Here is a 57,671-nt window from a genome sequence, read left to right as displayed (position 1 = left end):
GCAATAACCGTAACCGAAGAACCCGACAGCTCCATAACTGGCCTTGTCGTTCTCGTTGGACCATCCGGCGATAGAACGGTAGTCGTTGGTCCAGTCCGCCGGAATATCGTATGTAAGACCGTATCTCGTGCTGATCGGTTGCGGCGCACCTGGAGCGGCGGTCATCTGAGGCGGTGGGCGCAGCATCGAGGGGAACCCCTCCGGCAATGGCGGGGGAGAGGTTCGTGGACCCACCGGTGCCGATGGCGCGGAGGTAGTCGGCACCAAAGTCGGAACCGAGGGGACGTCATGGCCGACAATCGAGGACACCCGCGGTAGCAGCAGGATTGCTGCTAACCCTCCTGCAATAGGCAGTACAGTGCGCAACAGAAACGACTTCACGTGCCCCCTCCCGACTGGATCTCGACCCCCTCGAGATCAGCGCGGAGACTCTAACAGGTGCCGCGGTTCGTCTCGTCGAGTGCACTCGACGAGAGCTCCATCGACTGGGATCTGCACAGTGCTGCGGTGTCAATGAGTCCAAAAGTCGATCAACACGGTCGGAGCGTTGCGATGATGTCGTCGGCGACGTCGACGTCGTACGCGCCTTCGTTGACTTGCACCATCAACACCATGGTCTGCGCCGTCGCATAGCCCGGGGTGGCAACGATGTCGAACCGGGCGGCGTCGGGTTCGCAACCGCTGACCTGCGGAATATCAGTGATACGGGCGGAAATTCGAACGGCGGGGCGGTCAGCGATCTCGAACCATACGGGGGCGGCGTACTCGACTGTCGGCCGCGTGCCGGCGTTGTCGTCGAAGATCCACTCGACGTCTCGGATCCTCTCGGTAGCTACGGTTTCGAGGTCGATACCTCGCGAGCCCGCCACGCCGGACATCGCCAGCCAGCCTCCGTCCTTTTCGGGACAGGACCCGTAGCCGAACGAACCGACGCTGCCGTAGACGGCATGACCTTCCTCACCGGACCATCCGGAGCTAGCGCCGTGGTCGTTCTTCCAGTCCCGCCGGAATCTCATAGGTGAGGCCGTATCTGGTGTCGATCGGTTGCGGTTGCCCTGGCTCGACGTCGATCTTCGGTGGGGGAAACAACATGGAGGGAAAACCCTCCGGAAGGGGAGGTCGCGTGGTCTGCGGTGTGGAAGGGCCCGGTGCCGCGACGGTGGTCGGCACCAAGGTAGATACGGACGGGACTTCGGGACCGAGAAACGAGGACACCCGAGGAAGTAGCAACAGTGCTGTTATCCCGCCGATTATCGGCAGTACCTTACGCAGCAGAAACGACTTCACGCGCCCCCCTTCGGCTTGATCTCGACCCCCTCGAGACCAGCGCGGAGACTGTAACAGGTGTCCCCAATGGACTCGTCGAGCGCGGTGCGTGGCCGCACGTTGCCGCCCGTGGATTTCGCAGGTCGGTCGAGGTGGTGCTCGCCTTGGTAAGTTGCTTACGTCGGCCGGAGTGTCCCAATGATCTCGTCTGCGACACCGACATCGTATGCGCCGTCGATGCCTTCGTGTATCTCGACCATCAGCACCATGGTTTCCGCACTGGCGTATCCAGGTGTCGCAACAATGTCGAATAAGGCGGCTTCGGGGTCACACTCGCTGACCTGCGGGATGTCCGTGACGTGGGCGGAGAGTCGGACGGCCGGACGGCCGGCCACTTCGAACCACACAGGTTCGGCGTACTCGACCGTCGGTAGTGTGCCCGCGTCGTCATCGAAGATCCACTCGACAGCTCGAATCTCCTTCGACGCGACCGCGAGAAGGTCGAGGTCCCGTGAACCTGCGGCACCCGATATCGCCAGTTGAGCGCCGTCGTTCTCCGAGCAGTAACCTTCGCCGAAATGCCCGATTGCCCCGAAGCTCGCCCGGTCGTCCTCGTTCGACCACCCGGCGATAGAGCGGTAGTCGTTGGTCCAGTCCGCCGGAATATCGTATGCGAGACCGTATCTGGTGCTGATCGGTTGCGGACCGCCCGGCGCGGCGGTCATTTGAGGCGGTGGACGCAACATGGAGGGGAACCCCTCCGGCAATGGCGGGGGAAGGGTTCGTGGGCTCGTTTGTGTGGATGGAGCGGATGTCGTCGGTACCAAGGTCGGTACCGATGGAATCTCGGGACCCAGGAGCGCGGACACCCGAGGAAATAGCAGCAGCGCCGTTATCCCGCCGATTATCGGCAGCACTTTACGCAGCAGAAGCGACTTCACATGCCCCCTTCGAGTTGATCTCGACCCCCTCGAGACCAGCGCGGCGACTGTAACAGGCGCAACTTGACGCGCTGAACCGAGGCTCGTTCGCGCTACACGCGAGGCGAGCCTCGGTTCAGAGCGCGAGAGTTAAAGGACGCAAACGATCCCACGTCTGTCGAGCCGTCACCAGTGGATGGCGGCCACCGAATCCAGTGGCTCGGCGATCGTCTCCACCGCGACCTGCAGATCCGCATCACGCATGGCCTGCGGGAACCGCAGCCGGGCGCGTTGTTCGATCTCGGCCGGCGGAACGTGGAAGACCCGGAACTTGTCGAGGTCGAGCACCTCGAGCTGGTCGAGGTTCTCGGCACTGACACTCGTGTGCCCGACGCTCACACCCGGGACGATCGGATCCAGTCGCGTCTTCCGGGGCGGCGTCGCTGCTTCCGGGGCGCGATGGAATGCGGGTTCGTACGACCGCTCGATCACATCGGTCGGGACCTTCACACCGTTCACGGTGATGCTCTCGGGAAGCGGGGAGGCCCCCAGTGCTTCGAGAGCTTCGGGCTCCGATACCTTCTCATTCACTGTGAACTGCAGGGCGAGCTCGCCGGTGGGTTCGCCGTCCACATGCTCGTATCCAACGCCGACGGACGAGACGTTCGGATCATCGAGGTAGTCGGCGCCCTTGGTGCGGATGAACTTCCGCAGAGCGACGGTGAGGTCGTCCTTCTCGGGGTGGGGTGTGCGATTCGTCGGCCAGGGAGAGTGCAGCGGCCTCGGCTTCGTCCAACAGCCGCCACTGTCCGGGTTGCGTACTCATTCTCGGGACTCCGAAGCGCGGTAGTGGTGTACTCGAATTCGAGATGACCCATCACCCGATTTGTGGGGAATGAACCCCGCTGAGCGGGTCGAATCCACCGAGGATCGTCGAAGGAGTGACCGCATGCGTCCGACCGGCATCACCACGAATATCAACGTTCCGGATATCGGGGAAGCGCGGAGCTTCTACGCGGACTATCTGGGGCTGAGCGTCGAAGAGATGAATCTCGGATGGGTCGCGCGGTTCACCACTCCCGACGGTCGTGCCGTCGTCCAGTTGGTCAGCGGTGACGAATCGGCTCCCGTGGACTCGGCGATCTCCGTCCATGTCGGCGACGAGGTGGAAGCCGCCTACGAGGAGGCGCAGCGTCGCGGGTTCGAGATCGTGTATCCGCTGACGATGGAACCGTGGGGAGTGCGGCGGTTCTTCGTTCGCGCACCGGACGGCACGGTCGTCAACGTCGTCAGCCACTCCGACGACACGCGGTAGGGGGACGAGGACGCCGTTCCGATCCGGTGTTCTCGACGGCGTATATGACGGTCGAGAACACCAGATCTTCCGGCTCGTCGCGCCATCGCGTGCGGAGGCGAGGAAGTACCCAGTCCTGAAGCACCTCGGCATACATCTGGTGCATCGTCTGAGACGGACACTGATGTGTGGGTTCGACCCGGATAGCGAGGCTGAGTCCACGCGGATCAGCTCAGGCCGAGGTCGATGGCGGCGAGTCCGGCCTGTGTGCGGTTGTGGACGTCGAGCTTCGTGTACACGTGCTCGACGTGATTGCGCGTCGTCTTGTGTGCGATACCCAGCTCGTCGGCGATCTGCCGGTTCGAATAACCCAGAGCGACGAGCCTGAGGATCTCCACCTCGCGACCCGTCAGTCCCGCAGGCCAGGGCGCGCGTCGCTTCGTCGGGTGCCCCGCCGCGAGCAGCACGGCCTCGACCGCTTCCGTGTCGAACCGGCCTGCTTGTGCGTCGCGGCACATCCGGGCGGCCGTGGCCTCGGCCGTCAGAGCTCTACGGTGCGGTCTAGCTTCTCGTAGCCGCTGGTAGGTTTCCGCCGCGGCGAGGATCCGCGCCGTCACGCCCAGGTCGGCGGCCCGGAGTCCGCCGGGATATCCGGAGCCGTCGAGTCGCTCGCGGTGCGTCACAGCGACGGCGACGACGGCCTCCAGCCCACCGACGCGGCTGAGGATCCGTCCGGTCAGATACGGATACAAGCGGACCCGCTCCCATTCCGCGGTGGTGAGCGGGCCGACCTTCTCCCAGATCTGGTTGGGCACACCCATCCGCCCCAGTCCGTGCACGAGACCCGCGCGGTAGAGGAGTTCGACCTCCGCGACCGGGAGTCCGCGATGCCGGCCCGCGGCCGCCGCCAGATCCGCCACGCGTCTCGAATGCCCCAACAGGTAAGGACATTTCAGGTCGACGAAATCCGCCATCGCGCGCAGCATCTCGTCCAGTTCGGGTCTGCTCACGATGTAGTCGTGATCGGACGCCTGGGCGAGCGCCGCCGACCATGCGTCCTGTTCGAGCACACCCGCCGTGATCGCGTCGACGTCGTCGACGAACACCTGCGCCACGCGCGGGCCGAACTGGGTGCCGCTTCGCGCACGAGCGACAGCGACCGCCTGCGCGGACCCACCGAGACGGACGTACACCTCGGCGACGTCGGCCACCTGCACGATCTGCATCTCGACAGGAATCTCGTCACCGCGAACGCCAGAAGGTAGCCCCGCGCCGTCCCAGCGCTCGAAGGTGAAGGTCAACATCCCGCTCACCCGAGGGTCCAGCCCGACGCGATCGGAGAGCACGCTCGCGGACCCGCAGTGGGACCGGATGAGATCGGACACCTGCCGGCGCGCGGTGAACAGGAAGGCCGTGGCGTGGAGGAAACGCTCCGCGTACGGCAGTCCCCGCCCGCTGTGCCCCATCAGCATGCGGAAGAAGGGGAGTCCCGTCATGTCCACCGCGTAGGTATCGGCGCGGAACGCGATGTCGTCGCCGAACATCCGTGCCAGTTCGTGGGAGTCTGCGTGGCATCCGATCCAGGCCACCAGGTTGGCGTAGAAGACGACGTCCCGCTGGTCGGCGCTCAGTCCCATCCGGTCGGCGATGCGCGTGGCGATCACTGCCGAGCGCAGCATGTGTTCCATCGGCTGCCCGAGACCCAGATCGATGGCGAGGGACAGCGCGGCGACCAGTTCCGCTCGTCGCGGACCGTCACCCGTGGACGTCATGGACTCAGTGTCCTCGCACGATGCTCGGTCCGAAAGATGAGGCAGCGGCCTCATGACGTGCGGAGGTGGTCAGCCCAGGATCGAAGTACCCGCAATCGAGGAGGACGACATGACCATCACCCCGCACGCAGCCGCCCAGCAGTCCTGCGAACTGCCCCGGGTTTCCGGGGAGCGTTTCGCCGGCTACGCCGTGATCGGCGCGCCGTTCGCGAGCGGCCACTATCTCGCGCTGCGCAGATTCCCGACCAACAGCATCGGCGACGGCTTCACATCCGTGTGGCACCGCGACCCGGACGGCACATGGACGGTGTACAGCGACGTGCCCGCCGAACTGAGCTGCCCGCGCTATCTCGGTCGCGCGCTGAGCCGGACCGAGCAGACCGACGTGCGCGCCGAGTGGACCGGCCCCGCCGACCTGCACGTGACCGTCGGTACCGAACTGGAGTGGGACCTCCGGATGACCACCTCGCCGGCGACCACCGTCATGAACGCGGCGGGCAGTCTGATGCCCGACGCACTCTGGCACAGTCCGACGGTGCTGGCCGCGATGGGACGCGTCGCCGGACCGGTGCTCGGCGCCGGCCGGATGCGGCTCGATGGGCACCTGCCGAACGGGCAGTGGTTCCGGGCCAACCCGCGGCAACTGTGGGCCGCGCACACCGAGCGTGCCGTCGTCCGTGGAGTGGATCTCGGACCGGAAGGTCCACTGACCCACCAGGACCGCTTCGGCGACTTCCGGCTCCCGCAGCGCGGCCTGTTCGCGACGGTGCAGGTCTGGCTCGAACCGTACGACGCCCGGCGCCACCACCCGGCACGTCCCGACACGGTGTATGCGGACGGCGAGTGATCGGTGGGTGTTCCCGGCGGTAACAGCCTCTGGGGCAGAAGTGCCGCAAGGTTTCGTTCGAAAGTCGAGGCAACTCTTGCGCAAATGACACACAATGGATTTCGGTAACGAGTCGTCAAGTGGGAAAGGCAATTCAAGGTCAATTCACCCGCCCGCTCCGGTCTGGCTGACACTTGCGGGAGGCCTGGCGTTTTCGGGATGCGCGATGATCGAAGCAGTCTTGGGAATCCATGCGAGAGACTACGAGCCCGTCGAGGTTCGATCCGTCCCGCCCACACGGACGGACGACGACGCAGGGGGCGGCGTAGAACTCGGAAGACTGCTTGCCGTAGCGACTTTGACGCCTGCGCAGGCCGCGCTGCTCGTCACCGATACGGTCGATCAACTCGAACTCGCGCACACCCGGGGCCACCATCCGATCCGCCTCCGAGGTGACGCCGTGATGGTGTCCGAGGATGGTCAGCTCACCATCGACTGCGTCAAGAACGCGGGCTCCTGGGACGAGGTGCGCGACACGACGGCCGGACTTCTTCGCCGAATCGTGACGAACTGCCGCAACGAAGCGCTCGAGGAGAGGGTGAACGCGGCGATCGCCGAGTCGTCGGATCTCGTCGGCCTGGCGAGACGCGTTCGTTATGCTGCCGCAACCGAATTCGACGAAACCGAGGTAGGAAGGAAACGATCGCAGATCGCCGCGCTCGTCGCGGTGGTGAAGGGACATGCTCGTCCGGTGGACGGTACGGCGGAACGGGCAGACGTGCCGCGCGTGACGGAAGAGAGGACCTTCGTCCCGAATCGACGTCGCCCGCCGGCCGGGACGGTGTGGCATCGCAAGAAGCGACGGCTGCCGCGACGCCGGACGGTCATCGCGCTGGTCGCGATCATCGCGCTCGTCGGGCTGGCGTGGGTAGCTCCCGCAGCGTGGTCGGAGCTGAATCGGGGCTGGCACACCCTTCTCGACCCGGTGGACTCGTCGATGGACGACCGGATCGATCCGGTCTCACCACCGCCGCCGGTGCCCGAAGCGGCACCAGAGGCGGGCGTGCCGGGTCCCGTCGACACCGGTCTTCCCGCGAACGCCGGACCGATCACGCAGGTCGCCGCGAGCTTCGCGAACGGTCCGTGCGAGCCGGGACGATCGTGCACCGTCCGCGTCGACGTCGGGCTCGACCCCGCCGCGAATATCGGTGCGGTCACGTGGAATCTGACCGTCTACGACCGATGTACGGGCGTGACACTGCCGGGCGGGACGATCACCCTGCCGGTGCCGGCGGGAAGCCCGGAGGCCTACGGCATCGGAAGCGTCGACATGCCACCCGGGTCGGCACTCGCCGTCGCCGCGGTCACCACCGTTCCTGCAGCGGCCGCGTCCGAGCCGGTGTACGTTCCCACCGAGAATGCCGCCTGTGTGCCCGGGGGCTCTCGTGACGGCGGATAGGCACCCATCCGATCCCTGGCTCGTCGCGGCGTCCGTCGCTCTGGTCGCTCTCGGCATGCTCAACATGATCTCGACGGGCATGTCGTCGCTCGCAGTGCGTCACGCCGTGCTCGCCGCCGTGGGGCTCGGTGCGATGTGGATGACCTCGCGCATGCGGATCGCCGCTCTGAGCCGTTTCGGGTGGGCGCTGTTCGCCGCCTCGGTGGTCCTGCTCGCGGCGGTGCCGCTGGTGGGTATCGCGACCAAGGGCGCTCAACGCTGGCTCGATCTCGGCGTGTTCACCCTGCAGCCCTCCGAGATCGCCAAGCTCGCGCTGGTCATGGTTCCCGCCGCAATACTGGCCGGTGGGTACACGCTCGGCAGGTTCGTCGGTGTCCTGATCGTGTCGGCGGTGCCGATCGCCCTGGTAGCGCTGCAACCCGACCTTTCGACCGCCGTGGTGCTCGTGGCGACCGTGCTGCTCATGCTGATCCTGGCGAGAGTCCCATTGCGGTCGCTGTTCCCGCTGTTCGCGCTCGGGCTCGCGTCGCTGCCGATGGCCGTGTTGTTCCTGCGTCCGTACCAGCTCGAGCGGATCCACGTCTTCCTGTCGAACGACGCCGACCCGCAGGGATCGGGTTGGGCGGCGTGGCAAGCGGACATCGCGATCGGCAGTGCGGGGTGGTGGGGTCTCGGGCGCGAACCGGACTACGATCTGCGGGCGCAATATCTCCCCGAGTCGGAACACGACCTGGCCTTCGCGAGTCTCGTGTACGGGTGGGGCCTGGTGGCCGGCATCGCCGTCGTGGCGGCCGTCGTGATCATCGTGTGGCGTTCCGTGGTCGCCGCCCGCGTCGCACGCACTCGGGAGGCGGCACTCGTCGCAGCGGGCATCGGCGGTGTGTTCGGGCTGCATACCGTGGTGTCGGTGGCCCAGAGCCTGTCGCTGTTGCCGCACACCGGCATGCCGATCCCGATCTTCAGCTACGGAGGCACCGCCTCGATCATCGGGTTCGTCTCGATCGGCTTGGTGCTCGCGGTGCGCCGCGACGGCGTGACCCGGCCGCTGTGGGTGACCGAACCCAAGAAGCGCCGTCTGCCGCGCGGAGTGTCGGTGGGTGCGCTGACGCTGACGGCCTCGCTCGCCGCGATGTCGGTCTTCGCGTGGCAGATGCAGACCGCGCACGGCACCGAGTTCCGCGCGACGAGCGACACGCAGATGCTCCGCTGCATCCGTCTGCCCGCCGAGCGTGGTCAGATCCTCGACCGGACCGGCGTTCCCGTCGCGACGAACGTCGCCGAGTACACCGTCGCGGTGGTCGCCCGGATGTTCGCCGAAGGTGCCCCGTCGGCGCGCTACGAACTCGCCGCCCTGCTCGGCATGCCCCCCGAGAAGCTCGACGAGGAACTGCGGAGCAGTACCAGCGGAGACATCCAGGTCGTGCTCGGACGCGTCGGGCCCGAACAGGCCCGGGCGATCGTGGACGCTCGGCTGCCCTGGGTGCTCGTCTACCCGACGGGCCGCAGACAGTACCCGCACGGGGAGATGCTGGCGTCGCTCCTCGGATACGTCGGGATCGCGGACGAGCAGGACATGGAACTCTGGCCGACCCTCGCGCTCGGATCACGGGTCGGCAAGGCCGGGCTCGAGCGGCAGTACGACGCGTTGCTGCGCGGCGTCGACGGCAAGCAGTGCGTCTACGTCGATCCGTCAGGACGTCCGGTGGGCACGGGGGAGCGGGTGGATCCGATCCGCGGCCACGACCTGCGGTTGCATCTCGATGTCGGCATGCAGCGGGCCGCGACCGACGCGCTCGCCCAGACGGTGCGCACCAGCGGAGGCGACCTCGGCGCCGCGGTCGTGATGGACGCCCGCACCGGCGCGGTGCTGGCGCTGGCCAGCGTTCCCGGCTACGACAACAACGTCTACGGACCCCCGGCCGACCTCGCCGCGATCGCGGCGCAGACCGCGGCATCGGGTCCGGGCCGCATGCTCAACCATGCGGTGCAGACGGCAGCGCCACCGGGGTCGACGTTCAAGATCGTCACAGCGTCGACGAACGCGGCGTTCGACGTGCTGTCCCCGGATGCCTTCCTGGCGGGCGGCGCGGCCTACACCTACGGCGGTCACACCTTCGCCAATTGGCAGCCGATGGGCCCGAACAACCTGCTCGGGGCGATCCAGTGGTCCGACAACGTCTACTTCTACCAACTGGCCGACCTTCTCGGCCCCTACCGCATCGCGCAGATCGCTTCCGAGCTCGGCGCGGGTGCCCCCTCGGGGATCGATCTGCCGGCCGAGTCCGCAGGCTTCCTCGGTACCCCGGACAACGTCGAGAGCATCGGAGGTGCCTGGTATCCGGGTTCGACCCTGCTCATGGGTATCGGCCAGGGCACCGTCACGGCCACGCCGATCCAGGTCGCGCGGTGGACGGCGGGTATCGCGTCGGGTCAGATGGTGACCCCGAAGCTCGCTGCCGCCTACGGACCCGGCGACGCGGTCCCGATTCCCACCGAGCAACCTCGGCCGTTGTCGTTCGCCGACAAACTCGAACCGGTGCGCGCCGGCATGCGGGCGTCGGCCTCGGCCGGCACTGCTGGTCAGCTCGCGAGCCTGCCGGTCACGGCCGCCGCCAAGACCGGCACGGCAGAGGATCCCTCGGCACCGGGCAAGGGGCTCAACGCCTGGTTCTCCGCGGTCGTGCCCGCCGAGTCGCCGGAGGTCGTGGTGACAGCGCTGGTGCGCGGTGGCGGTTTCGGATCGGCCACCTCGGGACCGGTCGTCAAGGGTCTGCTCGAGCGTTACCTCGCGCAGCTCCGGACGCCGAATCCCTGACAGGTCAGGCGGCGTAGGCGGCGATCACGTCGGCGTGCTCGATGCACGAGGTCGCGCCCTCGGCGACGCAGGTGAGCGGACGCTCGGCGGTCTTCACCGGCAGGCCGAAGGCCTCCTCGAGCAGTTGCGGCACGCCGCGCAGCATCGATCCGCCGCCGATCGCCAGGATGCCTTCGGCCATCACGTCGCTGATCGCGCGCGGCGGCAGGTCGTCCAGGCAGCTCGACAGCGTCTGCACGATGCTCGTCGTGGTGGGCCGGACCGCATCCATGATCTCTTCGGTCTCGAGTGTCACCAGACGCGCGCGGCCGGTCGCGGCGTCGCGACCTTCCACCACGAGCGACCGTTCGTCGGCGGTCTCGGGCGCACCCATCTTGGCGCGCTCGGCAGTGAGTTCGCCGACGATGATCTGGTGTTCGGCGCGGAGATACCGGAGGATCGCGCTCGTCAGGTCGTCCCCGGCGATGCGGCAACTGCGGTGCGACAGGACACCGCCGTAGCAGAGAGCGGTGACTTCCGCAGTGCCGCCGCCGATGTCGACGACGAGATGGGTTCGGGGCTCGAGCGGGTCGATCCCGCACCCGATGGCACCGGCGACCGGCTCGGGAATCAACCCGACCTTCCGCAGACCGGCCTCGTGCCCCACCTCGAGCAGCGCACGACGCTCGAGCGGCGTGGCCCCGGCGGGAGCTGCGATGACGCCCATGGGCCGGATGCCGTAGCGACGTCGGGGCGCGAGCTGGGCGAGCACGGCCGTGACGAATGTCCGTGCCGTTTCGAGATCCACGATCACCCCGTCGCGTATCGGGTGGACGGGGGTGATCCCACCGGGTGTGCGGTCGACGAGGTCGCTCGCCTCCTTGCCGATCGCGAGCGCGCGGCGCGGTTCCTTCGTCCGCACCATCATCAGCGACGGCTCGTTGAGCACTATGCCCTCGTCGGGCGTTCCGACTACGGTGTTGGCTGTTCCGAGATCGATACCGAATCCACGCACGTCGGCCTCCGAGAGGATCCCAGCGAAATTTTCCGGATGGTGTCCAACGGCATCGTGATGATGTCGTGTACCGCTCAGGTTACCGCCGCCGAATTCTGTTACGCGCGTTGTTCACCGGAATGATATGCCGCGTTGTGCCGCTGAGTGCCCCGCTCGTCTCGGATGACCGGATCAGGCGGGATCGAGTTGCAGCACAACCTTGACGCGACCGCGTTCGTCGCGTGTCGCGACGGCATGGCCGGTGCGTTCCTCGTCGTCGAGTTGGATGCTCATGGGAGCACCGGCGCCGAGAAAGTTGCGCCACCAGGACTTCTCGTCGGGCATCGCGACGCCGATCATCACGGAGTCGCCCGAACGTCGGTAACTGATCGGCAACGTGATCGTCCTGCCGGATTTTCGACCCGTGTACCTGATCGGTGCGACATAGCTGCGGATCCGGCTACCGATGACGGGTAGACCGGCGGCTGCCATGACCATGGAGTTGAAGGGGCCTGCGAGACGGAACAACGTACCGGCAACTGTCATGTCTACCTCCCGCAGACACGGTACGGGAAGGCGTAACCGTCCGACATCGGTTCGACTTCGGCCGGCCCACGACGATCTTCGCGCAGTGGGCCGACGCGCACGTCGACGAGTTCCGCTGAGGTCTGTTCCTCTGTCGAGCCCTACCCCTCTTCGGACGCGGTGCCAGGAGGAGCCGGTATCACCGCGGTCGTCAGGGTGATGCGCATCCGGTCGTCACCGGTATCCGTGCGATACGGGGCGAGGATGTCGGCGAGCCTGCTCTGGATTTCCGCGAGATCGTCGGTCGTGACGTAGAGCGGGGTGGTCCCGAAACCCAGATAGTCCCGCAGGCTCCGGTCGTCGTCCCCGATGAACTTGTCGAAGCTCTCGCCGAGCGCACCCAGGAAGGTGACGAAGGCATTGCGCAGTTCGGCGTCGCTCATCGCCGCGAGGTCGTCGTGGCCGACGTGTGCCATGCGGTCGCCGAGCGCGAGGGTGCGTTCGACGGTTCCGCGCACGCGACGTTCGTCGACGACGGTGACGATCTCGGCGTCGATCAATGCTGCGACGTGTCGGTAGAGCGTGGCCTGGGTGACGTCGGGGAGTGCCGACCGGAGTTCGCTCGTGGTCAGCTGCCGTCCTCCGAGTTGCTGCACGATCCGCAGTCGAACCGGGTGCAGCACGACTTCCGCGATCGGGGACGTCTTCGCCATCGGTACCTACCCATCATTGTTATCACCGTGATAATGTTCTCAGTGTTGTAGTCAGTTTACCGTCGACGGAAGGTCCGACGTCATGGCCCAAACGACATACGACAACGCAACCCTCCACCTGTCCTTCTCTCGGTGGGAAGCCTTCATGGTCCGCCGAACCGCGATGGAGGTGCCGATCTCGGCGATCACCGGCGTGGAGGTCCTTCCGGGATGGACGTCCGAGATCCTCGGCATCAGATCGGGCATGGTGATCTCCGGCTTCTTGAAGGTGGGCACCTTCCGGCACCCGCGCGGCATCAAACGCCTGGTCGTCATGAAGCGAGGCCATCCGGTGCTGCGCGTCGCGCTGGGCGGCCCCGGCGTCGACTTCGACGAACTTCTCCTGAGCTCTCCGGAGGCGTACACCCTCGCGGACGGCCTGCGTTCGGCCGGGGTTCGATGAGCGGCGGCCTCAGTCGGTGAGTTCCGCGAAGAGCCCCTGCGCCGCCTCCACGGTGGCGTCCTCGTCGCCGGCGATGACGGCGGCGACCAAGGTGGTGTGTTCGGGTTCGAAACCCAGGCCCGTGACGCGGACGTGCCGGTCGATGGTGCGGCGGATCGACGGAAGCAGCGAGTCGTAGAACTCGAGGTACACCGCGTTGTGGCTGGCCTCGACGATGCCGCGGTGCAGGGCGACGTCGGCGGCCACCGCGGCGTCGATGTCGGATCCGGCGAACAATCGGTTGCGCTCGGCGAGCAACTGTTCGAGCCGGGCCACGTCGTCGGGGGTGCGCCGGCGCGCGGCCAGGACGGCGGCGGTGACGTCGAGGGCCTGCCGCAGTTCGAGCACGTCGCGTTCGTGGGCCGTGGCGAAATACTTGCCGAGGGTGCCGGTGACGTCGGAGGTCGCGAGGACGTAGGTGCCCGAGCCCTGGCGACGTTCGAGCATGCCGGTGTGGACGAGGGCCTGCACGGCTTCGCGGACGGTGTTGCGGCCGGTGCCGGTGAATTCGCACAGGTGCGGTTCGGTGGGGATCTTCTCACCGACCTTCCAGCGACCGCTGCAGATCTCACTGCGCAACTGCTCGGTGACCTGCTCGATCAGGTTCGTTCGCTGAACAGGTTTTCCCGAAGTCATCCCATCATCCTATGATTTCCGGTGTGAGTCTTCTGCGTGGCCGGCTGCTGGTGTTCTGTGCGATCGCGATGTCGGCCCTCGTGCTGAGAGTTGCGGTCACCTCGTTCAGCCCGCTCGCCGCGCAGATCAGTGAGGAGATCGGCTTCTCGTCCACGGTCGTCGGTGTCTTCGGCATGATCCCGACCGCGATGTTCGCGGCCTTCGGCCTCGCCACCCCGGCGCTCGGCCGACGATGGGGACTCGAACGCACCGCGCTGATCGCCATGCTCATGGCCGGCGTGGGCATGGCGACCCGCGCGCTCATGACCGACACCTGGTCGCTGCTGCTCCTGTCGGGGCTCGCGCTCGGTGGGATGGGCATCGGCAACGTCGTCATCCCTCCTCTGGTCAAGCGCTACTTCTCCGACACGCTGGCACTCGTCAGCTCGGTGTACATCGTCGGCGTGCAGCTGAGCACAATCGTGCCCGCCTTCGTCGCGGTTCCTCTCGCCGACGCCTTCGGCTGGCGCGTCTCGCTCGGAGTGTGGGCGCTCGTCGGATTCGCTGCGGCCGTTCCGTGGGCGTGGGTGCTGCTGCGTCATCGGAATGCCGATGCCGGGGAAGTGGCTCCCGTCGACCGGAACGTCGACGGCAGGGTCTGGCGGTCGCCGGTGGGTTGGGGGATGGTCGGCATGTTCGGCATGACGTCGCTCGTCACCTATTCGATGTTCACGTGGATCCCGGACATCCTCGCCGACGCCGGTGCCAGCCCCGCTTTCGGAGGCGCGATGGTGGGGCTGTTCGCCCTGCTCGGACTGGTCTCCGCATTCGGCGCTCCGTCGCTGTGCGCGCGGATGACGAATCCGTTCCCCGTGGTCGTGGCGTGCGCGTCGTGCTTCCTCGTCGCCTTCGCAGGCCTGTGGATCGCGCCGATGAGCGCACCGATCCTGTGGATCGTGCTGCTCGGACTCGGGCCGAGCACGTTCCCGATGGCCCTGACCCTCATCAATCTGCGCTCCCGCAGCCACGCCGGATCCGCAGCCCTGTCGGGATTCACCCAGGGTGTCGGCTACACCGTGGCGTGCCTGGGCCCGCTGCTGTTCGGTGTCTTCCACGACCTCACCTCGGGCTGGGCGGCCTCGTTCGCCTTCATGACGGTCGCCGTCGCGGTACTGGTGGCCGGCGCCTATCAGGCCTGCAAGCCGCGGGTGGTCGAGGACAGCTGGAACACCCGCCCGATCTCGGTGGGTTAGACACCGCTCAGCGGGGACGAACCCACCCAAGTCGTATGGCTGCTCTACTGGAAGGAGATTCCGAGAGCAGAGGAGGACCTCGATGAGCGACACGAAGCCGAACACCGTCTCCGCGGAGTGGCTGTACGAGCAGTTGGGGGACGAGGACCTCGTCATCGTCGACGCCACCGTGCACCTCAGCACGCCGCCGGACGGGTCCGTGCACATCGAACCCGGGTTGGCGACCTACCTGGAAGAGCACATTCCCGGCGCGGTCTACGCCGACCTGTTCACGGACTTCTCCGATCACGAAGCGCCGCAACCGTTCACCGCGGCGTCGTCGGAACGGTTCGCCACCGCCGCCGGTGCGGTCGGCATCGGTGAAGGCCGCCGCGTGGTGCTGTACGACCAGAAGAACGGCATCTGGGCCGCGCGACTGTGGTGGCAGCTGCGGCTCGAAGGCTTCGACGACGCCGCCGTGCTCGACGGCGGACTGCCCGCCTGGAAGGCTGCCGGCTATCCGCTCTCCGACGAGCAGGTGGTCCCGCACGGCGCGACCTTCACCTCGCAGCATCGACCCGAGCTCGTGCGGTCGACGGAGGAGATCGCGGCGTCGCTCGACGACCCGAACACGCTGATCATCAACGCCCTGGATCCTGCGACCTATCGCGGTGAGAGCCCCTCCTACCCGCGGCGCGGACACATCCCCGGCAGCATCAACATCCCCTTCGGCGACCTCGTCGACCCGTCGACCGGACGCTTGAAGCCGGCGGCGGAACTGCGCGAGATCTTCGACAAGGCGGGTGCCCTGAATCCGGACGTCAAGCCGGTGGCCTACTGTGGCGGCGGCATCGCGGCCTCCGGACTCGCGCACGCGCTCGCAGCTGCAGGTCGGTCGGACGTTGCGGTGTACGACGGTTCGCTCAACGCGTGGACCGCCGACGAATCCCTGCCGCTCGTGGAGGGCCCCGACCCCCGCTGATCCTCCGAAACTTCGGTGTTCTCGACGTCGTATAGCGCCGTCGAGAACACCGAAGTCGATTTCACCGTTGCATCAGTTAGAGCAAACATGATCTAATCGCTGCCACAAGCGAAAGGCGGCGATGATGATCGCATTTCTGAACTCGACGGCATTCACCGCACTCGGTACGCCCACCACCTGGGCCGAAGTGTTCGGCTTCGTCAGCGGCGCGTGGTGCGTGTATCTGGTGGGACGGCAGTCGATCCTCAACTGGCCGATCGGGATCGCCAACAACCTCGTGTGGATCCTGCTCTTCGCGACCGCCGGGCTCTACGCCGATTCCGGACTGCAGGTCGTGTACATCGTGCTCGCCGTGTGGGGTTGGAGCAACTGGGCGCGGGGCAGGGACAGGGATGCCCTGCCGGTGACGGGCACGAACACGACCGAGTGGAGCGTGCTCGCGGTCGTCGGTGTCGCTGCGGTGATCGGGCTGACGGCACTGCTGGAGGTCGCGACGAACTCGACCGTCGCGTTCTGGGACGCGACCACCACCGTGCTGTCGTTGCTCGCGACGTGGGGGCAGGCGAAGAAGCGGTGGGAGTCGTGGCTGCTGTGGATCGTCGCCGACCTGATCTACATCCCGCTCTACCTGCACAAGGGACTGACGCTCACGGCGTTGCTGTACGCGGGTTTCCTGCTCCTGTGCATTCGGGGCCTGGTTGCCTGGCGACGCTCCATGGCGGTCGAGCGGCAACTGGTGGAGGTGCAGTGATGTATCGGCACGCACTCGTCATCGGGAAGTTCTATCCACCTCACGTCGGTCACCATCACCTCGTCCGGCGCGCTGCAGAGATCGCCGAACGCGTCACCGTCGTCGTCATGTCCTCTGCAGCAGAGACGATTCCGTTGGGTGACCGCGTGTCGTGGATGCGCGAATCACACGCCGTCGACACGACGGTCACCGTGACGGGAATTCCGTGCGACGCACCGATGGACCTGGAATCGGACACCGTATGGGCCGCGCAGGTCGCCTGTATGAAAGCAGCCGCGCGCACCGTCACCGATGTTCCGGTCGATGCGGTGGTCTCCAGCGAGAAGTACGGCGACGAGCTCGCGCGACGCTTCTCGGCCACGCACGTATGCGTCGACCCGCTGCGTGTCGCGCATCCCGCCTCCGGCACAGCCTGCCGTAATGATCTCGCCGGGCGCTGGGACGATCTCGACGCACCGGCCCGTGCCGGCCTCACGACCCGCATCGTCGTCCTCGGCTCCGAATCCACGGGCACCACCACCGTGAGCCGAGAGCTGGTGCGTCGATTCCGAAATCGCGGTGGTGTGTGGGAACGAACCGGCTGGGTGCCGGAATACGGACGACAGGTCACCTACGACAAGCTCCGCACCGGAGAAGTGGGCGACATCGTGTGGACCGGCGACGATTTCGAGAACATCGCCGTCGAACAGACGCGACTCGAGGAACAGGCAGCACGGGAAGGGTCTCCGCTGCTCGTCTGTGACACCGACGCGTTCGCGACCACCGTGTGGGAGCGACGCTATCTCGGCAGCAGTGAACGGGCGTGGCGCGGTGTCCGCCACCGGCGAGCGCTGTACCTGCTCACCGACCACAACGGTGTTCCGTTCGTGCAGGACGGCATCCGGGACGGCGAACACATCCGCGCGCAGATGACGGAGTGGTTCGTCGACGCGCTCACTGCCACGGGACGCTCGTGGGTGATGCTCACCGGCAGTCTCGAGGAGCGGGTCGACCTGGCGGAACTGGTGGCGGACCAGGCATTGCGGCTGGGCTCGCAGTTCGGCGCGCCGCTGTAGCGTCGAAATTCGTCTTCCCCTTCTCACGTTATACCGGATCCTCGGCCCTCATGAGGATCGAAAAGTGGGTTCATACTCGCCCACACAGCATTGAAGCCGCAGGTGGGGAGCTGGAATGGGTTACATACAGAATTTTCGGGAGACCGACCGCACGGCGGTGTCGATCGTGGGTGGCAAGGGAGCGAGCCTGGGGGAGTTGTGGCGCCTCGACGACGTCGACGTGCCCGACGGGTTCTGCGTGACGACGGACTCCTATCGAACGGTGCTCTCCGAGCTACCGTGTGTCGACGACCTGCTCGAGCGACTCGCGAAGGCCGAACCCGACGACATCGCAGCGCTGAGCACGCAGATCCGTACGGCGATCGAAGAGTGCACGATCCCCGGTGACATCGCGGAGGAGATCGCCGCGCGGGTCCGCGAACTCGGGGAGGACGTGCCCGTCGCGGTGCGCTCGTCCGCGACCGCCGAGGACCTGCCGACGGTGTCGTTCGCCGGGCAACAGGACAGCTACCTGGACATCCGGGGAGTCGAGGACGTTCTCCGGCACGTGAGCAGGTGCTGGGCCTCGTTGTTCACCGAGCGTGCCGTCGCCTACCGGGTGAACAACGGTTTCGACCACCGGAAGGTGTACATGGCCGTGGTCGTGCAGAGGATGGTGTTCCCGCAGGCATCGGGTGTGCTGTTCACCGCCGATCCCGTCACTTCGGACCGCACGGTGTCCCGCGTGGATGCGGTCGCCGGGCTCGGTGACGACCTGGTGTCGGGCTTGGTGAACGCCGACGCGTACGCGGTGCGTGCCGACGAGGTCGTGGACCGGACGCAACGGCAGGAGACACCGGTGCTGAGCGACACGCACCTCGTCGAACTCGTCGGGTTGGGCAGGCGCCTCGAAGCGCACTTCGGGCGTCCCCAGGACATCGAATGGTGCCTGGCCGACGGCGTCTTCCACATCGTGCAGAGTCGACCGATCACCACGCTGTTCCCCGTCCCGGAGGCCGGCGACGACGACAATCACGTGTACCTGTCCGTCGGACATCAGCAGATGATGACCGATCCGCTGAAACCGTTGGGAATCTCCTTGTGGCAGTTGACCAGCCGTGCGCCCATGCGACACGCGGGTGGGCGGCTGTTCGTCGACGTCACGCCCATGCTGGCCTCACCCACCCAGGGACCGGGCATCGTGGACATGATCGGCAGGTCCGACCCGCTCTTCGGCGACGCGCTGCGAACCGTGCTCGATCGAGGATTCGTCCCGACGCGCCCGGATGACCCTGCCGCCTCGCGGGTCGGCCTGCCACCCGCTCCGGACGAGATCGACCCGGCCGTCGTGCCCGAACTCGTCGCGCGCAACGAGGCCGCGATCGCCAAATCGGCGCGTCGCATCGAGAACGAAACCGGTTCGGCACTGCTCGATTTCATCCGCGCCGACATCCGCGAACTGCAAGATTCGCTGTTCGGTAAGGAGGTCGGAGAGGTGCTCGCCGCCGGTATGCAAGCGGCCGAGCGTCTCAACGAGGTGGGGCAGGAATGGTTGGGGGAGAAGAACGTTGCGGACGTCGTCTCGCGCTCGGTGCCCTACAACGTCACTTCGGAGATGGGGTTGGCGCTGCTCGACGTCGCCGATGCCGCGCGCCCGTACCCGGACGTCGTGGCGTTCCTGCGGCAGGTCGACGCGGAGGGTTACGACGATGCACGCTTCCTCGACGAACTCGGTGCGCGTGAGGGCGGACCGCAGGTACGAGCGGCACTCGAGGACTTCCTCGACAAGTACGGCAGGCGGTGTGTCGGGGAAATCGACATCACCCGGCCCAGGTGGGGTGAGCGCCCCACGATGCTGGTCCCGATGATCGTGAGCAATCTCGACAACTTCGAAACCGGTGCCGCGGCAACGCGTTTCGACGAGGGTCGCCGCCAGGCGGAGGAGAAGAAGCGCGAACTCCTCGAACGTGTGCGGGGTCTGCCCGACGGAGAGCAGAAGGAGCGGGAGATCGAGAGGCTCGTCGACCGGGTCCGCGCTTTCGCGGGGTATCGGGAGTATCCGAAGTACGGCATGATCGGCCGCTACTTCGTCTATAAGCAGGCATTGTTGCGGGAGGCGGAACGTCTCGTCCGAGCCGGGGTGATCGACGACGAGGAGGACATCTTCTTCCTGCGGTTCGACGAACTCGAGGACGTGGTTCGCGCGCCACAACCGGTCGGTGACCTCGTTGCAGAGCGGAAGCGGGAGTTCGCATCGTTCGCCACGCTCACGCCGCCTCGGGTGCTGCTGTCGACAGGTGAGACGCTCACCGGTGCGTACAGCCGTGACGGCCTGCCCGACGGGGCGCTACCCGGTATCGCGGTGTCCACCGGTGTCGTGGAGGGCCGCGCCCGCGTGGTCACCGACATGGACCGGGCCGATCTCGAACCCGGTGACATCCTGGTCACGGCGTTCACCGACCCCAGTTGGACCCCGGCGTTCGTCACCGTCAGCGCGCTGGTCACGGAGGTCGGTGGTGTGATGACGCACGGCGCGGTCATCGCGCGCGAGTACGGGCTGCCGGCCGTCGTGGGTGTCGAGGACGCGACCCGCCTCATCCGCGACGGACAGCGCATCCGCGTGCACGGCACGGAAGGGTACGTCGAGATCCTGACCTGAGCCGCGGCGGCGGGACGTGTGAGGATTGTCGTCGTCGCGGAGTGGAGGAGAACGTCAGTGAAAAGCGTCGAGGCGGTGGAGAGCAGGACGTTGCCGGTCTACGGGGCCGGCGAGATCGACGTGCCGTTCGTCATCGCGGGCATGGACGAACTCGTCTCCCGCGAGACCCGCTTCGAGGCGCATTCGCATCCGACGCACGAACTGCTGTGGAACGACCGGGGTGCCTCCACCGCGACCATCGGTTCGCGCACGTGGACCATCACCCCGACCATGGGACTGTGGATTCCGGCGGGCATGCTCCACTGGGGAGTCATGCCTGCCGGAACCTGGTACCGCACGGCGCATTTCGGGATCGACTCCGCTCCGTCGTTGTCCGACGGCCCGGTCGCGGTGGAGATGACACCGCTGCTGCGACTGCTGCTCGACCGGCTGACGGACGAGCATCTCGGCGACGGGTCGCGCTCGCTGACCGAGCGCATGGTGATCGACGTGCTCGCCCCCGCCGAGAACGAACTGATGGTGCAGGTGCCCTCGTCGCCGGTCGTGCGGCCGATCGTCGAAGCGATCGCCGAGGACCCCAGTGATCCGCGGACGCTCTCGGACTGGGCGGCCGAACTGGGGGTGAGCACCCGCACCATCACCCGCACCTTCTGGTCGGAGACCGGCCTGAGCCTCGGGCGCTGGGTCGCAGCGGTGCGTGCCCAGCGCGCGGTGATGCTGCTCGGTCACGGCACCGACGTCGACGACGTCGCCGAACAGGTGGGGTACCGATCGGCGAGCGCGTTCGGTGCGGCCTTCCGCAGGGTCACCGGCACGACGCCCGGGATGTTCCGCGCAGGGTGATGTCCCGATCGCTACAGGGGATGTCCCGATCGAGCGATTGCGTCGGATTCGGGCGAACATTACGGTTTAGGCAAACCTCGCCTAACTGCCGCCGGTGGTAAGGCCGAGCCCCCACCCCGTACGAGAGTGAGTTCTGCCTCCATGCGTTCGAAGCGCCTCCTGACGATCGCCGCCGCATCCGTCGCGGTCGCCCTCGGTCTCACCGCCTGTGGATCCTCCGACTCCTCGGACACCGCCGACTCCGGCTCCGCCGGTTCGGGCGAGTACCCGATCACCATCGAGCACGCGCTCGGCACCGTCACTCTCGACGAGAAACCCGAACGCGTCGCCACGGTCAACTGGGCCAACCACGAGGTGCCGCTCGCGCTCGGCGTCGTACCCGTGGGTATGGCAGCCGCCAACTTCGGTGACGACGACGGCAACGGCATGCTGCCGTGGGTCGAGGAACGTCTCGAGGAACTCGGCGCCGAGACCCCCGTGCTGTTCGACGAGACCGACGGCATCGACTTCGAGGCCGTGTCCGACACGAACCCCGACGTCATCCTCGCCGCCTACTCCGGTCTGACGCAGGAGGACTACGAGACCCTCAGCGAGATCGCTCCCGTCGTCGCGTACCCGGAGGCTCCCTGGGCCACCTCGTGGCGCGACATGATCGAGCTCAACAGCGCCGGCCTGGGCATGGCCGAGGAGGGCGAGGAGCTCGTCGCGAGCCTCGAACAGGAGATCGCCGACGCGGCCGCCGCCCACCCCGAACTCGAGGGCAAGGCGACGATGTTCCTCACCCACGTCGACACCGCCGACCTGAGCCAGGTCAGCTTCTACACCGCCAACGACACCCGCGCCGCCTTCTTCGAGGACCTCGGACTGGCCACCCCGAAGAGCGTCGCGGACGCCTCCACCGACGACGCCTTCTCCAAGAAGGTCAGCGCCGAGCAGGTCGACGTCTTCGACGACGTGCAGATCATCGTCACCTACGGCGACCAGGAACTCGTCGACGCGCTCGAGGCCGACCCGCTGCTGTCGCAGATGCCCGCCGTCCGCAACGGCTCGATCGTCTTCCTCGACGGCTCCGGGCCGCTCGGCACCGCAGCGAACCCGACGCCGCTGGCGATCTCCTGGGTTCTGTCCGACTACGTCCAGCTGCTCTCCGACGCAGCTGCCAAGACGAACGCGGAGTGACCGCACTACACGACGAGTCGATGCCGAGCGCCTCCGAGAAGGGGCGCTCGACCATCGGCAATTCCGTCTGGCTTCTCGTTCTGCTCGGTGTGCTCGTCCTGCTGGTGATCGCATCGATCACGATCGGTTCGCGCAACGTCGACTGGGCCGACATCGTCGCGGCCCTCGGCGGCGCCACCGACAACATCGGTCAGGGCGCGATCGCCAAACGCATCCCGCGCACGGTGCTCGCGATGCTGGTCGGCGCGGCGCTCGGTCTCGCCGGCGCCGTGATGCAGGGGGTGACCCGTAATCCCTTGGCGGACCCGGGCATTCTCGGAGTCAACATGGGTGCCTCGCTCGCCGTCGTGATCGGCATGGCATGGTTCGGATTGTGGACGCAGACGTCGATGATCTGGGTCGCGATCATCGGTGCCGCCGCCGCTGCGGTGTTCGTCTACACGATCGGGTCGCTCGGGCGTGGGGGAGCGACACCCCTCAAGCTCGCCCTCGCCGGTGCCGCCACCTCGGCGGCGCTCGCGTCGTTCGTCACCGCCGTGATCCTGCCGCGCGGCGACATCGCCGGCAGTGTGCGGTCGTGGCAGATCGGTGGCGTGGGTGGAGCGAACTTCGACGCCATCTCCCAGGCGTTGCCGTTCTTCGTCGTCGGCTTCGCCATCTGCCTGCTGTCGGCGCGCAGCCTCAATTCGCTCGCGCTCGGTGACGACATGGCCGCCGGTCTCGGCGAACGGGTCGCCCTCGCCCGCGGCATCGCCTCGCTCGGTGCGGTGCTGTTGTGCGGGGCGGCGACCGCCATCGCCGGTCCCATCGCGTTCGTCGGCCTCGTCGTGCCGCACCTGTGCCGGTTGCTCATCGGCATCGACAACCGGTGGTTGCTGCCGTTTTCCGCTCTCGTCGGCGCGGGATTGCTCACCGCCGCCGATGTCGTCGGCCGCATCGTGGCGCGACCCGCCGAAATCGACGTCGGCATCATCACCGCGCTCATCGGAGCGCCCTTCTTCGTGTACATCGTCCGACGGCAGAAACTGCGCGAACTGTGACCGCCACACTCGAGACCATCGACACCGGCATCGACGACCTCGCCGCGAGCCGGATACGGCGCGGACGCCGACGCCGTCTCGTCATCGCCGTGCTCGCAACCCTCGTGGTCGCGGCCTTCGCGGCGAGTCTGATGTTCGGCCGGACGTTCTATCCGCCCGCGGACGTGCTGCGCGTCGTCCTCGGACAGGACGTGGCCGGTGCGAACTTCACGGTCGGCCGCCTGCGGCTTCCCCGCGCGGTCCTCGCGGTGGTCGCCGGCATCTGCTTCGGCCTCGGTGGCATCACCTTCCAGACGATGCTGCGCAATCCGCTCGCGAGCCCCGACATCATCGGCATCAGCTCCGGCGCGAGCGCCGCGGCGGCCTTCGCCATCATCGTGCTCGGACTCGGTGGCACCGGGGTGTCGGTCGTCGCGATCGTCGCCGGTCTCGCCGTGGCTCTCCTGATCTACGGACTGTCCTATCGCGGCGCGGTGGCGGGCACGCGCCTGATCCTCATCGGCATCGGTATCGCCGCCATGCTCGACAGCGTCACGTCCTACCTCCTGAGCACCGCGGCGACGTGGGATCTGCAGGAGACGATGCGCTGGCTCACCGGCAGCCTCAACGGTGCGACGTGGGGTGCGACGGTGCCCGTCGTCGTCGCCCTCCTGGTGCTCGGGCCCGTGCTGCTCGTGCAGACACGCAACCTGTCGATGGTCCAGCTCGGCGACGACGCGGCGCAGGCACTCGGCGTGCGGGTCGAACGCACGCGGGTGTTCGCGATCGTCTCCGCGGTCGGGCTCATCGCGTTCGCCACCGCCGCGGCCGGACCCATCGCGTTCGTCGCCTTCCTGTCCGGCCCGATCGCCGCGCGGATCGTGGGGCGGGGCACGTCGCTGTTCGTCCCGGCGGCACTCGTCGGGGCGCTGCTCGTGCTGGTCGCGGATTTCGTCGGCCAGTACGCCTTCGGCACGCGCTACCCGGTGGGGGTGGTGACGGGTGCGCTCGGCGCGCCCTATCTCGTCTACCTCATCATTCGCTCCAACCGCGCGGGAGGCTCGCTGTGACCGCAACGCACGCCCTGATCGCCGAGAACCTCGAACTCGGCTACGGCAACCGCACCGTCGTCGAGAACCTCGACCTGCAGGTGCCGCCGGGGCGGATCACGTGCATCGTCGGTGCCAACGCGTGCGGGAAATCGACGCTGCTGCGGTCGATGTCGCGATTGTTGTCGCCGCGCGGCGGGCACGTCCTGCTCGACGGCAAGGACGTCCACCGCTTGCCCGCCAAGAAACTCGCCCGCACCCTCGGTCTGTTGCCGCAGTCGCCGATCGCACCCGAGGGCATCGTCGTCGCCGACCTCGTGGGCCGCGGTCGGCATCCTCATCAACGGGTGCTCTCACGCTGGAGCCGCGAGGACGACGCGGCCGTGGCCGATGCACTCGCCGCCACCCACACCACCGAACTCGCCGAGCGTTCCGTGGACGAACTGTCGGGCGGTCAGCGGCAGCGCGTGTGGATCGCGATGGTGCTGGCGCAGCAGACCGACCTTCTGTTGCTCGACGAACCCACCACCTTCCTCGACGTGAGCCACCAGGTGGAGGTCCTCGACCTGCTCACCGACCTCAACCGCGATCGCGGCACGACGATCGTGATGGTGCTGCACGACCTCAACCTCGCCGCGCGGTACGCCGACCACCTCGTCGCGATGGCCGACGGCAGCATCTACGCGTCGGGGGACCCCTCGGACGTGCTCACCGGGGAGACGGTGAAAGCGGTCTTCGGTCTGGACAGCCGCGTCATCTCCGATCCGGTCTCCGGCAAGCCGCTCGTCCTGCCCGTGGGGCGGCACCACATCATGTGATCGTCCATCCGCTACAAGAATCGCCATCCGCTACGGAAATTTCTGCAGCGGATAGCAGAAGTCGTAGCGAATGCGCCGTCGTGGCCGGGGGGATCGATCGCGCGAACCTATGAGGGATGGGCACGTCCGATCCGTCGACGCCGACACCTACAACGAGGTCTCGCAGGGTCGTGATGGACACCCTTCGCGGCTTCGGCACGGTCGTCGACGTGCTCGGCTGGGACGAGGCGTTCATGGGCGTGCAAACCTCCGATCCGGAAGCGTTCGCGCGCGAGGTGCAGGCCGCCGTGCTCGACGCGACCGGGTTGCACTGTTCCGTCGGGATCGGCGACAACGTTCTGCGCGCGAAGATCGCGACGGGTTTCGGCAAGCCCCGCGGGATCTTCCGGTTGACGCGCGACAACTGGTTCGCGGTGATGGGGGAGCGCTCACCCGACTCGTTGTGGGGCATCGGCGCGCGCACGGTGAAGAAACTCGACGACATGGACATCCGCACGGTCCGCGAGCTGGCGCGTGCCCCGGTCGACGAGATGGCAGCGCGGTTCGGACCCAAGATCGGTCCGTGGCTCGTCGGCCTCGGCGCCGGTGCGGGTTCGACGGAGGTGTCGGCGGAACCGTGGGTGGCGCGGTCGCGCAGTCGGGAGACGACCTTCCAACACAATGTCGGCGACTGGAACGCGATCACCGAGTGCGTGCGCGACCTCGCGGCGCGGGCCGTCGACGACGTCCGAGGTGAGAGGCGTGAGGGAGTGCGGGTCGCGCTGAAGATCCGCTACGCGCCGTTCGTCACCCACACCGCGAGCGTCGCTCTTCCATCGCCCACCACGGATCTCGCGACCGTCACGGATGCCGCCGTCGGACTGCTCGACCGGTTCGATCACGAGCGGGAGGTCCGGCTCGTCGGAGTGCGGGTGGAGATGACGCCACCGGAGAACGTGCGGTCGCACTAGCGGCTGGCAGACTGGACCCGGTGCGATCGGTGACCAGGACACGGGGACCTCTACGACCACCGGAGGCCGCCGCAGCGGCGGTCTTCGGGACGTTGACGGCTGTGCTGTCGGTCGTCGCGGGACTGATACCCGTCGGTGTCGCCCAGGTGCTCGTGGCGCTCCCCGTCGCCTTCCTCGGCGCCACCGGCCGCCTGCGCGCGATCGTCGCTGCGACGGTCGCCGCCGGTGTCGTGGCGCTCGTGGCCGGTGGGCCGTTCGCCGTCGCCGCGGTCGTCGTCCTCTCCGGGATCGGAACGCTCGTCGGGTTCGCGCACAGGCGGTGGGGTCACGCGGCGGTGCTCGCGGTGCTGGCCGGATCCATCCCGGCCGGGCTGCTGCTCGCGGCCGCCGCCTGCGGTCTGCTGTTGCTGTTCGACCGGACCCGGGTGCTGCTGCTCGAGGCACTGGAAGCCTCGATGCGCGGCACGCTCCAGGCGTTCGAGGCAGCGGGGGCCGGCCAGCAGTTCGTCGACACCTGGGACCGGACCCTCGAGATCATGGTGCGGCTGTGGTGGGTGTGGATCGGTGGCGCAGTGCTGGTCGGGACCGTGGGCACCGCACTGCTGTGCTTCGGGATCTTCCGGGTGGTCGCCCTGCGCAGTACGTGGGCGACCCGATCGATCGATTGGCCCGAGCAGGACCCCACAGCCGACCCGGCTCCGCTGCCCGTCGCACTGCGTCTGGTCGGTTACCGGTATCCGGGAACCGAGCGCGACGCCCTGTCGGACATCGACCTCACGATCGAACCGGGAGAGTTCGTCGCGATCGTCGGCGGCAACGGCTCGGGCAAGTCGACACTCGTGCGGCTGCTCGCGGGACTCGAGCCGACCGTCGGCCTGGTCGACCGTCCCGGATCCGTCGGGCCGGGACGCCCCGGTGGCACCGCGATGATCTTCCAGCATCCCGAGAGTCAGGTGCTCGGTCGCACGGTCGCCGAGGACCTGCGGTGGGGGATCGACGACGTCGACGTCGAAGATCTGCTCGCCCGCGTCGGCCTGGTCGGAATGGAGGATCGCGCCACGGAGGATCTGTCCGGCGGGCAACTGCAGCGACTGGCACTGGCGGGCGCTCTGGCCCGGCGACCCGCACTGCTCATCGCCGACGAGATCACCGCGATGGTCGACGCCGACAGCCGCGCGGAGCTGATCCGCCTGCTCGCCGACGTCGCTCGGGACGGCACCGCGGTCGTGCTCGTCACCCACCTCGACGACGAGGCCCGCGCCGCAGACCGCGTCGTGCACATCGCCGACGGCCGGATCGTCCCGCGGGTTGCGCCGCAGCCACTGCCGTCGCCAGTCCTGGCGACCGCCCCGTCCTTCCCACAGCCGATCCTCGAACTACGCGACGTCACGCACGTCTACGCGGCCGGCACACCCTGGGCGCACACCGCCCTGCGCGACGTCTCGCTTACGATCTGCCGCGGCGAAGGGGTGCTGGTGGTCGGGGAGAACGGTTCGGGAAAGTCCACGCTCGCGTGGATCGTCGCCGGCCTGATGCGTCCCACCCACGGAACGGCCGTACTGCACGACACCCCGACCGCCGACCTGCACGGGGAGGTGGGCATGGTCTTCCAGCAGGCCCGCCTCCAGTTGCAGCGACCGACCGTCGCGCAGGAGATCTCCGAGGTGGCCGGACTTCCGCACACCGACCGCGGCTACGTCGCCGCCGTCCTGCACCGGGTGGGTCTGCGTCCCGAACTGATCGACCGGCCGATCGACCGGCTCAGCGGAGGCGAGATGCGGCGGGTCGCGATCGCGGCCCAACTCGCCCGCACACCGCGGGTGCTCGTGCTCGACGAACCGCTGGCCGGCCTGGACCTGCAGGGCCGCCGCGAGGTCGTGTCGATCCTCGCTCATCTACGCGCGGTCGAGCACGTCACCGTCGTCGTCATCTCCCACGACCTGCACGGAATGGAAGAGGTGTGTTCACGCACCGTGGTGCTCGAGGACGGACGCATCGTGGAGCAGACGGGAGCGGTGATCGCATGAGTCGCACACGTACGCGGCAGCGCCGCCCCGTCATCCTGCTGCGGCCCGTGCCGCGGGAGACACCCCTGCACCGGGTGTGGGCCGGGACGAAGGTGCTGTCGGCAGCGGCGCTGTCGGTGGCGGTGAGCTTCGCTCCGAGTTGGACCGGACTCGCCATCCTGCTCGCCGTGCTGGTCGCGGGCGTGCTCGTCGCGCGGATCCCGCGCGGGGTGGTCCCGACGATTCCGTGGTGGGTGTTCGCGGTCCTCGCCGTCGGCCTGGTGCTCAACGCCGCGGGTGGCGGACTCACCGCCTACGTCCGGACGATCCTGCTCGGCGTGGGGCTGCTGGTCCTCGCGTCGCTGGTGGGGTGGACGACGCGACTGTCCGACCTCGTCGACGCCCTGCCCGTGTTGTTCGCCCCGCTGCGACTGTTGCGGCTACCCGTCGACGAATGGGTGACGGTGTGCGCGCTGGCACTGCGGATGCTGCCGACCGTGCGTGCCGAGATGCGGGTGCTGTTCGCTGCGCGCAAGGTCCGCGGCCGGACCGGCATCCGCAATCCGGCGGGATGGTGGCAGGAGGTGGCCGACTCCGTCGGCGCGGTGGTGTCGGTGTCGATGCGGCAGGTCCGCGATCTCGGCGATGCACTGTCGGTGCGGGGACCACGATCGGCGACCCGCCCGCCACTGCGACTGCGGCTCGGAGACGTCGTCACCGTCCTGGTCGTCGCGGGTGCATGCACTGCGATCACCGTGTGGGGCTGACCGTCAGTTGCGGTTGTCCGAAGCGGTGTTCTTCGCGCGCGAGCGGATGCGACGGACGAGCCCGTAGGCGATTACCGCGACGACGACGGCGATCACGACGTACTGCAGCACCGAGGCATACGGTTCCACCGCGCTCCAGTTCTCGCCGAGTTGATAGCCGGCCAGCACGAAGATCGAGTTCCAGATCAGACTGCCCGCGGTGGTGAAGGCCAGGAACTGCCAGATCGGCATCTGCGTGACACCGGCGGGGATGGAGATGAGACTGCGGAAGACGGGCACCATCCGGCCGAAGAAGACAGCCTTGCGTCCGTGTCGCTCGAACCACGCGGTCGAACGATCGAGATCCTCGACGTCGACGAGCGGCAGCTTTCGCACGACCGCGCGGATCCGGTCCTCACCCACCCAACGGCCGATCGAATACAGACCGAGAGCACCGACCACGGAACCGAGGGTCGTCCAGAACAGCGCACCGAAGAGGGTGAAACTTCCCAGGCTCGCGGCGAACCCGGCGAGCGGCAGGATGACCTCGCTGGGAAGCGGCGGAAAGAAGTTCTCGAGAGCGATCGCGATGCCGGCGCCGACACCGCCGAGGCGATCCATCAACTCGAGCGCCCATCCTGCGAGACCGTCCGTGGGGGCTGACTGTGAATCCGCGACACTCATCCACCCGACCCTACCGAGGGGGCGTCGAGGTTTCCGTTCGTACGGATCGAAACGGTTCCGGTCCGTGTGGCCGGGGAGAAGGATGGCGGTGTACTTCGCTCTCCGCCGGAGGGCCGACCCGGAAGGTGAACTCCAGTGACGATCGTTGTCGTCGCGGGCAACCCGAAGCCCGCATCCCGAACCCTCGACGCCGGAGCCCCGCCTCGCCACGGCTCTCACCAGGCGAGAGCCCGATCACGTTGTGGATGTGATCACACTCGGTGGTAGAACTGGGCGCTACACCCCGGCCTCTGGCCTGTATCTTCACGATTCGACCTACACAACCGATACCCGTATCGCGGACAACGCTGGTCGCCGGTGCTGTCCGCCGCACTCCGAAACGAGGCCGCCTCATGACCACTCTCGACGGACCGTCTCTGCGTCAGGCATTCGCGCACGTCCCGTCGGGCGTCGTCGCGATCTGCGCGGAGGTGGACGGGGAGCGGATCGGGATGGCGGCGAGCACTTTCGTGCCGGTCTCGCTCGACCCGCCGCTCGTCTCGTTCTGCGTGCAGAACACCTCGACCACATGGCCGCGACTGTCGTCGCTCCCGCACCTGGGCATCAGCGTGCTCAGCGAGGAACACGACGGTGCGGCGCGGGTGCTCGCCGCGAAGAACGGCGACCGCTTCGCCGGCATCGACATCGAGAGCCGCGAGGGCGGCGCCCTGTTCGTCCCGGGCACGAGCGTGCGCATGGACGTGACCGTGGAGCAGGAGGTTCCGGCGGGCGATCACGCCATCGTGGTGCTGCGCATCAACGAATTGCTCACCGACTCCGACGTCGAGCCCATCGTGTTCCACCGCAGCTCGTTCCGCCGCTTGCTCGCGTCCTGACCCACAGACGAACGATTTCGGTGGTTCCGGCCCGCTCAAAGGGGCTGGAACCACCGAAGTCTTCTATGGCGGGGGCGTTCCGACCGGTCGTCGCGGCAGCCGTCCGGTCCCGAACAGCGCTGCGATCGCGAGCAGTGCTGTTACGGCGAACGCGGCGCGTAGCCCTTCGAGTCGCGCGTCGGCGTTGACCGCGACGAGTGCTTCCGTGGTGGACGGGTCGACACCCGCCTCGTCGAGCCCGGCCCGCAACTGGGTCGTGGACAGGAACGGCACACCGGTGGCCAGCTCGGTCGTCGCCTGCTGCTGCACCGACGGCGGGATGTCGGAGTTGTCCTCGATTCCGGCAACGACCGATGTGGTGAGGGTGGCGATCAGGATCGATCCGATCAGTGCGGTGCCCAGCGACGCCCCGAGATTCGTTGCGGTGTTCTGCAAACCGCCGACCTCGGCGCTCTGGGAATCCGGTACCGACGAGACCGTGACCGCGCCGAGCTGGGAAGCCAGCGCCCCCAGGCCGAGACCCATCAACAACATCGGTATCGACACCACGGCCGCATCGGCACCCGGGTCCATACCGGCAACGAGGATCAGGATCCCCAGGATCATCGAACCCAGGCCCATACGCACCACACGTCGGGGATCGGCGTGGGGTCGCATTTTCGGGATCACCGTTGCGGCCAGCACCAGCGCGATCGACAACGGCAGGATTCGGACACCTGTCTCGACTGCGCTGAGTTCGAGTACGACCGACAGGAAGAGAGGGACGGAGAAGAAGACTCCGGCCTGCACCGCGAACTGCGCGAAGAACATCGTCAGACCACCGACGAGCTGTCGGTTGGCGAACAGCCCCGGATCGACCAGCGGGTCGCGGCCCTTGCTCATGAGAGCGTTCTGCCATCGCACGAATGCATAGAGCACCAGCGAGCCCGCGACGAGAAGCCAGATGACCGGGGACAGGCCCAGTACGGCGGGTGCGCCCGGCTCGGCCCGTACCCAGCCCCACTCGCTCGAGCGCAGGACGCCGTAGACGACGGATCCCAGACCGAGCACGGACAGTGCGGATCCCACGAGGTCGAGGTGGACGCGATGAGGGGGAACGTCCTCGATGCGGCGCAGCACCAGCAGGATCAGCACTACCAGGACGACCTCACCGAAGAAGACGTAGCGCCACGACGCGAACGTCGTGACGGCCCCGCCCAGCAACGGCCCCACAGCCACTGCCGACGCACCGGCCGCCGCCACCAGACCGTACGCTGCGGAACGTCGCTCGGGAGCGAAGTTGGCCGCGACGAGCGAGACGATCGCCGGCATGATCAGGGCCGCGCCGATGCCTTCGAGCAACGACCAGCCCACCAGTAGGACCGCGAGGTTCGGGGCGAGTCCGGTCGTGAACGAGCCGATGCCGTAGATGACCAGTCCGACACCGAACGCGCGACGTCGACCGAGGATCGTACCGACCTTCCCCCCGGTGATCATCAAGGATGCCATCACCAGGGTGTAGAGGGTGATCGCGGTCTGGATGCCGGTGATCGTGGTGCCGACGTCCTGCGCGACGGTCGCCATCGACACGTTCATCACCGAGCTGTCGAGCGTCATCAGGAACTGGCCCGACGCCAGCACTGCGAGTACCAGTGTCGAACCCGAGCGGACCTCCGGCTGCGACGACACCTGTCCGTCCTTCGGCTCAGGTCGCCGGCGACGGCCGACAGGAGCTACTGCCGCTACCGGTGGGCACCGGCATCCACTGCGACATGACTTCTATTCTTCGCGTTCGAACGTCACGAGCATTCCCTCGACGCCACCGGGACCGATCCGTCCCTTGATGTCGGCGGAGGTGATCGCCTTCAGGCGCCACCCATCTCGGGCATGATCGTTGAGGATCTTCTCGAGCTTGCCGCCGGACATCTTCCCGCCGAGCATGCCCTCGCGGATCTCGATCACCTTGTACGAGTACACCCGTTCAGCTTACGGTCGTCCCGCGAGAATCTCGTCGAAATCCGACCTGTACGTGACACTGGAAGGTGACGTTTCCGAAACCCGGAGGCAGCAGTGGAGACGATGCCGGACGGTCGGACTCTCGAGTCGGCAGTTGCGCTCGCGAGTCGCGCGCCGTCGCTTCACAACAGTCAGCCGTGGCGGTGGACTCTGGACGCGGACGAGCTTGCGCTGTTCAGCGACAGTGATCGCATCCTTCCGGCCACCGATCCGTCCGGTCGTCAGATGTTGTTGTCCTGTGGAGCAGTGCTGCACCATCTGCGGGTTGCGCTCACCGCCCGGCACTGGGCCACGGTGGTCGAACGAATGCCGGACGCGACGAATCGTCGTTGTCTCGCGACGCTGCGCTTCCGCCGAGTTGACGCGGTGACCGACACCGACCTCCGGATGGCAGAGGCAATCGGCCGCCGACGTACCGAGCGGTTACCGATGGGCGCTCCGCAGGAGTGGGCTCGGACCGAGAGCGCTCTGCAGATGCTCGCCGAGCCCGCGGGTGTCCGCCTGAGTGCCATCGCCGAACACGAGCGACCTGCACTGGAAGAGTTGTCCCGTCGCATCGGCGGTGAGCGTCGCTCCGATGCGGCCTACCAGACGGAACTTTCCTGGTGGGCCGGGCACGGGATGTACCCGGACGGAATACCTCCGGACGCACTCCCACCGCGACGGCGCACGGTGGCGACGGAGCGGGAGTTCCCTCCCGGCAACGCGACCGGCGAGTCGGCAGAGGCGGAGGACCGAGCCGCGATACTTCTCCTGTCGACCACGACGGACACGCGGCTCGACTGGCTGCGGAGCGGTGAAGCCCTATCGGCCGTGCTCCTCGCGTGCACCGCCCGTGGACTGGCCACCTGCTCCGTCACGCACCTGACGGAATCCGAATCCTCACGTGCGTTCCTGCGGGAAACGGCCCGCATCGAGGGCGTGCCGCAAGTGATGATCCGGGTCGGTGTACGCGCGGGACCGGGTCCGGATGCGACGACGCCGCGCCGTCCGACTTCCGCGATTCTGTTCCGCAAGCAATCCTGATCCCGAACTTCGGTGTTCCCGACCGCGCTCAGCGACGTCGAAACCACCAGAATCGTTCGAGGACAACAAAAGCCCGGATCAGCGGGCGGCGCCGTAGAAGCGGGAGACCCGTACACGCAGCAGCAACCTGCGATCGGCGACCATCGCGGCCCGGAAGTCGTCCCAGTCCGGATGCTCGCCCTGCACCGCTCGATACAACTCGACGAGCTGCTCGACGGTGTCGTCGTGAGGATCGGCCGCTACCGGGGACAGTTCGGCCTCGCCCTCCGCGACGGCGTAGGACCACTTGTCGTCGGAGTCGACGAACAGGCTCACACGCGGGTCGCGGCGCACGTTCCGGGTCTTTGCCCGGTCGTCGGTGATGGAGACGGAGAACGTGCGGGTCGCGGGCTCGTACCGGTAGGTGACGTTCGACAACTGGGGTCGCCCGTCGCGCTTGATCGTCGCGAGCACAGCGACACCGGTGGGAGGGAACAGGGCTTCGAGTGCGCTCTCGTCGGCCAGCATGGCGCCCAGACTACGGCCGACCGTGCAGAATCGGGGCGGGTATCGGGCCGAGCACGAAGGGTAGGCATGCTGGACTACGCGCGTTACTGCGGAGAGATCGTCGAACAGACGGAACTGCTGGTGGACTCACTGGCCGGGCAGGACATGACCACACCGGTGCCGTCGTGCCCGGGATGGAACCTCGGTCAGCTCGCCCGGCACATCGGCTACGGCCACCGCTGGGCGAGCGAGGCGGTCCGCGGTGAAGGGGCGATGCCGCGCACCGACCGCGCGATGCGGGAGTTGGCGGACTACGTCGACGAGGATCCGGACGAGCTGATTCCGTGGTTACGGGAAGGAGCGCGCGAATTCGGGGCCGCGTTGCGGGAGGTCGGTCCGAACATGCGGGTGTGGACACCGATCCCGGGTGGCAAGAAGACCCCGGAGTTCTTCGCCCGACGCTTCGCCCACGAGACCGTGGTGCATCGCGCCGACGCTGCACTCGCACTGGGAGCGGACTTCGAGCCGGCCCACGATCTTGCGGTGGACTGCGTGGACGAATGGCTCGACCTGGCGGTCGTCACCTGGCCACGACTCGATGTCGAACGGCACCGCGCGTTGCACGGACCCGACCGGACGCTGCACTTCCACGCGACGGACACGTCGGCGGAGTGGGTCGTGGACCTGACCGGCGAGGACTTCGCGTGGCGGCATGCCCACGAGAAGTGTGCCGTGGCGGTACGCGGACCGCTGACGGAACTGCTGTTGGTGCTCTATCGTCGGCGCGCTGTGGAGGCAGCCGACGTGGAGGTCTTCGGCGACACCGGGTTCCTGGCGTCCTGGCTCAACGTCAGTCCCTTCGGGTAGCCCGAAGGCAGAACGCACAGCGGGTGGCCGCACCGCGACGTTGAGGCGCGGCTACCCGCCTGCGAGTCAGACCGACAGGCGCGAGGCCGAGTACGCGTGGCGTATCGCGTCGAGTGCGCTGGTGCAGGGAATATGAGCTTCCTGCAGCGAATGGATCACCTCGGCGATCGGTCCGGACTGCTCGAAGGCGCTACCGGCGGCCACGGCCCAGGCGACTTCGCCGGGCTCGAACGTCCGGGTGGGCTTCCATCCTCGCTGAGGAGCGAGTTCGCGCAGAGCGCTCCAGTGCGCGACCTCGTCCGCATCCGGACGTCCGATGAAAAGTAGGCGGTCGTGTCCCACGATGAACCCCTTCGTTCCTTCTCGTGCTTCGACAGGTAGGTCGTCTTCACTGTGCGCTTCGTTACATTCACCTGATCGAGAAGCGTCGCAGGTTTAGGACCTTCCACTATGTGGTACACCCGCCCGAATCCGACGGACCTGTCCGACAAGGGCGATCATCCACCGCCGTAGCGAGCCGCGAACGCGCCCGGCGTCATGCCCATGACCCTCGCGAAATCACGTACGAAATGCGGCTGGTCGGCGTAACCGAGGACCGCGGCGACCTCCGACAACGAACCGGGTTTCTCGCGCAGGCGACCGGCGGCCTCCTGCAGTCGCCGCCGCTGGATCAGCCACTTCGGGGTCAGCCCGATCCGTCGCTGGACGAGGCGTTGCAGCGCGCGCTCGCCGAGACCGAACTCCGCGCGCACCTGCTCGACCCGCAGGACGTCGGAGTTCTCCTCGACGAACGCCACCACCCGGTTGACCAGTCGCCCCTCCTCATCGATCGGCAGATGGGCGTGCAGCACGTCGTCGAACGCCTCCGTCGCGGCGCGGTGCGACTCGCGAGAGTCCGGGCCGTGCGCCATCGCCTCCCGAACCCGCGTGATCAGACGCGCGCCGGCATCGCCGAGGACATCGGTGAGGTCGACGGCCCGGTCGGTGAACGCCGCGAGCGAGGTGCCCGTGAGCAGTGCCCCGGCCGCCGGGCTGAGCATGGACCCGACCGCCCAGCCCTCGCCGGTGAGGGTGACCGTGGACAGTCCGTGTTCGACACCGTAGAAGCGCGCGTAATCGTGCGCAACCACCAGTTGGCAGACCGGATAGCGCAGCACCCGCTGGGGTGCCTCCCGCCCGGCCGGCACCGACCACACGGGAATCCAGTACCGCTGCATCAGATCCGTGAGGTCGGAAGCGGCGGGATAACGGTGGATGGTGTGCGAGGCGTCGTGCGGATCCTTCAGGTGGGCACGTTCGGTGCCGTCGCGACCGCCGACGCGGTCGGTGCCGTCGCGACCGCCGAGGGGGTCGCCGCCGTCGGGTTTCATCAATACCTCACGCTCGCCGGTCGTCAGTATCGAGTCATGAATACAACAGCACTGCGACACGCAGAGGCCGACAAGCCGCTCACCGACGTGATCTCGTCGCTCCGCGGCACCGACTGGGATGCGCAATCGCCGTGTGAGGGGTGGACGGCGCGCGACGTCCTGGCCCACATCATCGACACGCAGCGGGACTTCTTCGCCGGGCGCGGCGTCGAGATGGGGGAGCGGCCCGAGACCGACCGTCCTGTCGAGGCGTGGAGGACGCACACGGCACGGATCGCCGAGATCCTCGCGGACGACTCGTTCGTCTCGACGACATACGACGGATACTTCGGGCCGACCACGGTGGGTGCGACCTTCGAACAGTTCTACCTCTGGGACATGCTCGTGCATCGCTGGGACATCGCACGCAGCGCGGGGGTCGATGTGACCTTCTCGGACGCCGAACTCGACCGGATGGAGGCCGGCGCCGACAGTTTCGGCGACGCGCTCTACATGGACGGTGTCTGTGCTCCGGCGGTGCCGGTTCCCGAGGACGCAGACCGCACGGCCCGGATCCTCGCGAAGATGGGACGTCGCACGGCCGCGTCGATCGGTTAGGCCGCGTTATCGTCGGTCGTATGAGCGAAACGATCCGCGTCGCGGACTACGTGCGCGAAGCGATCGCGGCCGGACGGCCGGTCGTGGCGCTCGAATCGACGATCTTCACACACGGCCTCACCCGGCCACGCAACGTCGAGGTCGCCCTCGAGGCCGAGAAACGTCTGCGCGATTCCGGGGTGCTGCCCGCGACCATCGGGGTTGTCGACGGCACGCCGACGGTCGGTTTGTCGGAACAGCAGATCCGCATGCTCGGTGCCGAGGACGTCCCGGTCGTCAAGCTCGGTATCCGCGACCTGCCGGTCGCGGCGGCGAAGGGATTGCACGGGGGGACCACGGTGTCGGCGACGGCGCTGCTCGCGCATCGCGCCGGGATCGACGTATTCGCCACCGGCGGCCTGGGCGGCGTGCATCGGGGGGCTTCGTCGACCTTCGACGAGAGCGCGGATCTCGTTGCGCTGGCGACACTTCCGATCCTCGTGGTGAGCGGCGGCGTCAAATCCGTCCTCGACATCCCTGCCACACTCGAACGGCTCGAGACGCTCGGGGTGGTCGTGGTCGGCTATCGGACCACGCGTTTTCCCGGCTTCTATGTGCGCGACAGCGGCTGCGATGTCGACGAGGTGGAGTCGGCGGAGCAGGCCGCGGCGGTGGCGCGGGCGCGGGACGGGCTGGGTCTGCGGGCGGCGGTGCTCGTCGGGAATCCGGTGGCGGCCGAGGCTCAGATCGATCCGGAACTGCACGATCGCGTGCTCACCGAGGCCGAACACGCCGCAGCCGAGGCCGGGACACGCGGCAAGGCGATCACCCCGTTCCTGCTCGAACACATGCACCGGGCCACCGAGGGGCACTCGTTCGAGACGAATGTCGCGGTCTATCGCGGGAACGTCGCGGTCGCCGCGGAGATCGCGCACGCGCTGGCGTCCTGATTCTTCATTGCAGGCCGACGGCCTGATTTCTCACTGCAGGAGGAAGGCGGCGGTGGACGACGGCAGGGGAGTGCCGCGCCGGCGGTAGATCTCGGCGGGCCGGCCCGTGCCCTCCCTGTGCAGTTCGCCGGTGGGTTCGAGGCCGTGCAGCAGGTGCCGGCGGAAGGTGTCCTTGGGATAGCTGCGGGCATAGACGGTCTCGTACAGCAGCCGCAGGTCGAGCACGGTGAACTGCTCGCCGAGGAAGTTGCCGGGGTCGACCTCGGCGGAGTACCGGCGTCGCAGGTCGGCGACGGCCAGGTCGACGATCTCGGCATGGTCGAAGGCGAGGTCGGAGGTCTCGGTGGTCGGCACGAGATACGCCTCGGCGGGGATCTCGGCGACCGGCACCGCGGCGCCGTGGGCCATCGACAGCACCCACCCGCGGTCGTCGCGCTCGGGATCGTCGAGCATGGCCAGCTGGTGGAAGTCGACACCCGTGAGTCCGGCCTTGTCGCGCAGGGCGCGTTCGGCGGCCTCGGCGAGTCGCTCACCGGGGTGCAGGAAGGTGCCCGGCAGGGCGAAGGTCCCGTCGGGACGTTCGACGACCAGTACCTTCAGTACTTCGTCGATGGTGAGGACGGCGACGTCCACGGCCACCGAGGGGCGCGGGTAGTCGGTGAGCGACCTGCCGGTCGAGTCGGTCGGTGTGCCCATGATGGACATTCAATCATTGATGCGCTAACTTTAGCGCAGACTTGATCGAATAGAGGGGTTCATGGAAACAACCGCAGCACAGAACGACCGGGCAGCCGGAGTCCTGCTCGCCACCGCAGCAGGCGACGCACTCGGGGCCGGATACGAATTCACGTATCCGACGGACACCACGCCCATCGACATGATCGGCGGCGGACTCGGGCCGTTCGCGCCCGGTGAGTGGACCGACGACACCTCCATGGCCCTCGCGATCGCCGAGGTCTCGGCGACCGGCGTCGACATCGGTGAGGGCGCCGGACTCGACGCGGTCGCGGCGCAGTTCCTCCGCTGGTACGCCACGAACCCCAAGGACATCGGCAACCAGACGCGTGCCGTCCTGCGCGAGGCGGGCCCCACCGCCGTCACCATGACGGCGCGCGCCCGCAGCCTCCCCGGACGCACCGGCGGCAACGGATCGCTCATGCGCACCGCACCCGTCGGGCTCGCCTACCTCGACGACGCCGAGCGGTGCCTGTCCACGGCGCATGCGATCAGCAGCCTCACCCACGCGGACGAGCAGGCCTCCGAAGCGTGCCGGCTGTGGTCGTTCGCAATCCGTCACGCCGTCCTCCACGGCACCTTCGACGGGGTGCGGGTCGCGCTGACCCACTTGCCGCAGCCCGCCGCACAGCGGTGGACGGCGCTGCTGGACGAGGCGGAGACCGCGCCGAGTCCGCGCGTGTTCGACAACAACGGCTGGGTCGTCCACGCCCTGCAGGCCGCGTGGTGGGCGATCACCCATGCCTGCACCGACGGCCCCGGACACCTGCCGGAGGCACTCGAACTTGCCGTGCGCGCCGGCAACGACACCGACACGGTCGCAGCCATCGCGGGCGGACTGCTCGGCGCCCGGTGGGGGGCGTCCGCGGTGCCCGAGCGGTGGCGTCGCATGCTGCACGGATGGCCGGGCTACCGTGCGGACGACCTCGAGCGCCTCGGACTGCTCACCGCGCGGAAGGGCTCGGGGGAGCGCGACACGGGACTGCGGGTCGTCGAGAGTTGAGACTCCCCGAGATCCGCCGGATGCCTCCGCTCGCGGCTGTGATGCGGTAGACACGAGCCGTCGGCCGGATACTCGAGGAGGGATCGCACGTGGCTTCCATCGCACTTCCACGCATCATGCGCGTCGGCGGGGGCGCCGTCGACGAGATCGGGGAGGTCGTCGCCGGACTCGGACTCGCCCGGCCCCTGGTGGTGACCGACAAGTTCCTGGTCGGCACGGGTGCGGTGGATCGGATGGTCGCGCAGCTCGAGGCCGCCGGGCTACACCCCGCAGTCTTCGCCGAGACCGTGCCCGACCCCACCACCGCCTCGCTCGAAGCGGGTGTCGCGGCGGTCGCCGAGCACGACGCCGACTGCGTGATCGGGTTCGGTGGGGGAAGCCCGATGGACACGGCCAAGGCACTCGGCCTGCTCGCCCGGCAGGGCGGTCACATGCGCGACTACAAGGTGCCGCGCGACAACATCGGCCCGGCGCTACCGGTGATCGCCGTGCCCACCACGGCGGGAAGCGGCTCGGAGGCAACCCAGTTCACGGTCATCAGCGACAGCGAGACCGACGAGAAGATGCTGTGCCCGGGCCTGGCCTTCCTGCCGGTCGCTGCGATCGTCGACTACCGGCTCACCCTGACGATGCCCCCGCGCCTGACCGCGGACACCGGCGTGGATGCACTCACCCACGCCATCGAGGCCTATGTCAGCAGGAAGGCGAACCCGTTCTCCGACAGCCTCGCGCTCGTCGCGATCGGCACCATCGGACAGGTGCTGCAACGCGTCTACGCGGACGGGCAGGATGCCGAGGCTCGCGAGCGGATGATGCTGGCCGCCACGCAGGCGGGCATCGCGTTCTCCAACTCCAGCGTCGCCCTCGTGCACGGTATGAGCCGGCCGATCGGCGCGCACTTCCACGTCGCGCACGGACTGTCGAACGCCATGCTGTTCCCCGCGGTCACCGAATTCTCCGTGGATGCCGCCGAGTCCCGCTATGCCGACTGCGCTCGCGCGCTCGGCGCGGCTTCGGCGGACGCCTCGGATGCGACCGCCGCGGCCGACCTGGTCGTCGCGCTGAAGGAATTGTGCCGCGACGTGGAGGTGCCGACGCCGAAGTCGTACGGCATCGACAAGCAGACCTGGGACGAGAGGGTCCCGCTCATGGCCGAGCAGGCGCTGGCGTCGGGATCCCCGAACAACAACCCGAGGATCCCGACCGCCGAGGAGATCCGCGAACTCTACGGGCGGATCTACGCGTGAGGACGGCTCATTCGGGAGCCTGATCGTCGGGTTCGACCTTCTCCGTCTTCACCCGGTCCGCGACGTTGCCGGGTGCACCCTCCTGCTCGCGTTCGTTCTCGACCTTCTGTTCGAGCTTGTCGACGAGATTCTTGATCTTCTGGCCGGTGAGGTCGTCGTTGTCCTCGGGGCGGCCCGAGCCGTGCTTGGGGGCGTTGTCCATCGACGTCCGTCCTTCGTTCGTAGGGTGCAGGGGAGCGGTACCCGAGCGCCGGAACGGTCAAACGGGCAACGGTTCTGCTCACACCGATCACCACCGGCAAGCTCGAGGAGACCGTGCCCGCCGCCTAGCTCATCGGGTCCGCTCGGCCGCGGCGGCGATGTCGGCGAGGTCCTGCTCGAGGGCCTTGCGGGTCGCGCGTTTCGCGAGTGGCGCGAACAGCGTCATCGCGAGCTGCGCGAAGGCGCCGAGGGGTCCGCTCTCCCCGGAGAACTCCACGGTCAGATCCGTCCCGTCCGCCGAGGGGGTCAGGTCGTAGACGGTCCGGTAGCGGGCGCCGCGGGATTCGGCGACGACGACGGTGCGTCGCTCGGGATCCACTTCGGCGACCTGCATCTCCTCGGTCGCCGACTGACCGAACATCCCGCGGGTCTCCCGCCACCGTGTGCCCACCTCGTAACCGGTGCCGTCCAGTCGTTCGACGGCTTTCACCCCGCGCAGGGTGACAGGTGCCTCGTCCAGTGCGGTGAGCACCCGCCACACCGCGGGCGGCGGTGCGGCGATGTGGCGGGAGACCTCGATGCGTTGTTCCACTTCTCTCCTCGTGATCGTTCGGTCAGAGCGGGAGCTCGGTCTCCTGCAGCCCGGGCGGAACGCCGCGGCGCCGGAACCATTCGACACCGAAGGCGGCGCGCAGGTGTTCCTCGGGCATGTTCAGCATCGGCCCGAAGTCGCCGATCTGCGACTCGTAGCCGACCATCGCCGCGCGTTTGGCGCCCAGCGCCGTCGACACGTCCACCGCGGTGGTCAGTTCCGATTCCGGTAGGCCGAACGTCTCGAGGTCGGGTGGGCGCACGTCGTCGGGGGTGTCCGGCAGCGCCGAGAGCAGCCGCATCAGGTGGTCCCGATTCGTGGATGCCTCGTAGACGGCGTCGTGTCCGCTGATCCGTTCGGCATGGACACCGGCACGGTGGACCTGGACGTGATCGGGATGACCGTAGCCGCCGTGCGCGTCGTAGATCGTGACGACATCGGCGCGTTCCTGCTCGATCACGGCGGCCAGCCTGGCTCCCACCTTGCTCGGATCGGCGTTGGTGAAGGCATTCGGGTCGTGGTTGCCGGCGGTGCCGGCCATCCCCGAATCGCCGTATCCGAAGGGCACTACCCGCGCCGCACCCAGCGCCCGGGCCGATTCCTCGAGTTCCTTCGTGCGGCGGGCGGCGAGGGATTCGCCGGGCGCGAGCAGCCCGTCGGGATATTCGCCGCGGGCACCGTCGGTGGCGACGACGAGCACGACGCGATGCCCGGCGTCGGCGGCCCGGCGCATCACGCCACCGGTGAGGAACACCTCGTCGTCGGGGTGTGCGTGGAAGCACAGCAGAACGCTCATGGCGTTCATGCTGACACGCTGCCCGTCCGTTGCAGCGGTCAGTCCGGCTCGCCGTAGCGGGCCGCGAGATTGTCGGGCATCGGTTCGTGCCGCAGATACTGGCGGGCGAAATCGGCGGTGCCCTGCGTGATGGCCCGCAGTTCGACCGGATAGCGGCCGAGTTCGAGTTCGGGAACCTCCGCGCGCAGCAGGGCGACACCCGGCTCGGGGGATTCGGTGCCGAGCACCCGTCCGCGCCGGGCCGACAGATCGCCGAGGACCGCGCCGAGATACTCCTCGGGCACGATCACCCGCACGGCAGCGACCGGTTCGAGTACGCGAACGGTGCTGTGCGAGGCCGCATCCCGCAGGGCCAGCCCGGCGGCGGCCTGGAAGGCCGCGTCGGACGAATCCACCGAGTGGGCCTTGCCGTCGACCAGGGTGACCTGCACGTCGACGAGCGGATATCCCGTCGTCACACCCTTCTCCGCCTGCGCGTACACGCCCTTCTCCACGGACGGGATGAACTGGCGCGGAACCGCACCGCCCACCACCTTCTCGGCGAACACCACCCCGCTGCCCACCGGCAGTGGTTCGACCTCGACGTCGACGACCGCGTACTGGCCGTGCCCACCGGACTGTTTGACGAGCCTGCCGTGGCCTTTCGCGGGTCCGGCGAAGGTCTCCTTCAGCGGCACCCGATGCTCGACCGTGTCGACCTGGACACCGTGCCGGGTGCGCAACCGCTCGAGGACCAGTTCGGCGTGCGCCTCGCCCGTGCACCACAGCACGAGCTGATGGGTCTCGGGATTCTGCTCGACGTGCAGCGCGGGATCCTCGGAGGCGAGGCGCGACAGGGCCTGGGACAGCTTGTCGTCGTCGGTGCGGGTGTGTGCCTCGATCGCGACGGGGAGCAGGGGAGTCGGGGTCGGCCACCGGTCGAGTGGGACCGGATGGTCGGGGTCGTACAGGACATCACCGGGTTGTGCCGTCGCGAGCTTCCCGACGGAGGCGATGTCTCCCGCCACGGCCTCGCCGACCGGGCGCTGTTGCTTGCCGAACGGGCTCGTCAGGGCGGGAATGCGTTCGCGGCTGTCGCGGTCACCGTCGGCCAGCGCGACGATCGTGTCGGGTCGCAGCGTGCCGGAGTAGACGCGCACCAGGCTGATCCGCCCGACATAGGAGTCGCCGGCCACACGCACGACCTGCGCGGCGAGCGGACCGTCCGGATCGCACGGCGGTGCCCCACGATCGCGCTGCGTCGGTGCGGGGAATCCGGTGGTGATCAACTCGAGCAGTTCGACGGCACCGATCCCCGTCTCGTCGGCGGGGACGGCCGGATGCAGGGTGCACGCCAGGATCTCGCGGGTGAGTCCTTCCTGCAGGGAGGCCGTGTCGAGTTGCTCGCCGGCGATGAACCGCTCCATGAGCGTGTCGTCCTGGCCGGAGATGGCCTCCACGAGGCTCTCGCGCGCTTCGGTGGACACCGGGCACGGACCGGGTTCGCCGTAACTGCGGCCCGTCAGCAGACCCATCGACCCGATCGGGCGGTCGCCGTCGTAGACGGGATAGAACATGGCCCGCAGGGTGTCCGGTCCCAACCCGAAGGCGTCGTGGCAATCGGTGAGCATGTCGTCGAAGCTGTGCCGGGCGACGTCGAGTTTGTTCACCACGATCGCGCGGGGGATCGCCTCGTCGTCGCATTCGCGCCAGAGCGCGCGGGTCGCGGCGCTGATGGGATCGGTGGCGGAGACGACGAAGATCGCCGCGTCGGCCGCGTGCAGGGCTGCGCGGACCTCGGCGTCGAAGTCGGGGTGTCCCGGCGTGTCGATCAGGTTGATCTTGATGTCGTTCCATTCGAGGGGGACGACGGACAGCTGCACCGACCTGCGGTGGCGCTGCTCGATCCCCTCGTAGTCGGACACCGTGGTGCCCTCTGCCACGCGCCCGGCGCGCCCGACGGCGCCCGCTGCGACGGCGAGGGATTCGGTGAGGGTGGTTTTCCCGGAGCCGCTGCACCCCACCAGGGCAACGTTGCGGATCCGGTCGGGACTGTCGGCGGTCGGTGCCTGCCGGCTGCGTGCTGCGGAGCGATCGGGCATCGAGCTACTCCCTCGTGTGACCTGCGGCACAGTCTAAGGCATTCCGATGGTGCCTCCGGGGAGGTTCGCAACACGCGCTCGGGGCTCGCAACGCCACCGGTGACCGATGGTGTTGCGAGCCTCGCGGCGGCGGTGCGTACCCCCGGCCTGCTCAGTACACGTCGCGCACGTACCGCTTCTCGCGCTTGAGGGTGGTGACGTACTCCGCGGCCTGCTCGTCGTTCATGCCGCCGTGCTCGGCGACGATCTCGTGCAGCGCACGGTCGACGTCCTTCGCCATCCGCGACGCGTCGCCGCAGATGTAGAAGTGTCCACCCTCCTCGAGCCACGCGAACAGTTCCGCGCCGTGCTCCTTCATGCGGGTCTGCACGTAGATCTTCTCGGCCTGATCGCGGGAGAACGCCAGGTCCAGGCGCGTGAGCACACCCGAGTCGGCGAACTCGGCCAACTCCTGTTCGTAGATGTAGTCGCAGCCGCGCTTCTGGTCGCCGAAGAACAGCCAGTTCTTCCCCGTCGCACCCCGTGCGCGACGTTCCTGCAGGAAGCCGCGGAAGGGTGCGATGCCGGTGCCCGGACCGACCATGATCATCGGTGCGGTGTTGTCGGCGGGCACGCGGAAGGCCTTGTTCTTCGACACGAAGATGCCGACCTTGCCTTCACCGACACGATCGGCGAGGAAGGTCGAGCACACCCCGCGACGCTCGCGGCCGTCGGTGCCGTAGCGCACCGCCGCGACCGTCAGGTGCACCGAACCGTCGCACGCGTTCGGGCTCGACGAGATCGAGTACGCCCGGTGCTGCAGCGGACGCAGCAGCGCCAGGAACTGCTCGGCCGACAGTTCGGGCGCGGGATCGAGCAGGAGCACGTCGAGAATGTCGCGGCCCCACAACCATTCGTCGAGCGCGGCCTTGTCGCTGTGCCGCAGCACATAGGTGAGTTCCTCGTTACCCGTGTGTTTCTCGATCTCCTCGAGGAGATCGACGGACGGAGCGGTGATCTCGTAGTTGTAGGTGAGGAGGTGCTCGAGCGTGTCGTCGTGACCCTCGGGGACGGTCGCGCCGTCGAGACCGAGCCGACCGAGGATCGCGTGCACGAGTTCGGTGTCGTTGACGGGCACCACGTTCAGCGCGTCGCCCGCTTCGTATTCGAGACCGGAATCGGCGAGCGCGAACTCGTAGTGCCGAATCTCCTTGGCCGAGTCCTCCCCGGACAGGAGCACGTTCGACGTCAGCACCGCCGGATAGGGATTCTTGCGGGTCCACTGCGGCTTCGCCCGGGCCGGTGCCGCCGGTGCCGCGGGAGCGGGAGCACCATCGCCCACGATGCCCTCGACGGCCGCGACGAGCGGCAGCGTCTCCGCGATCCACGTCGCGGCGAGCTCCTCGAACTCGACGTCGCAGTCCACCCGCGGCACGATGCGCTGCGCACCGAGCTGCTCGAGACGCATGTCGATGAGCTTGCCGGCCTGGCAGAACCCGTCGTAACCGGTGTCGCCGAGGGCGAGCACCGCGAAGTTCATGCCGTCGAGGCGCGGCGCGCTCTCGGCCGACAGCGCATCCCAGAACAGCTCGGCGTTGTCGGGCATCTCGCCCTCGCCGTAGGTGGATGTGACGATCAGGACCTGGCCCAGACCGGCGAACCGGTCGAGGTCCATGTCGTCGAGAGCGCACACGACGGGCGCGAAGCCCTGGGTGCGCGCTGCAGCCGCGGCGTCCTCGGCGACGGCTTCGGCATTGCCGGTCTGCGAGCCGTAGAGCACGTGCAGAGCAGTCGCCGAGCCGACGGTCCCGGCATCGGCGGCGGAACCCCCGGAGAACAGGCGGGTCTGCATCCCGGCGACGAAGCCGGAGAGCCACGACCGCTGATCGGCGGTGAACGGAGCGTCGAGGGGAATGAACGGGCCGGTGGTGGTCACGCGGAGACTCCCATCGTGGAGGTGAGGACGTTCGGGACGGCGTTGCGTGCGAACAGTTCCTCGTAACCGGGCAGGCGACCTGCGGCGTCGAGATTCTTGCGGCTCTGCAAGAGGATCCAGCCGTAGGTACCCGGCGCATCGACCGAGCGGACGTTGCGCAGGGCCAGGGCCTGCTTGTAGTCGTTCAGGCGCTTGTCGGCGACCAGCGCCGCGAGCTGCTCGTCGGTGTGATCGGCGATCGCCGCGAGGGCGTAGCGCTCGAGCTTCGCGACGAGGAAGAAGTCCTCGGTGAGCAGCAGATTGCGTGCGGTCTTCTGTACCGCCGGATCCGACACGTCGGTGGCGTCGGGGACCTTCTGCAGCGCCATCTCCTGCGCGGCGGCGAGCACCGTGTAGTTGTTGAGCAGCGCGTACATGGCCTCGGTGTCGGTCGCGTCCGGGGTGACACCACCGGCGACGGGAACACCCGAGCGGTAGTTCTCCTTGAACTTGCGCACCTGGTGCGCGACCAGCGCCGTGGCGACCTCGGCGGCGAGGTCCTTGCGCGATGCTGCGGCGAGGATCTCGTCGAGGTGCTGGTACTGCAGCAGCGCGCGCGGCATGCCGTACGCGAAGCGGTGCTGCTCGACCTGCCAGTTGTCGATCAGGAAGCGGGCCTTCACCGAGCCGGTCGCCTCGACGTGCAGGTGCAGCAGCTGCAGCACGGCGGCGTTGTGGATCGCGGCCTGCGGGTCGTCACCGGTGATCGACCCGAGGACGATCGAGTCGGCGCTGGCCTTGCGGGGGAGCAGGCCCTCGGGGTCGTACTGGTAGACGAACCCGCCCGACATGCCGTTGCCGAAGCCCTTGCCGAACTCGCCGATGTTGAGCACCGCGCCGTTGGTCATGTACTCGCAGGCGAACTCGCCGACACCCTCGACGACGGCGGTGGCGCCGGAGTTGCGCACCGCGAAGCGGTCGCCGGCCTCACCCTCGACGAACAGGCGACCGCCGGTCGCACCGAAGAGCGCGAAGTTGCCGATGAGCACGTTGCCGCCGCGATCGTCGCTGCCGCCACCCGGTGAACGCAGCACGATCTGCCCGCCGCACTGGCCCTTGCCGACGCCGTCGTTGGCGGTACCGGTGTGCTCGATGCGCATGCCGTCGTTGCAGAACGCCCCGAAGGACAGGCCCGCCGAACCGGAGGTGGTGATGGTGACGGTGCCGTCGCGTAGCCAGCGGCGTCCGCGCTCGTCGTCGAGCACGGCCGGCAGGGCGCCGAGATCCTCGTGGTTGAGCATGCGCTCGATGTCGATCGCCAGCTGCGCGCCGACGCTCTTGTTGTTGTTCGTCAGCTGCACGCCGTCGCCGAGCGAGACGGTGAGCTCCTTCGCATCGACGAGGGCCTCGCGCAGCCGGGCCACCCACGCCTCGTCGAGCGAGTAGTCCTTCTCCATGTAGACCGGATTGTCGATGTGCACCTCGGGCAGCACCGCGAGCATCGCCCGCAGGTCCAGCCGGCCCACGCTCGACGGGTGGTCGAGCAGGTGCAGCAGGTCGGCGCGGCCACGCGCGTCGCGCAGCGACCGCAGACCCAGGCGGGCGAGCAGCTCTCGGGTCTCGTGCGCGACGTTGAGCAGGTACTGGGCCATCGCCCGCGGATCGCCGTTGAACACTTCGGGATTCGTGGTCAGACCTGCCGGGCACTTGACGTTGCAGTTCTTCGCCATGACGCAGCCGAGCATCATCAGCGCGGTGGTGCCGAACTCGAAGCTGTCGGCGCCGAGCAGCGCGGAGACGATGACGTCCGACGCCGTCTGGTGCGCACCCGAGCAGCGCAGCACGACCTTGTCGCGCAGACCGTTGGCCGTGAGGGCCTGGTGGACCTCGGCCACACCGATCTCCGCGGACCGGCCCGCGTACTTCAGCGAGGTCACCGAGGCGGCACCCGTGCCGCCGGTGTTGCCGGCGACGTTGATGACGTCGGCGCCGGCCTTCGCGACACCCACGGCGATCGTGCCGATGCCCTCCGAGGAGACGAGCTTGACGATCACCCGCACCCGCGCCGCCTTGGCGTCGTGGATGAGCTGGGCGAGGTCCTCGATGGAGTAGGTGTCGTGGTGCGGCGGCGGCGAGACCAGCTCGACGCCCGGGGTCGCACCGCGCGCCGCGGCGATCTCCACCGTGACCTTCTTGGCGGGCAACTGGCCGCCCTCACCGGGCTTCGCGCCCTGCGCGATCTTGATCTCGATCTCCTCGAGCATCGGATCGGCGAGATAACCGGCCCACACACCGAAGCGGCCGGACGCGAACTGCTTGATGCGCGACCCGCGGATGGTGCCGTAGCGGGAGATGTGCTCGCCGCCCTCACCGCAGTTCGACATGCCGCCGACCATGTTGGTGCCGTGGGCGACGGCCTCGTGGGCGTTGGAGTTGAGCGCGCCATGGCTCATCGCACCCGACGCGAGCGCCGGGGTGATCTCGTGCGCCGGCTGCACCCGGTCGAGCCGCACGCTCAGCGGGGCCTGGCGGACCTGCTCGAGATAGCGCGCGGCGTCACCGATCGCGTGCACGGTCAGGGTGTCGCCGTAGCAACGGTGCGAGACGATGCCGTCACCGAAGCGCGCGACGAGCGAGGCCGCGAGCGCATCGGGACGACGGTGGTCGTCTGCGAGCGGACCGGTCAGACGCAGGACGAATTCGCTCTCACCGACCCGCGCCGCGGAGATCCCGCGCACGAGCATCGAGTTGTTGCCGAACCGCGCGAAGCGGCCCATCTCCTTGGTGAAGTCCTCGGCGGTGACGGCGTAGGTGACGTCGGCGGGCAGGGCGAGCACGTCGCGCAGCGCCGCGGGACGCTGTGCGCGCTCGTCGGCCATCGTGCGGGCGAACGCGCGGTAACCCGGGGTGATCTCGAAGGCATCGATCTCGGCGGGTGTCAGGGCGCGGAAGCCGCCGTAGCGGTACGAGGCGTCGTCGAGACCGTGCGCGTCGGAGAGCCGGTGCAGCGGCAGCAGACGCAGCGCGTCGGTCAGATCCGGCTCGGCCTCCTTCTCCACGGGCAGCGCGAAGGGCTCCTCGGTCATGTCCACGAAGCCGCGCACGGCGGTCGTGCCGAACGAGTGACCGGCGCCCTCGGCGCGCTCCTTGAACAGACCCAGCAGCGGGACGTCCTTCTCCGTCTCCACGGTGAGAGCGCGACGGTGCCAGTCGGCGACGGCCTGCGCGAGGGTGGTGAAACCGACACCGCCGACCGGGGACTTCACGTTCGGGAACCAGCGCGCGAGCACCTCGTCACTCGTGTCGAGATAGCTCGGCTCGAAGAACTCACCGCCGATATACGACTCGACGGTGCACAGGCCGACGCGTCCCATCGTCTTCATGAGCGACTTCTCGGCCGCCTTGCGGAACTTCAGGAACGCGGCGTCGGCATCGTCGCCGAACTTCTCCTCGGCGCGCATCTGCACCGTGAGCGGATACACCGCAGCGGCACCGAAACCGAGGGTCGCGGCGATGTGATGCGACGAGAACAGCTGTCCGGACTCGACGATGACGGACACGCGCAGACGCAATCCCTCGTCGATCAGGCGCTGGTTGACCGCGGCGACGGTGAGCACCATCGGCAGTCCGGCGCGGTCGGTGGAGACGTGGCGGTCGGTGAGCACGGCGATGCCACCGGATTCGCGGGCGAAATCGGCAATGGCCTCGGCCGTACCGTCGATCGCGGCGGCGAGCGCGGCCGCGTTCGCCTTGGCGTCGTCGAAGACGGGGGAGTACAGCATCTCGAAACGCCGCACCGGGGTGTCGGACTGTTCGCGGATACGCAGCATGTCGAGGTGCGTGAGGATCGGGGTGGGCACCACGATCTGGGCCGCGGACGAGACGGGAGCACCGCTACCGGGGCGAGCACCGAGCGCGACGCGCAGGGTCATGCCGTCCGCTTCGCGGATCGAGTCCAGCGACGGGTTGGTGACCTGGGCGAAGCGCTGCGAGAAGTATTTGGCCACACCGCCTTCCTGATCCGACAGCGCGTTGATGGCGTTGCCGTAACCCATCGCGGAGATGCGCTCCTGACCCGACGCGAGCATCGGGTCGAGCATGAACCGGAAGGATTCCTGGTTGATGCTGTAGGACACGTAGCGCTGGTAACGCTCGAGATCGCCGTTGTAGCGCAGCGGGGAACCGGCCTTCTCGGCGGGAACCTCGGGCAGGGCATCGAGATTGCGGCGGGCCTCGTCGACGAGCGACGCGTAATTCTGCCGGGCAGCAAGAAGTTCGAGCGCCTCATCCGCTCCGTAGGAGCGGCGCGTGCGGTGATCGAAGTACAGCATGCCACCGGCCTCGATGCGGCCGCGACGCAGCACGGTCTCGGGCGCGAAGTCGAACTGGCCGGCCTCGGAGGTGACGGCGAGGTACTCTTCGGTCTCCACGGTGCGCAGCGGACGCAGGCCGAGGCGGTCGAGGCGCGCGCCGACGACGGTGCCGTTGCCGAAGATCAGCGCCGCGGGGCCGTCGTTCTTCTCCTCGTACAGGGAGAAGAACTCGAGCATCGCGCGGACCTGCGGCGACAGCTCGGTGTCGTTCTCCCAGGCAGGCGGCATCATCTGCACGACGGCGGTGACGAGGTCGAGTTCGTTGTGGGCGATACGCGAGGCCAGGGTCTGGTCGAAGCGGCAGCTGTCGGACTGTCCCGGCGGGCGAATGATGTCACGGCCCATCGCGCGGGCGAGGGCGCCCTCGAACAGCCGGTTCTTGCGATCGGTGTTCAGCTCACCGTTGTGCGCCATGAGGCGGAACGGCTGCGCCATCGTCGGATGCGGATCGGTGTTCGTCGAGAACCGGGTGTGGAAGAACAGGGTGTGCACCGCGTGCTGCGGATCGGTGAGATCGCGGAAGTACGGGATGACCTCGTGAGAGTTCAAGCGGTTCTTGAGAACCTGCGTGCGCGCACTGAGCGAGAGCGGGTACAGCCCGCCCAGTTCCGGCTCGGTGTAGGCGCGGGCCTCGACCTCGAGGAGCACGCCGTGCAGCAGTCGGTCGAACTCGTCGACGGAGTCGCACGCGTCGGGCCGCGTGAAGATCCACTGCCGGATCGGCAGCTGGTATTTCGTTGCGGCAGGACGCAACACGCTGTCGTCGACGGGGACGTCGCGCATCGTGAGCACGGTGACCCCGGCTCCGGCGAGTGCCGACGAGACGAGTTCCTCGGCATCGGCATGCGCCGCGGGATCGGTGGGGAGGAAGAAGTTTCCGACACCGAAGTGCCCTTCCTTCAAGGGTTTTCCGGTGATCTCGGAGAAGAAGGCGACCGACAGGTCCACGTTGATGCCGGCTCCGTCGCCGACACCCTCGGCGGACATGCCACCGCGGTGCGGCACGACGCACAGGGCCTCGTGACCGCGGGTGAGCACGTCGTGGGTCTGCACGCCGTCCTTGCGGGTGATGAAACCGACACCACAACTGCTCTTGTCCAGCGTGCTGTCGTACAGGCCGGTGTCACTGGCGTGCGTCACGGACGTCCTCCTCGGTGCATCGAATTCGACGTCGACCGGCAGTGACGATGCGAAGAAGGGGAACGCGTGGGAAGGCGCAGCTCCTGAGGTGCATAGACGTGTGCCGGAGACGATGTGTGTGAATGCAGACGTCTTTGTCCGAATGCGCCGTGCGTTGCGACGGTGGAGCGCGCGAGCAGCAATCGCAAGTGTAGCGCACGTGTTAACTCCGGTGACGGCGGGATACATCACAACCCGCCGGGAGTAAACGCTTTATTGCGGGAGGGTCTTCGCTACGCTCGCGCCCAACGGCGTCGACAGGCCGGACTACGGGCAGGGAGAGCGATATGACCGACATTCTCGACCGCACGAAGATCTACATCGACGGGCAGTGGGTGGACTCCGACGGCGCCGGCCGCATCGAGGTCGTGAACCCGACGACCGAAGAGGTCGTCGCCGCGGTCGCCGAGGGTGCCGCCTCCGATGTCGATCGGGCGGTCGCCGCAGCGAAGGCGGCCTTCCCGGCCTGGTCCGCGCTCAGTGGTGCGTCGCGCGCCGCCTACCTGGAGAAGGTCTCCTCGCTGGCGAACGAGCGTGCCGACGAACTCACGAGCGTCGTCTCCCAGGACATGGGGATGCCCGCTCACTTCGCGCGTGCCATCCAGGTCGGGATGCCGCTGAAGAATATTGCCGCCTATGCGTCGCTGGCCGGAACGTACGACTTCGACGACCAGGAGATCGGCAACGCCCTGGTCGTACGCGAACCCATCGGGGTCGTCGGGGCGATCACCCCGTGGAACTACCCGCTGCACCAGGTGGTGCTCAAGGTGTTCGCCGCGCTCGCCGCCGGGTGCACCGTGGTGCTCAAGCCCACCGAGGTCGCGCCGCTGGTGACCTACGCGCTCGTCGACATCGTCGACGAGGCCGGCCTGCCGCCGGGCGTGTTCAACCTCGTCAGCGGTTACGGACCGGTCGTCGGCGAGGCCATCGCCGCACACCCCGACGTCGACATGGTGTCGTTCACGGGCTCGACGCGTGCCGGCAAGCGCGTCTCGGTCGTCGCTGCGGAGACGGTGAAGAAGGTCGCGCTCGAACTCGGCGGCAAGTCGGCCAACATCATCCTCGACGATGCCGACCTCACCGCCGCCGTCACCGAGGGTGTCGGCAAGTGCTTCCTCAACTCCGGCCAGACCTGCACCGCCCTGACCCGCATGCTCGTCCCCGCCGACCGTCTGCAGGAGGCCACCGCCGTCGCCGAGCAGGTCGCGCGGGCCTACACCCTCGGGCTGCCCGACGATCCGTCGTCGAAGCTGGGCCCGCTCGTCAGCGGCACGCAGCAGGCACGCGTGAAGGCGTACATCGACAAGGGCGTCGAGGAGGGGGCCGAACTGGTGCTCGACGGACGCGAAACCGAGTTCACCACCGGCTACTTCGTCGGCCCGACCGTGTTCACGAACGTCGCGCCGGAGATGACGATCGCCCGCGAGGAGATCTTCGGGCCGGTGCTGTCGATCATCGGATACCAGGACGAGGACGATGCGGTGCGCATTGCCAACGACAGCGAGTACGGCCTGTCCGGTGGGGTCTGGTCGGCCGACCCAGCGCGAGCGGAGGCCGTGGCCCGCCGTATGCGCACCGGTCAGGTCTACATCAACGGCGGCGCCTTCAACACCGACGCACCTTTCGGTGGTTACAAGCAGTCGGGTATCGGACGCGAGGCCGGTGTCTTCGGGCTCGAGGAGTTCCTGGAGATCAAAACGATCCTGCGCTGACGGCGGTGCCGTATCGTTTCGTCGGACCGGTCAGTAGTAGACCGCGCCGGGTACGCCGCCGCCCACGGCGATCGCATCGCCGGTGATGCCGATGCTGCGCGGGCTCGCGAGGAACGCGACGACGTCGGCGACCTCGCTCGCGTCGATGAGGCGGTTCACGGAGTTCTTCGCGATCTGCCGTTCCAGTTCGGCTATCGGCGTGCCCGTCTCGGCGGACTCCTCGGCCAGTCGCGCCGCCAGCCGTTCGGTGCGGGTGCGGCCGGGGTGGACCACGGTGACGTTGATGCCGTGCGGGCCGAGTTCGTCGGCGAGGTTCTTCGTCACGGCTGCAACGCTGACGTTCCGGACCGTCTGGGCGATGGAGTTCGCGCTGCGCGCGCCGAGCCCGCTGATGTTGATGATCCGGCCCCAGCCCTGCTCGATCAGGTAGGGGGCGACGGCGCGTGCGGTGCGCAGACAGCCGAGGACCTTGATCTCGACTTCGTTGCGCACGATGTCGTCGGTGGTCGCGGCGAAACTCGTCGGCTTGTCGGCGGTCCAGGGTGTGGCGGCGGAGTTGACGAGGATGTCGACGCCACCGAGTTCGGCGACGGCCCGCGCGACGAGTGCGTCGACCGAGGCCTGGTCGCTGGTGTCGGTGGGCACGGGAACGATTCGTCGCCCGGTCTCCTCCGAGAGGGTCTTCGCCGCGATGTCGAGATCGGCCGCGGTACGGGCCGCGATCACCACGTCGGCACCTTCGGTGGCCAGTGCCCGCGCGATGGCGTAGCCGATGCCGCGGCTACCGCCGGTGACGATGGCCCGCTTGGCAGTGAGTCCGAGATCCATGCTGCCCTTGTCCGTTCTTCGGGGATGTCCCGACGGTATGCCGACAGGGGAGCGGGCGGCCACATTTGCGACCGGCGTGATGCGAAGCGGTGGACGGCTACGGCTACGGCGACGGCCCCCGCACCATGTGGTGCGGGGGCCGTCGGTGGTAGGTCTCAGGCCTTGCGGGTGCGGCCGAGGCGCAGCAGCGTCATCGCGAGCGTGCTGCCGTCGGTGCCGAGTTCGGCGAAGCGTCCCATGACGGCCATTTCCTCGGCCTGTGCTTCGCGGCTCGCGTCGGTGCCCTTCGCGGATGCTCCGGCGCGCTGAACGAGCTCCGAACGCCGCTTGATCACCGCGAGCAGCTGAGCGTCGAGCTCCTTGATCTGCTCGAACAGCTCCCCGAGCTCTGCCTCGGCCGACGAAGCTTCGCCGACGGACGCAAGGCCAGGCGAATCAAGCTGGACAGTCATGCAGACTCCTCCGGTCTCGTCTGAATCGTCACAGATTGTGTCGTGCTTACACCTATAGGTGTTACCGACACGTAGGGAAAAATTCTCGCGAGATTCTCCCATGCGCGTCCTGTTCCTTCATAAACGGCCGTGACCTGGTTCAACACCCTGATGGCCGGGGGTATGTTAATTGTCACACCGACCGGTGCCAACTCGTGTGTCCGTCGGTGACGCCGCGCCCGAAGGGTCCGCATCGGGTCCGCCGCTCGAGGTAGCGTTCCGGCCGACCGGCAGGGCCGAGGACGTCGGGGCTCCTCGGTACACCTGGAGGGGAGACCGATGCGACGACCTGTTGTCCCGTGGGGTGGGCGCGGCACGGAGGCTGCGACTTCCGGTACGGAACCGACTTCCGGTACCGAACCGACTTCCGGTACCGAGCCGACTTCCGGTACCGAACCGACTTTCGGTGCCGAACCGACATCCCACATCGAACCGCCGAGCGAATGGCAGCACGGCACGCGCAATCTGCACGTGTACGCAGCGGCCGGTGCGGCGGTGCTCGTGGCGATTTTCGCCGCGGCCCGCGGAGCGAGCGCGTGGGGCACCGATTCGGTGGGCGCCGACCGCTTCTATTCGATCCTGGCGGTGCTGATGCTGCTGACGGCGGCCTTCGGCGCCACCTTCTGGTGGCCTGCCGGATCTGGGGCCCGGCGACCGTCGTCGTGGCCTCCGAGCCGCACACCGCGGTTCCGGTACGTCGAGACGGCCGATCGCGGCAGTACCGAGATCGCGGGCCGTCGCCCCGTCTTCGGTCTGCTGCTCGCGATGGTGCTGTGCGGGACGTTCCTCTCGCTCGGCGCAGCCGTGGAGATCGTGGTCGGGAACGAGGGTCTACCTCTCGTGGCGCTGGTGCTGGCGCTCGTCGCCGGGGTGTGTCTGGCCTTCCTCGTGGAGGTGGCACTCGGGCGCATCCGGGCCGGTTCGCTGGTTCTCGGGCCGGACGGGATCAGGCTGCGCGGCTGGTTCGTGGAGTCCTATCTGCCGTGGGTGTCGGTGCGGGGTCTTCGTGCGGTCGACCGGGGGTTCCCGGAAATCTGGATCGAGGGGCACGGGTCGGCGGCGTGGGCGCGTCGGCGCACGAGTCGGGTGTTCCCCTTCGAGCGCCTGCCGTCCGAGCCCCGGATCGAGGTGGACTCACGGCATCTGGCCGTCGATCCGGTGCAGTTGTACCGTTTCCTCGAGTTCTACGTGGAGCACCCTCGCCACCGCCGTGAACTGGGCACACCGGCGGCTGCGGAACGTCTCGCGGAGGGCCCTCCGTTCACCGTCGACGACGAGTGAAAATAACGTAGTCCGTATTTCAGAATGTCGTTTCCGTTCCCGTTCCTGCAACTCGTGTTCGGACCTTCACAAGTGCGGCACTCGGTGCCGTAGCATCGAGTCAGACGCTTCGGGAGGACGCCTTCCCGAAGATCTGTGCGCTCGGCGGTGCCGGCGCGTGGACCCCAGGTGTTCGACCAGATTGGACGAGAAATGACCGCTCCGGAACGCATCGTCATCGTCGACGGCGCACGCACCCCCGTCGGCAGCTTCGGCGGCGCACTCAAGGACGTACCCGCGCACGAACTCGGCGCCACCGCGGTCCGCGAGGCGCTGCAGCGCGCGGGTGTCGCAGGTGAGGACATCGACGAGGTTGTCATGGGTTGCATCGGCCAGGTCGGTGCCGACGCCTACAACGCCCGTCGCGTCACCCTCGCCGCCGGACTTCCCGTCTCCACCCCGGCCCTCACCGTCAACCGCCTGTGCGGCTCGGGTCTGCAGGCCGTGTGGTCCGCAGCCCAGGAGATCCGTTGGGGTGCCGCGGAGATCACCGTCGCCGGTGGCGACGAGAGCATGTCGCGCATGCCGTTCTACGACTTCGGTGCCCGCAACGGTTACAAGCTCGGCAACCGCGAGCTCGTCGACGGCACCGTCGGCATGCTCACCGATCCGTTCAGCGGACTGCACATGGGCGTCACGGCCGAGAACGTCGCCCGCGAGTACGGCGTCAGCCGCGAGCAGCAGGACGAGTTCGCCCTCGAATCGCAGCGCCGCGCCGCCACCGACGCCGCGAAGGCCGCCTTCGCCGAGGAGATCACCCCGGTCGAGATCGGTGGCCGCAAGCCCGTCACCGTCACCGAGGACGAGCACCCCAAGCCCGACACCACCCTCGAGGTGCTCGGCAAGCTGCGCTCGGCGTTCATCAAGGACGGCACCGTCACCGCCGGTAATGCCTCCGGGATCAACGACGGCGCTGCCGCGCTCGTCCTGGCCCGCGAGTCGGTCGCCCGTGAACGCGGTCTCGGTGCCTCTGTCGTGCTCGAGTCGGTCGTCACCTCGGCGATGGAGCCCGAGCTGATGGGCTACGCCCCGACCCTCGCCCTGGTGAAGCTGTTCGAGCAGAACGGCCTGACCCCGGCCGACATCGACACCGTCGAGCTCAACGAGGCCTTCGCCTCGCAGGCCGTGGCGGTGGCGCGCGACGCCAAGCTCGACCCGGAGAAGACCAACCCCTACGGCGGTGCCATCGCCCTGGGCCACCCGGTCGGCGCGACCGGCGCGATCCTGACGCTGCGCGTCGCCAAGGACCTGATCCGTCGCGATCTCGAACTCGGCGTCGTCACCATGTGCATCGGTGGCGGACAGGCACTCGCCGCGCTGCTGCGCCGCGTGTCCTGATCCGGGCAGGTTTCGAAGGACCGACAGTGGTGGGGGGGGGGGGGGGGGGGGGCCCCCCCGGCCCGGGGGGGCGGGCCGGGGGGGGGGGGGGGGGGGGGGGCGCGCCCCCCCCCCCCCCCCGGGGG

52 protein-coding genes (1 of these 52 running past the window's edge) are annotated in these 57,671 nt (G+C 68.0%); 28 read left to right on the top strand and 24 right to left on the bottom strand.

Going from position 1 to position 57,671, the window contains the following annotated elements:
- The 4 genes from A5767_RS00625 to A5767_RS23515 form a co-directional block, all read right to left on the bottom strand.
- Positions 1–186 carry the beginning of a hypothetical protein gene (locus A5767_RS00625; protein ID WP_082937551.1) on the bottom strand. Its footprint begins 384 nt before the window's first position, so the window shows 186 of its 570 coding nt (coding positions 1–186); its start codon is at positions 184–186; its stop codon lies off the left edge, out of view.
- Between the two features lie 344 nt (positions 187–530).
- On the bottom strand, positions 531–1,016 hold the full coding sequence (locus A5767_RS00620; protein ID WP_231913078.1) for a hypothetical protein: 486 nt from the start codon (positions 1,014–1,016) through the stop codon (positions 531–533).
- A 426-nt stretch (positions 1,017–1,442) separates the two neighbouring features.
- Positions 1,443–1,991 carry a hypothetical protein gene (locus A5767_RS00615; RefSeq protein ID WP_156665101.1) on the bottom strand — a complete coding sequence of 183 codons (549 nt, stop codon included), beginning with the start codon at positions 1,989–1,991 and terminating at the stop codon, positions 1,443–1,445.
- 381 nt (positions 1,992–2,372) lie between these two features.
- Complete coding sequence (locus A5767_RS23515) at positions 2,373–2,819, bottom strand: hypothetical protein (protein WP_064851387.1); 447 nt, start codon at positions 2,817–2,819, stop codon at positions 2,373–2,375.
- Between the two features lie 316 nt (positions 2,820–3,135).
- Between A5767_RS23515 and A5767_RS00605 the strand changes: the two genes are divergently transcribed.
- Positions 3,136–3,501, top strand: a complete 366-nt coding sequence (locus tag A5767_RS00605; protein WP_064061388.1) for a VOC family protein — start codon at positions 3,136–3,138, stop codon at positions 3,499–3,501.
- 206 nt (positions 3,502–3,707) lie between these two features.
- Here the strand turns inward: A5767_RS00605 and A5767_RS00600 are convergent, their stop codons facing one another.
- A complete protein-coding gene (locus tag A5767_RS00600; protein ID WP_064851386.1) occupies positions 3,708–5,252 on the bottom strand; it encodes an HD domain-containing phosphohydrolase in 1,545 nt (514 codons plus the stop codon).
- A 109-nt stretch (positions 5,253–5,361) separates the two neighbouring features.
- Between A5767_RS00600 and A5767_RS00595 the strand changes: the two genes are divergently transcribed.
- The 3 genes from A5767_RS00595 (at position 5,362) to A5767_RS00585 (ending at position 10,352) form a co-directional block, all read left to right on the top strand.
- Entirely contained in the window at positions 5,362–6,099 is a 738-nt protein-coding gene (locus A5767_RS00595) for a hypothetical protein (RefSeq protein ID WP_231913077.1), read from the top strand.
- A gap of 337 nt (positions 6,100–6,436) precedes the next feature.
- Complete coding sequence (locus tag A5767_RS00590; RefSeq protein WP_064851384.1) at positions 6,437–7,537, top strand: hypothetical protein; 1,101 nt, start codon at positions 6,437–6,439, stop codon at positions 7,535–7,537.
- Entirely contained in the window at positions 7,524–10,352 is a 2,829-nt protein-coding gene (locus A5767_RS00585; protein WP_064851383.1) for an FtsW/RodA/SpoVE family cell cycle protein, read from the top strand. The genes A5767_RS00590 and A5767_RS00585 overlap by 14 nt, the downstream gene beginning before the upstream one ends.
- Before the next feature lie 4 nt (positions 10,353–10,356).
- Here A5767_RS00585 and A5767_RS00580 read toward each other — a convergent pair whose 3' ends face one another.
- The 3 genes from A5767_RS00580 to A5767_RS00570 form a co-directional block, all read right to left on the bottom strand.
- The gene (locus A5767_RS00580) at positions 10,357–11,346 is read right to left on the bottom strand and encodes a rod shape-determining protein (RefSeq protein WP_064851382.1); all 990 of its coding nucleotides are present in this window, start codon (positions 11,344–11,346) and stop codon (positions 10,357–10,359) included.
- Positions 11,347–11,517: 171 nt separating this feature from the next.
- Positions 11,518–11,871 carry a hypothetical protein gene (locus tag A5767_RS00575; protein WP_064851381.1) on the bottom strand — a complete coding sequence of 118 codons (354 nt, stop codon included), beginning with the start codon at positions 11,869–11,871 and terminating at the stop codon, positions 11,518–11,520.
- 140 nt (positions 11,872–12,011) lie between these two features.
- Positions 12,012–12,563: a helix-turn-helix domain-containing protein gene (locus tag A5767_RS00570; protein WP_064851380.1), complete on the bottom strand. Its 552-nt coding sequence runs from the start codon at positions 12,561–12,563 to the stop codon at positions 12,012–12,014.
- 82 nt (positions 12,564–12,645) lie between these two features.
- On the opposite strand from A5767_RS00570, the gene A5767_RS00565 reads away from it, so the two are divergent.
- Positions 12,646–13,005 (top strand): hypothetical protein, encoded by a 360-nt coding sequence (locus tag A5767_RS00565; protein ID WP_064851379.1) that lies wholly within the window; start codon positions 12,646–12,648, stop codon positions 13,003–13,005.
- Between the two features lie 9 nt (positions 13,006–13,014).
- Here A5767_RS00565 and A5767_RS00560 read toward each other — a convergent pair whose 3' ends face one another.
- A complete protein-coding gene (locus tag A5767_RS00560) occupies positions 13,015–13,680 on the bottom strand; it encodes a FadR/GntR family transcriptional regulator (protein ID WP_006552827.1) in 666 nt (221 codons plus the stop codon).
- Between the two features lie 11 nt (positions 13,681–13,691).
- Here A5767_RS00560 and A5767_RS00555 point away from each other — a divergent pair, with 11 nt between their 5' ends.
- The 13 genes from A5767_RS00555 (at position 13,692) to A5767_RS00495 (ending at position 28,948) form a co-directional block, all read left to right on the top strand.
- On the top strand, positions 13,692–14,912 hold the full coding sequence (locus A5767_RS00555) for an MFS transporter (protein ID WP_064851378.1): 1,221 nt from the start codon (positions 13,692–13,694) through the stop codon (positions 14,910–14,912).
- An 82-nt stretch (positions 14,913–14,994) separates the two neighbouring features.
- Positions 14,995–15,873, top strand: a complete 879-nt coding sequence (locus tag A5767_RS00550; RefSeq protein WP_064851377.1) for a sulfurtransferase — start codon at positions 14,995–14,997, stop codon at positions 15,871–15,873.
- Between the two features lie 121 nt (positions 15,874–15,994).
- The gene (gene pnuC, locus A5767_RS00545; protein ID WP_064851376.1) at positions 15,995–16,624 is read left to right on the top strand and encodes a nicotinamide riboside transporter PnuC; all 630 of its coding nucleotides are present in this window, start codon (positions 15,995–15,997) and stop codon (positions 16,622–16,624) included.
- On the top strand, positions 16,624–17,679 hold the full coding sequence (locus tag A5767_RS00540) for an AAA family ATPase (protein ID WP_064851375.1): 1,056 nt from the start codon (positions 16,624–16,626) through the stop codon (positions 17,677–17,679). Before pnuC ends, A5767_RS00540 begins: the two co-directional genes overlap by 1 nt.
- A 115-nt stretch (positions 17,680–17,794) precedes the next feature.
- A complete protein-coding gene (locus A5767_RS00535) occupies positions 17,795–20,317 on the top strand; it encodes a phosphoenolpyruvate synthase (protein ID WP_064851374.1) in 2,523 nt (840 codons plus the stop codon).
- Between the two features lie 57 nt (positions 20,318–20,374).
- The gene (locus A5767_RS00530) at positions 20,375–21,160 is read left to right on the top strand and encodes a helix-turn-helix domain-containing protein (RefSeq protein WP_064851373.1); all 786 of its coding nucleotides are present in this window, start codon (positions 20,375–20,377) and stop codon (positions 21,158–21,160) included.
- 141 nt (positions 21,161–21,301) lie between these two features.
- Positions 21,302–22,339 (top strand): iron-siderophore ABC transporter substrate-binding protein, encoded by a 1,038-nt coding sequence (locus tag A5767_RS00525; RefSeq protein ID WP_039583813.1) that lies wholly within the window; start codon positions 21,302–21,304, stop codon positions 22,337–22,339.
- A gap of 20 nt (positions 22,340–22,359) precedes the next feature.
- Positions 22,360–23,379 (top strand): FecCD family ABC transporter permease, encoded by a 1,020-nt coding sequence (locus A5767_RS00520; RefSeq protein WP_064851439.1) that lies wholly within the window; start codon positions 22,360–22,362, stop codon positions 23,377–23,379.
- A complete protein-coding gene (locus tag A5767_RS00515; protein ID WP_064851372.1) occupies positions 23,376–24,428 on the top strand; it encodes a FecCD family ABC transporter permease in 1,053 nt (350 codons plus the stop codon). The genes A5767_RS00520 and A5767_RS00515 overlap by 4 nt, the downstream gene beginning before the upstream one ends.
- Complete coding sequence (locus A5767_RS00510) at positions 24,425–25,225, top strand: ABC transporter ATP-binding protein (protein WP_064851371.1); 801 nt, start codon at positions 24,425–24,427, stop codon at positions 25,223–25,225. Before A5767_RS00515 ends, A5767_RS00510 begins: the two co-directional genes overlap by 4 nt.
- Positions 25,226–25,398: 173 nt before the next feature.
- On the top strand, positions 25,399–26,175 hold the full coding sequence (locus tag A5767_RS00505) for a DNA polymerase IV (protein WP_442978719.1): 777 nt from the start codon (positions 25,399–25,401) through the stop codon (positions 26,173–26,175).
- A gap of 29 nt (positions 26,176–26,204) precedes the next feature.
- Entirely contained in the window at positions 26,205–28,202 is a 1,998-nt protein-coding gene (locus A5767_RS00500) for an ABC transporter ATP-binding protein (RefSeq protein WP_197483169.1), read from the top strand.
- Positions 28,199–28,948: an energy-coupling factor transporter transmembrane component T family protein gene (locus tag A5767_RS00495; protein ID WP_064851369.1), complete on the top strand. Its 750-nt coding sequence runs from the start codon at positions 28,199–28,201 to the stop codon at positions 28,946–28,948. Before A5767_RS00500 ends, A5767_RS00495 begins: the two co-directional genes overlap by 4 nt.
- A gap of 3 nt (positions 28,949–28,951) precedes the next feature.
- Here A5767_RS00495 and A5767_RS00490 read toward each other — a convergent pair whose 3' ends face one another.
- Positions 28,952–29,611 (bottom strand): DedA family protein, encoded by a 660-nt coding sequence (locus A5767_RS00490; RefSeq protein ID WP_064851368.1) that lies wholly within the window; start codon positions 29,609–29,611, stop codon positions 28,952–28,954.
- Positions 29,612–30,003: 392 nt separating this feature from the next.
- Here A5767_RS00490 and A5767_RS00485 point away from each other — a divergent pair, with 392 nt between their 5' ends.
- Entirely contained in the window at positions 30,004–30,486 is a 483-nt protein-coding gene (locus A5767_RS00485; RefSeq protein ID WP_064851367.1) for a flavin reductase family protein, read from the top strand.
- Between the two features lie 63 nt (positions 30,487–30,549).
- Here A5767_RS00485 and A5767_RS00480 read toward each other — a convergent pair whose 3' ends face one another.
- Positions 30,550–32,154: an MFS transporter gene (locus A5767_RS00480; RefSeq protein WP_064851366.1), complete on the bottom strand. Its 1,605-nt coding sequence runs from the start codon at positions 32,152–32,154 to the stop codon at positions 30,550–30,552.
- Between the two features lie 90 nt (positions 32,155–32,244).
- Complete coding sequence (locus A5767_RS00475) at positions 32,245–32,442, bottom strand: DUF4177 domain-containing protein (RefSeq protein WP_006552868.1); 198 nt, start codon at positions 32,440–32,442, stop codon at positions 32,245–32,247.
- 102 nt (positions 32,443–32,544) lie between these two features.
- Between A5767_RS00475 and A5767_RS00470 the strand changes: the two genes are divergently transcribed.
- Positions 32,545–33,507 (top strand): Acg family FMN-binding oxidoreductase, encoded by a 963-nt coding sequence (locus A5767_RS00470; RefSeq protein WP_064851438.1) that lies wholly within the window; start codon positions 32,545–32,547, stop codon positions 33,505–33,507.
- A gap of 78 nt (positions 33,508–33,585) precedes the next feature.
- Here A5767_RS00470 and A5767_RS00465 read toward each other — a convergent pair whose 3' ends face one another.
- Positions 33,586–34,023 (bottom strand): PPOX class F420-dependent oxidoreductase, encoded by a 438-nt coding sequence (locus tag A5767_RS00465; RefSeq protein ID WP_442978718.1) that lies wholly within the window; start codon positions 34,021–34,023, stop codon positions 33,586–33,588.
- A 57-nt stretch (positions 34,024–34,080) separates the two neighbouring features.
- On the opposite strand from A5767_RS00465, the gene A5767_RS00460 reads away from it, so the two are divergent.
- Positions 34,081–34,860, top strand: a complete 780-nt coding sequence (locus A5767_RS00460; RefSeq protein WP_064851364.1) for a maleylpyruvate isomerase family mycothiol-dependent enzyme — start codon at positions 34,081–34,083, stop codon at positions 34,858–34,860.
- A gap of 66 nt (positions 34,861–34,926) precedes the next feature.
- On the opposite strand, the gene A5767_RS00455 is transcribed toward A5767_RS00460, so the two are convergent.
- Both A5767_RS00455 and A5767_RS00450 read right to left on the bottom strand, forming a co-directional pair.
- Positions 34,927–35,202 (bottom strand): hypothetical protein, encoded by a 276-nt coding sequence (locus tag A5767_RS00455; RefSeq protein WP_064851363.1) that lies wholly within the window; start codon positions 35,200–35,202, stop codon positions 34,927–34,929.
- A 155-nt stretch (positions 35,203–35,357) separates the two neighbouring features.
- The gene (locus tag A5767_RS00450) at positions 35,358–36,230 is read right to left on the bottom strand and encodes a helix-turn-helix domain-containing protein (protein WP_064851362.1); all 873 of its coding nucleotides are present in this window, start codon (positions 36,228–36,230) and stop codon (positions 35,358–35,360) included.
- A gap of 36 nt (positions 36,231–36,266) precedes the next feature.
- On the opposite strand from A5767_RS00450, the gene A5767_RS00445 reads away from it, so the two are divergent.
- Positions 36,267–36,827, top strand: a complete 561-nt coding sequence (locus A5767_RS00445) for a TIGR03086 family metal-binding protein (RefSeq protein WP_064851361.1) — start codon at positions 36,267–36,269, stop codon at positions 36,825–36,827.
- Between the two features lie 20 nt (positions 36,828–36,847).
- Complete coding sequence (locus tag A5767_RS00440; protein ID WP_064851360.1) at positions 36,848–37,756, top strand: pseudouridine-5'-phosphate glycosidase; 909 nt, start codon at positions 36,848–36,850, stop codon at positions 37,754–37,756.
- A 30-nt stretch (positions 37,757–37,786) separates the two neighbouring features.
- Here the strand turns inward: A5767_RS00440 and A5767_RS00435 are convergent, their stop codons facing one another.
- A complete protein-coding gene (locus tag A5767_RS00435) occupies positions 37,787–38,452 on the bottom strand; it encodes an NUDIX hydrolase (protein ID WP_024103645.1) in 666 nt (221 codons plus the stop codon).
- A gap of 61 nt (positions 38,453–38,513) precedes the next feature.
- Here A5767_RS00435 and A5767_RS00430 point away from each other — a divergent pair, with 61 nt between their 5' ends.
- Together A5767_RS00430 and A5767_RS00425 are read left to right on the top strand one after the other, a co-directional pair.
- Complete coding sequence (locus A5767_RS00430; protein WP_064851359.1) at positions 38,514–39,494, top strand: ADP-ribosylglycohydrolase family protein; 981 nt, start codon at positions 38,514–38,516, stop codon at positions 39,492–39,494.
- A 116-nt stretch (positions 39,495–39,610) separates the two neighbouring features.
- Positions 39,611–40,741 (top strand): iron-containing alcohol dehydrogenase, encoded by a 1,131-nt coding sequence (locus tag A5767_RS00425; protein WP_064851437.1) that lies wholly within the window; start codon positions 39,611–39,613, stop codon positions 40,739–40,741.
- 7 nt (positions 40,742–40,748) lie between these two features.
- Here A5767_RS00425 and A5767_RS00420 read toward each other — a convergent pair whose 3' ends face one another.
- The 6 genes from A5767_RS00420 to A5767_RS00395 all read right to left on the bottom strand — a co-directional run bounded on the left by A5767_RS00420 (position 40,749) and on the right by A5767_RS00395 (position 51,818).
- A complete protein-coding gene (locus A5767_RS00420) occupies positions 40,749–40,943 on the bottom strand; it encodes a hypothetical protein (protein WP_064851358.1) in 195 nt (64 codons plus the stop codon).
- Between the two features lie 129 nt (positions 40,944–41,072).
- Positions 41,073–41,534 (bottom strand): SRPBCC family protein, encoded by a 462-nt coding sequence (locus tag A5767_RS00415; protein WP_064851357.1) that lies wholly within the window; start codon positions 41,532–41,534, stop codon positions 41,073–41,075.
- A 22-nt stretch (positions 41,535–41,556) separates the two neighbouring features.
- The gene (locus A5767_RS00410; protein ID WP_064851436.1) at positions 41,557–42,330 is read right to left on the bottom strand and encodes a PIG-L deacetylase family protein; all 774 of its coding nucleotides are present in this window, start codon (positions 42,328–42,330) and stop codon (positions 41,557–41,559) included.
- 38 nt (positions 42,331–42,368) lie between these two features.
- Positions 42,369–44,411 (bottom strand): elongation factor G-like protein EF-G2, encoded by a 2,043-nt coding sequence (locus A5767_RS00405; protein ID WP_064851356.1) that lies wholly within the window; start codon positions 44,409–44,411, stop codon positions 42,369–42,371.
- A 151-nt stretch (positions 44,412–44,562) separates the two neighbouring features.
- Positions 44,563–46,326 carry a sulfite reductase subunit alpha gene (locus tag A5767_RS00400; protein ID WP_064851355.1) on the bottom strand — a complete coding sequence of 588 codons (1,764 nt, stop codon included), beginning with the start codon at positions 46,324–46,326 and terminating at the stop codon, positions 44,563–44,565.
- On the bottom strand, positions 46,323–51,818 hold the full coding sequence (locus A5767_RS00395; RefSeq protein WP_064851354.1) for a glutamate synthase-related protein: 5,496 nt from the start codon (positions 51,816–51,818) through the stop codon (positions 46,323–46,325). The genes A5767_RS00400 and A5767_RS00395 overlap by 4 nt, the downstream gene beginning before the upstream one ends.
- 326 nt (positions 51,819–52,144) lie before the next feature.
- Between A5767_RS00395 and A5767_RS00390 the strand changes: the two genes are divergently transcribed.
- Positions 52,145–53,569, top strand: a complete 1,425-nt coding sequence (locus A5767_RS00390) for an aldehyde dehydrogenase family protein (protein WP_024103652.1) — start codon at positions 52,145–52,147, stop codon at positions 53,567–53,569.
- Positions 53,570–53,599: 30 nt separating this feature from the next.
- On the opposite strand, the gene A5767_RS00385 is transcribed toward A5767_RS00390, so the two are convergent.
- Entirely contained in the window at positions 53,600–54,397 is a 798-nt protein-coding gene (locus tag A5767_RS00385) for an SDR family NAD(P)-dependent oxidoreductase (protein WP_064851353.1), read from the bottom strand.
- Positions 54,398–54,552: 155 nt separating this feature from the next.
- Positions 54,553–54,849, bottom strand: coding sequence for a chorismate mutase (locus tag A5767_RS00380; RefSeq protein WP_019288919.1), 297 nt, complete (start codon positions 54,847–54,849; stop codon positions 54,553–54,555).
- Positions 54,850–55,167: 318 nt separating this feature from the next.
- Here A5767_RS00380 and A5767_RS00375 point away from each other — a divergent pair, with 318 nt between their 5' ends.
- Together A5767_RS00375 and A5767_RS00370 are read left to right on the top strand one after the other, a co-directional pair.
- Positions 55,168–56,169 carry a hypothetical protein gene (locus tag A5767_RS00375; RefSeq protein WP_082937541.1) on the top strand — a complete coding sequence of 334 codons (1,002 nt, stop codon included), beginning with the start codon at positions 55,168–55,170 and terminating at the stop codon, positions 56,167–56,169.
- A 192-nt stretch (positions 56,170–56,361) separates the two neighbouring features.
- Positions 56,362–57,546, top strand: coding sequence for a thiolase family protein (locus tag A5767_RS00370; RefSeq protein WP_006552890.1), 1,185 nt, complete (start codon positions 56,362–56,364; stop codon positions 57,544–57,546).
- Positions 57,547–57,671 lie beyond the last annotated feature (125 nt).

Origin of the sequence: Rhodococcus sp. 852002-51564_SCH6189132-a (genome assembly GCF_001665495.1) — a bacterium.
GTDB lineage: Bacteria > Actinomycetota > Actinomycetes > Mycobacteriales > Mycobacteriaceae > Rhodococcus > Rhodococcus pyridinivorans.
The sequence above is the reverse complement of the archived record's forward strand: the minus strand, read 5'-3'. Positions and strand labels throughout refer to the sequence as shown.

Bases quoted from the DNA above. Each gene is read 5' to 3' on its own strand.
- A5767_RS00620 (WP_231913078.1), bottom strand. From the start codon at position 1,016: ATGAGATTCCGGCGGGACTGGAAGAACGACCACGGCGCTAGCTCCGGA.
- A5767_RS00615 (WP_156665101.1), bottom strand. From the start codon at position 1,991: ATGACCGCCGCGCCGGGCGGTCCGCAACCGATCAGCACCAGATACGGT.
- A5767_RS00605 (WP_064061388.1), top strand. From the start codon at position 3,136: ATGCGTCCGACCGGCATCACCACGAATATCAACGTTCCGGATATCGGG.
- A5767_RS00600 (WP_064851386.1), bottom strand. From the start codon at position 5,252: ATGACGTCCACGGGTGACGGTCCGCGACGAGCGGAACTGGTCGCCGCG.
- A5767_RS00595 (WP_231913077.1), top strand. From the start codon at position 5,362: ATGACCATCACCCCGCACGCAGCCGCCCAGCAGTCCTGCGAACTGCCC.
- A5767_RS00575 (WP_064851381.1), bottom strand. From the start codon at position 11,871: ATGACAGTTGCCGGTACGTTGTTCCGTCTCGCAGGCCCCTTCAACTCC.
- A5767_RS00570 (WP_064851380.1), bottom strand. From the start codon at position 12,563: ATGGCGAAGACGTCCCCGATCGCGGAAGTCGTGCTGCACCCGGTTCGA.
- A5767_RS00565 (WP_064851379.1), top strand. From the start codon at position 12,646: ATGGCCCAAACGACATACGACAACGCAACCCTCCACCTGTCCTTCTCT.
- A5767_RS00560 (WP_006552827.1), bottom strand. From the start codon at position 13,680: ATGACTTCGGGAAAACCTGTTCAGCGAACGAACCTGATCGAGCAGGTC.
- A5767_RS00555 (WP_064851378.1), top strand. From the start codon at position 13,692: ATGATTTCCGGTGTGAGTCTTCTGCGTGGCCGGCTGCTGGTGTTCTGT.
- A5767_RS00550 (WP_064851377.1), top strand. From the start codon at position 14,995: ATGAGCGACACGAAGCCGAACACCGTCTCCGCGGAGTGGCTGTACGAG.
- pnuC (WP_064851376.1), top strand. From the start codon at position 15,995: ATGATGATCGCATTTCTGAACTCGACGGCATTCACCGCACTCGGTACG.
- A5767_RS00540 (WP_064851375.1), top strand. From the start codon at position 16,624: ATGTATCGGCACGCACTCGTCATCGGGAAGTTCTATCCACCTCACGTC.
- A5767_RS00535 (WP_064851374.1), top strand. From the start codon at position 17,795: ATGGGTTACATACAGAATTTTCGGGAGACCGACCGCACGGCGGTGTCG.
- A5767_RS00525 (WP_039583813.1), top strand. From the start codon at position 21,302: ATGCGTTCGAAGCGCCTCCTGACGATCGCCGCCGCATCCGTCGCGGTC.
- A5767_RS00520 (WP_064851439.1), top strand. From the start codon at position 22,360: ATGCCGAGCGCCTCCGAGAAGGGGCGCTCGACCATCGGCAATTCCGTC.
- A5767_RS00505 (WP_442978719.1), top strand. From the start codon at position 25,399: ATGGACACCCTTCGCGGCTTCGGCACGGTCGTCGACGTGCTCGGCTGG.
- A5767_RS00495 (WP_064851369.1), top strand. From the start codon at position 28,199: ATGAGTCGCACACGTACGCGGCAGCGCCGCCCCGTCATCCTGCTGCGG.
- A5767_RS00490 (WP_064851368.1), bottom strand. From the start codon at position 29,611: ATGAGTGTCGCGGATTCACAGTCAGCCCCCACGGACGGTCTCGCAGGA.
- A5767_RS00485 (WP_064851367.1), top strand. From the start codon at position 30,004: ATGACCACTCTCGACGGACCGTCTCTGCGTCAGGCATTCGCGCACGTC.
- A5767_RS00470 (WP_064851438.1), top strand. From the start codon at position 32,545: ATGCCGGACGGTCGGACTCTCGAGTCGGCAGTTGCGCTCGCGAGTCGC.
- A5767_RS00460 (WP_064851364.1), top strand. From the start codon at position 34,081: ATGCTGGACTACGCGCGTTACTGCGGAGAGATCGTCGAACAGACGGAA.
- A5767_RS00450 (WP_064851362.1), bottom strand. From the start codon at position 36,230: ATGAAACCCGACGGCGGCGACCCCCTCGGCGGTCGCGACGGCACCGAC.
- A5767_RS00445 (WP_064851361.1), top strand. From the start codon at position 36,267: ATGAATACAACAGCACTGCGACACGCAGAGGCCGACAAGCCGCTCACC.
- A5767_RS00440 (WP_064851360.1), top strand. From the start codon at position 36,848: ATGAGCGAAACGATCCGCGTCGCGGACTACGTGCGCGAAGCGATCGCG.
- A5767_RS00435 (WP_024103645.1), bottom strand. From the start codon at position 38,452: ATGGGCACACCGACCGACTCGACCGGCAGGTCGCTCACCGACTACCCG.
- A5767_RS00430 (WP_064851359.1), top strand. From the start codon at position 38,514: ATGGAAACAACCGCAGCACAGAACGACCGGGCAGCCGGAGTCCTGCTC.
- A5767_RS00425 (WP_064851437.1), top strand. From the start codon at position 39,611: ATGCGCGTCGGCGGGGGCGCCGTCGACGAGATCGGGGAGGTCGTCGCC.
- A5767_RS00420 (WP_064851358.1), bottom strand. From the start codon at position 40,943: ATGGACAACGCCCCCAAGCACGGCTCGGGCCGCCCCGAGGACAACGAC.
- A5767_RS00410 (WP_064851436.1), bottom strand. From the start codon at position 42,330: ATGAGCGTTCTGCTGTGCTTCCACGCACACCCCGACGACGAGGTGTTC.
- A5767_RS00405 (WP_064851356.1), bottom strand. From the start codon at position 44,411: ATGCCCGATCGCTCCGCAGCACGCAGCCGGCAGGCACCGACCGCCGAC.
- A5767_RS00390 (WP_024103652.1), top strand. From the start codon at position 52,145: ATGACCGACATTCTCGACCGCACGAAGATCTACATCGACGGGCAGTGG.
- A5767_RS00385 (WP_064851353.1), bottom strand. From the start codon at position 54,397: ATGGATCTCGGACTCACTGCCAAGCGGGCCATCGTCACCGGCGGTAGC.
- A5767_RS00380 (WP_019288919.1), bottom strand. From the start codon at position 54,849: ATGACTGTCCAGCTTGATTCGCCTGGCCTTGCGTCCGTCGGCGAAGCT.
- A5767_RS00375 (WP_082937541.1), top strand. From the start codon at position 55,168: ATGCGACGACCTGTTGTCCCGTGGGGTGGGCGCGGCACGGAGGCTGCG.
- A5767_RS00370 (WP_006552890.1), top strand. From the start codon at position 56,362: ATGACCGCTCCGGAACGCATCGTCATCGTCGACGGCGCACGCACCCCC.